55 protein-coding genes (1 of these 55 only partly in view) are annotated in these 57671 nt (G+C 63.8%); 36 read left to right on the top strand and 19 right to left on the bottom strand.

The genetic code is table 11. The annotated features are described in order from the left end of the window. Positions 1–230 carry the 5' portion of a cobalamin B12-binding domain-containing protein gene (locus tag SM755_RS02130; protein WP_049903206.1) on the bottom strand. Its footprint begins 229 nt before the window's first position, so only the first 230 of its 459 coding nucleotides appear in the window; its start codon is at positions 228–230; its stop codon lies beyond the left edge, outside the window. A 224-nt stretch (positions 231–454) separates the two neighbouring features. Here SM755_RS02130 and SM755_RS02125 point away from each other — a divergent pair, with 224 nt between their 5' ends. Continuing rightward, positions 455–1129, top strand: a complete 675-nt coding sequence (locus tag SM755_RS02125) for an HD domain-containing protein (protein ID WP_049915171.1) — start codon at positions 455–457, stop codon at positions 1127–1129. Between the two features lie 109 nt (positions 1130–1238). Here the strand turns inward: SM755_RS02125 and SM755_RS02120 are convergent, their stop codons facing one another. Then, positions 1239–1919 carry a LysE family transporter gene (locus tag SM755_RS02120; protein ID WP_323171245.1) on the bottom strand — a complete coding sequence of 227 codons (681 nt, stop codon included), beginning with the start codon at positions 1917–1919 and terminating at the stop codon, positions 1239–1241. Between the two features lie 778 nt (positions 1920–2697). Here SM755_RS02120 and SM755_RS02115 point away from each other — a divergent pair. From SM755_RS02115 to SM755_RS02095, 5 genes are all read left to right on the top strand, one after another. After that, on the top strand, positions 2698–4170 hold the full coding sequence (locus SM755_RS02115) for an aldehyde dehydrogenase family protein (RefSeq protein ID WP_323171244.1): 1473 nt from the start codon (positions 2698–2700) through the stop codon (positions 4168–4170). Positions 4171–4287: 117 nt separating this feature from the next. Then, positions 4288–5382: a phosphotransferase family protein gene (locus tag SM755_RS02110; protein WP_323171243.1), complete on the top strand. Its 1095-nt coding sequence runs from the start codon at positions 4288–4290 to the stop codon at positions 5380–5382. 74 nt (positions 5383–5456) lie between these two features. Beyond that, positions 5457–6032 carry a class I SAM-dependent methyltransferase gene (locus tag SM755_RS02105; protein ID WP_323171242.1) on the top strand — a complete coding sequence of 192 codons (576 nt, stop codon included), beginning with the start codon at positions 5457–5459 and terminating at the stop codon, positions 6030–6032. Positions 6033–6096: 64 nt separating this feature from the next. Beyond that, positions 6097–6840 (top strand): alkyl hydroperoxide reductase, encoded by a 744-nt coding sequence (locus SM755_RS02100; RefSeq protein WP_323171241.1) that lies wholly within the window; start codon positions 6097–6099, stop codon positions 6838–6840. A gap of 225 nt (positions 6841–7065) precedes the next feature. Further along, entirely contained in the window at positions 7066–7791 is a 726-nt protein-coding gene (locus tag SM755_RS02095; RefSeq protein ID WP_323171240.1) for a TlpA disulfide reductase family protein, read from the top strand. Between the two features lie 197 nt (positions 7792–7988). On the opposite strand, the gene SM755_RS02090 is transcribed toward SM755_RS02095, so the two are convergent. After that, the gene (locus SM755_RS02090) at positions 7989–10469 is read right to left on the bottom strand and encodes a DNA topoisomerase I (protein ID WP_323171239.1); all 2481 of its coding nucleotides are present in this window, start codon (positions 10467–10469) and stop codon (positions 7989–7991) included. Positions 10470–10827: 358 nt separating this feature from the next. Here SM755_RS02090 and SM755_RS02085 point away from each other — a divergent pair, with 358 nt between their 5' ends. The 3 genes from SM755_RS02085 to SM755_RS02075 are packed head-to-tail and all read left to right on the top strand — an operon-like array spanning position 10828 to position 11862. Further along, complete coding sequence (locus SM755_RS02085; protein WP_323171238.1) at positions 10828–11175, top strand: helix-turn-helix domain-containing protein; 348 nt, start codon at positions 10828–10830, stop codon at positions 11173–11175. A gap of 1 nt (position 11176) precedes the next feature. After that, a complete protein-coding gene (locus tag SM755_RS02080; RefSeq protein WP_323171237.1) occupies positions 11177–11554 on the top strand; it encodes a hypothetical protein in 378 nt (125 codons plus the stop codon). After that, the gene (locus SM755_RS02075; RefSeq protein WP_323171236.1) at positions 11551–11862 is read left to right on the top strand and encodes a hypothetical protein; all 312 of its coding nucleotides are present in this window, start codon (positions 11551–11553) and stop codon (positions 11860–11862) included. The genes SM755_RS02080 and SM755_RS02075 overlap by 4 nt, the downstream gene beginning before the upstream one ends. Positions 11863–11993: 131 nt before the next feature. Here the strand turns inward: SM755_RS02075 and SM755_RS02070 are convergent, their stop codons facing one another. Continuing rightward, complete coding sequence (locus SM755_RS02070; RefSeq protein ID WP_323171235.1) at positions 11994–12632, bottom strand: sensor domain-containing protein; 639 nt, start codon at positions 12630–12632, stop codon at positions 11994–11996. 273 nt (positions 12633–12905) lie between these two features. On the opposite strand from SM755_RS02070, the gene SM755_RS02065 reads away from it, so the two are divergent. The 3 genes from SM755_RS02065 to SM755_RS02055 are packed head-to-tail and all read left to right on the top strand — an operon-like array spanning position 12906 to position 14697. Beyond that, positions 12906–13505 (top strand): halocyanin domain-containing protein, encoded by a 600-nt coding sequence (locus SM755_RS02065; protein WP_323171234.1) that lies wholly within the window; start codon positions 12906–12908, stop codon positions 13503–13505. Continuing rightward, positions 13502–14158: a hypothetical protein gene (locus SM755_RS02060; RefSeq protein ID WP_323171233.1), complete on the top strand. Its 657-nt coding sequence runs from the start codon at positions 13502–13504 to the stop codon at positions 14156–14158. The genes SM755_RS02065 and SM755_RS02060 overlap by 4 nt, the downstream gene beginning before the upstream one ends. Next, positions 14155–14697: a hypothetical protein gene (locus tag SM755_RS02055; RefSeq protein WP_323171232.1), complete on the top strand. Its 543-nt coding sequence runs from the start codon at positions 14155–14157 to the stop codon at positions 14695–14697. The genes SM755_RS02060 and SM755_RS02055 overlap by 4 nt, the downstream gene beginning before the upstream one ends. A 159-nt stretch (positions 14698–14856) precedes the next feature. Here SM755_RS02055 and SM755_RS02050 read toward each other — a convergent pair whose 3' ends face one another. Then, positions 14857–18771, bottom strand: a complete 3915-nt coding sequence (locus tag SM755_RS02050) for a glycoside hydrolase family 97 catalytic domain-containing protein (protein ID WP_323171231.1) — start codon at positions 18769–18771, stop codon at positions 14857–14859. 166 nt (positions 18772–18937) lie between these two features. Here SM755_RS02050 and SM755_RS02045 point away from each other — a divergent pair, with 166 nt between their 5' ends. After that, a complete protein-coding gene (locus SM755_RS02045) occupies positions 18938–20365 on the top strand; it encodes an MATE family efflux transporter (protein ID WP_323171868.1) in 1428 nt (475 codons plus the stop codon). 16 nt (positions 20366–20381) lie between these two features. Here SM755_RS02045 and SM755_RS02040 read toward each other — a convergent pair whose 3' ends face one another. Beyond that, complete coding sequence (locus SM755_RS02040) at positions 20382–22058, bottom strand: flippase (protein ID WP_323171230.1); 1677 nt, start codon at positions 22056–22058, stop codon at positions 20382–20384. 110 nt (positions 22059–22168) lie between these two features. After that, the gene (locus tag SM755_RS02035; RefSeq protein WP_323171229.1) at positions 22169–22582 is read right to left on the bottom strand and encodes an FxLYD domain-containing protein; all 414 of its coding nucleotides are present in this window, start codon (positions 22580–22582) and stop codon (positions 22169–22171) included. A 157-nt stretch (positions 22583–22739) separates the two neighbouring features. Here SM755_RS02035 and SM755_RS02030 point away from each other — a divergent pair, with 157 nt between their 5' ends. From SM755_RS02030 to SM755_RS02005, 6 genes are all read left to right on the top strand, one after another. Continuing rightward, positions 22740–23477 (top strand): DUF2103 domain-containing protein, encoded by a 738-nt coding sequence (locus SM755_RS02030; RefSeq protein WP_323171228.1) that lies wholly within the window; start codon positions 22740–22742, stop codon positions 23475–23477. Between the two features lie 112 nt (positions 23478–23589). Continuing rightward, entirely contained in the window at positions 23590–23808 is a 219-nt protein-coding gene (locus SM755_RS02025; RefSeq protein WP_323171227.1) for a hypothetical protein, read from the top strand. A 117-nt stretch (positions 23809–23925) separates the two neighbouring features. Beyond that, a complete protein-coding gene (locus tag SM755_RS02020; protein ID WP_006109883.1) occupies positions 23926–24186 on the top strand; it encodes a hypothetical protein in 261 nt (86 codons plus the stop codon). A 22-nt stretch (positions 24187–24208) separates the two neighbouring features. After that, positions 24209–24343 carry a DNA-directed RNA polymerase subunit P gene (locus SM755_RS02015; RefSeq protein WP_004215399.1) on the top strand — a complete coding sequence of 45 codons (135 nt, stop codon included), beginning with the start codon at positions 24209–24211 and terminating at the stop codon, positions 24341–24343. A 173-nt stretch (positions 24344–24516) separates the two neighbouring features. Further along, complete coding sequence (locus tag SM755_RS02010) at positions 24517–24783, top strand: KEOPS complex subunit Pcc1 (RefSeq protein WP_323171226.1); 267 nt, start codon at positions 24517–24519, stop codon at positions 24781–24783. A gap of 152 nt (positions 24784–24935) precedes the next feature. Then, positions 24936–25430, top strand: a complete 495-nt coding sequence (locus tag SM755_RS02005; protein WP_323171225.1) for a DUF2243 domain-containing protein — start codon at positions 24936–24938, stop codon at positions 25428–25430. 36 nt (positions 25431–25466) lie between these two features. On the opposite strand, the gene SM755_RS02000 is transcribed toward SM755_RS02005, so the two are convergent. Continuing rightward, positions 25467–26576: an iron transporter gene (locus SM755_RS02000; RefSeq protein WP_323171224.1), complete on the bottom strand. Its 1110-nt coding sequence runs from the start codon at positions 26574–26576 to the stop codon at positions 25467–25469. A 119-nt stretch (positions 26577–26695) separates the two neighbouring features. Here SM755_RS02000 and SM755_RS01995 point away from each other — a divergent pair, with 119 nt between their 5' ends. Together SM755_RS01995 and SM755_RS01990 are read left to right on the top strand one after the other, a co-directional pair. Then, positions 26696–27094: a prefoldin subunit beta gene (locus SM755_RS01995; RefSeq protein WP_006664406.1), complete on the top strand. Its 399-nt coding sequence runs from the start codon at positions 26696–26698 to the stop codon at positions 27092–27094. Between the two features lie 6 nt (positions 27095–27100). After that, entirely contained in the window at positions 27101–27379 is a 279-nt protein-coding gene (locus SM755_RS01990) for a DUF3194 domain-containing protein (protein ID WP_006664407.1), read from the top strand. A 99-nt stretch (positions 27380–27478) separates the two neighbouring features. On the opposite strand, the gene SM755_RS01985 is transcribed toward SM755_RS01990, so the two are convergent. Beyond that, complete coding sequence (locus SM755_RS01985; protein ID WP_323171223.1) at positions 27479–29896, bottom strand: LUD domain-containing protein; 2418 nt, start codon at positions 29894–29896, stop codon at positions 27479–27481. A 3-nt stretch (positions 29897–29899) separates the two neighbouring features. Then, on the bottom strand, positions 29900–30406 hold the full coding sequence (locus SM755_RS01980) for an LUD domain-containing protein (protein ID WP_323171222.1): 507 nt from the start codon (positions 30404–30406) through the stop codon (positions 29900–29902). A gap of 383 nt (positions 30407–30789) precedes the next feature. Between SM755_RS01980 and hflX the strand changes: the two genes are divergently transcribed. Beyond that, positions 30790–32124, top strand: a complete 1335-nt coding sequence (gene hflX / locus SM755_RS01975) for a GTPase HflX (protein ID WP_323171221.1) — start codon at positions 30790–30792, stop codon at positions 32122–32124. Positions 32125–32148: 24 nt separating this feature from the next. On the opposite strand, the gene SM755_RS01970 is transcribed toward hflX, so the two are convergent. Continuing rightward, a complete protein-coding gene (locus SM755_RS01970) occupies positions 32149–32703 on the bottom strand; it encodes a GMP synthase subunit A (RefSeq protein WP_323171220.1) in 555 nt (184 codons plus the stop codon). Between the two features lie 188 nt (positions 32704–32891). Between SM755_RS01970 and SM755_RS01965 the strand changes: the two genes are divergently transcribed. Beyond that, entirely contained in the window at positions 32892–33032 is a 141-nt protein-coding gene (locus SM755_RS01965) for a hypothetical protein (RefSeq protein ID WP_162832063.1), read from the top strand. An 85-nt stretch (positions 33033–33117) separates the two neighbouring features. Here SM755_RS01965 and SM755_RS01960 read toward each other — a convergent pair whose 3' ends face one another. Together SM755_RS01960 and SM755_RS01955 are read right to left on the bottom strand one after the other, a co-directional pair. Further along, the gene (locus tag SM755_RS01960; RefSeq protein ID WP_323171219.1) at positions 33118–34026 is read right to left on the bottom strand and encodes a glycerophosphodiester phosphodiesterase; all 909 of its coding nucleotides are present in this window, start codon (positions 34024–34026) and stop codon (positions 33118–33120) included. 193 nt (positions 34027–34219) lie between these two features. Beyond that, positions 34220–35437, bottom strand: coding sequence for a proteasome-activating nucleotidase (locus SM755_RS01955; protein WP_006664413.1), 1218 nt, complete (start codon positions 35435–35437; stop codon positions 34220–34222). A gap of 242 nt (positions 35438–35679) precedes the next feature. Between SM755_RS01955 and SM755_RS01950 the strand changes: the two genes are divergently transcribed. The 3 genes from SM755_RS01950 to rad50 all read left to right on the top strand — a co-directional run bounded on the left by SM755_RS01950 (position 35680) and on the right by rad50 (position 40247). Next, positions 35680–35952 (top strand): helix-turn-helix domain-containing protein, encoded by a 273-nt coding sequence (locus SM755_RS01950; RefSeq protein WP_006664414.1) that lies wholly within the window; start codon positions 35680–35682, stop codon positions 35950–35952. A 138-nt stretch (positions 35953–36090) separates the two neighbouring features. After that, positions 36091–37482: a DNA double-strand break repair protein Mre11 gene (mre11, locus tag SM755_RS01945; protein WP_323171218.1), complete on the top strand. Its 1392-nt coding sequence runs from the start codon at positions 36091–36093 to the stop codon at positions 37480–37482. Continuing rightward, positions 37479–40247 carry a DNA double-strand break repair ATPase Rad50 gene (gene rad50, locus SM755_RS01940; protein WP_323171217.1) on the top strand — a complete coding sequence of 923 codons (2769 nt, stop codon included), beginning with the start codon at positions 37479–37481 and terminating at the stop codon, positions 40245–40247. Before mre11 ends, rad50 begins: the two co-directional genes overlap by 4 nt. Before the next feature lie 69 nt (positions 40248–40316). Here the strand turns inward: rad50 and SM755_RS01935 are convergent, their stop codons facing one another. The 3 genes from SM755_RS01935 to SM755_RS01925 form a co-directional block, all read right to left on the bottom strand. After that, positions 40317–40886 carry a hypothetical protein gene (locus SM755_RS01935; RefSeq protein ID WP_323171216.1) on the bottom strand — a complete coding sequence of 190 codons (570 nt, stop codon included), beginning with the start codon at positions 40884–40886 and terminating at the stop codon, positions 40317–40319. Further along, complete coding sequence (locus SM755_RS01930; RefSeq protein ID WP_323171215.1) at positions 40883–41524, bottom strand: hypothetical protein; 642 nt, start codon at positions 41522–41524, stop codon at positions 40883–40885. Before SM755_RS01930 ends, SM755_RS01935 begins: the two co-directional genes overlap by 4 nt. Positions 41525–41783: 259 nt before the next feature. Continuing rightward, positions 41784–41945: a hypothetical protein gene (locus SM755_RS01925; RefSeq protein WP_006664419.1), complete on the bottom strand. Its 162-nt coding sequence runs from the start codon at positions 41943–41945 to the stop codon at positions 41784–41786. A gap of 192 nt (positions 41946–42137) precedes the next feature. Between SM755_RS01925 and SM755_RS01920 the strand changes: the two genes are divergently transcribed. From SM755_RS01920 to SM755_RS01875, 10 genes are all read left to right on the top strand, one after another. Further along, a complete protein-coding gene (locus tag SM755_RS01920; protein ID WP_323171214.1) occupies positions 42138–44858 on the top strand; it encodes a DNA-directed DNA polymerase in 2721 nt (906 codons plus the stop codon). A 212-nt stretch (positions 44859–45070) separates the two neighbouring features. Then, entirely contained in the window at positions 45071–45502 is a 432-nt protein-coding gene (locus SM755_RS01915) for a DUF5518 domain-containing protein (protein ID WP_369335235.1), read from the top strand. A 311-nt stretch (positions 45503–45813) separates the two neighbouring features. Then, positions 45814–47244, top strand: a complete 1431-nt coding sequence (locus SM755_RS01910; RefSeq protein ID WP_006664421.1) for a cytochrome ubiquinol oxidase subunit I — start codon at positions 45814–45816, stop codon at positions 47242–47244. Further along, positions 47237–48232, top strand: coding sequence for a cytochrome d ubiquinol oxidase subunit II (locus SM755_RS01905; RefSeq protein ID WP_323171212.1), 996 nt, complete (start codon positions 47237–47239; stop codon positions 48230–48232). The genes SM755_RS01910 and SM755_RS01905 overlap by 8 nt, the downstream gene beginning before the upstream one ends. A 206-nt stretch (positions 48233–48438) precedes the next feature. Next, complete coding sequence (locus SM755_RS01900; protein ID WP_323171211.1) at positions 48439–49350, top strand: ABC transporter ATP-binding protein; 912 nt, start codon at positions 48439–48441, stop codon at positions 49348–49350. Positions 49351–49411: 61 nt separating this feature from the next. Then, entirely contained in the window at positions 49412–50842 is a 1431-nt protein-coding gene (sufB, locus tag SM755_RS01895; protein WP_006664424.1) for a Fe-S cluster assembly protein SufB, read from the top strand. 1 nt (position 50843) lies between these two features. Then, positions 50844–52058, top strand: a complete 1215-nt coding sequence (gene sufD, locus SM755_RS01890) for a Fe-S cluster assembly protein SufD (RefSeq protein ID WP_323171210.1) — start codon at positions 50844–50846, stop codon at positions 52056–52058. Between the two features lie 135 nt (positions 52059–52193). Continuing rightward, positions 52194–52688 carry a ferritin-like domain-containing protein gene (locus SM755_RS01885; RefSeq protein WP_323171209.1) on the top strand — a complete coding sequence of 165 codons (495 nt, stop codon included), beginning with the start codon at positions 52194–52196 and terminating at the stop codon, positions 52686–52688. Further along, positions 52685–52846 (top strand): hypothetical protein, encoded by a 162-nt coding sequence (locus tag SM755_RS01880; RefSeq protein WP_323171208.1) that lies wholly within the window; start codon positions 52685–52687, stop codon positions 52844–52846. Before SM755_RS01885 ends, SM755_RS01880 begins: the two co-directional genes overlap by 4 nt. Next, complete coding sequence (locus SM755_RS01875; protein ID WP_006109917.1) at positions 52843–53271, top strand: metal-dependent transcriptional regulator; 429 nt, start codon at positions 52843–52845, stop codon at positions 53269–53271. Before SM755_RS01880 ends, SM755_RS01875 begins: the two co-directional genes overlap by 4 nt. A 59-nt stretch (positions 53272–53330) precedes the next feature. Here the strand turns inward: SM755_RS01875 and SM755_RS01870 are convergent, their stop codons facing one another. The 3 genes from SM755_RS01870 to SM755_RS01860 form a co-directional block, all read right to left on the bottom strand. Then, entirely contained in the window at positions 53331–55253 is a 1923-nt protein-coding gene (locus SM755_RS01870) for a phospholipase D-like domain-containing protein (RefSeq protein ID WP_323171207.1), read from the bottom strand. Positions 55254–55334: 81 nt separating this feature from the next. After that, complete coding sequence (locus SM755_RS01865) at positions 55335–56696, bottom strand: HEAT repeat domain-containing protein (RefSeq protein ID WP_323171206.1); 1362 nt, start codon at positions 56694–56696, stop codon at positions 55335–55337. 75 nt (positions 56697–56771) lie between these two features. Further along, complete coding sequence (locus tag SM755_RS01860) at positions 56772–57497, bottom strand: protein sorting system archaetidylserine synthase (RefSeq protein WP_006825492.1); 726 nt, start codon at positions 57495–57497, stop codon at positions 56772–56774. Between the last annotated feature and the right edge of the window lie 174 nt (positions 57498–57671).

The raw sequence follows: 57671 nt of genomic DNA, 5'->3' as shown, positions 1-57671 counted from the left end.
ACGTCGACGTCCTCCTGAACTGCTGCCTGGACGATCTCATCGGGTGCCTTGTGCAGTCCCGAGTAGATGACCTCGAATCCGGCGTCACGAAACGCTCGGGAGATAACGTGTGCACCGCGGTCGTGGCCATCGAGGCCGACCTTGGCGACGAGACACCGAATCGAGCGGTCCCGTTCCGCCGTCTGTGTGTGGTGCTGTGATTGGGAATCCTCGTCCTGATCGCTGCTCATACCCATGCCTTCCGCGGCCGCCTGTTTGACTTTAACGGAAATTGTGGCAGGATCAGGAATCGCCCGCACGGTCGACCGCTATCGGTCGCGTCGTCCCAGTTGCAGACGGCTGACACTTTGTTTACTACTGTGTGAATGAGTCACCCCCGAACCAAAGGCTAAAGAGCGAAACGACCGAACATTCTGGTAATGACTATCGTTCGTCTCTTGCGGAGGGATCTCTCGTGGGCGTCGAAATAAAAGAACGCAGGGTTACCGATGCCGAGTTCGAGGAGATGACGGCGTTCGTCTTCGAATATCTCGCGGCCAGCGTCGAAAAAGAAGAGGAAGGCGGCCGAATGCGCTGGTACCCGTGGCACTCCGCCGAGTACCGGCACAACCACATCCTCAACGTGGTCGAACTCGCGACGGAAATCGCCCGCGAAGAGGGTGCCGATGTCGATGTCACTCGCGTCGCCGCCCTCTTTCACGACGTGGCCAAACTCGAAACCGATCAAGAACTCCACGCCGAGGCCGGTGCCCGCGTCGCCCGCGAATACTTAGAATCGCGCGGCGAGTTCCCCGAATCGTTCGTCCACCAGGTATGTCGCGCCATCGAACAACACTCCTACCAGGGCGACCTGACCGACCTGGCGCTCGAAACGCAGTGTCTGATCGAAGCCGACTTACTCGATAAGGTCGGCGCAAACGGCACCGCACTCATGCTGTTGCGCATGGGCTACGAAGCCCGTACCCACATGGACACCGACGAAATGGTCGAGCGCGTCCTCGAGCGCGGCTACAACGCCGCCTCGCGCGTCGAAAGCGAGACTGCCGAGGGCATCGCCCACCAGCGTCTCAAACGCGTCAAGTGGTTCCGGGAGTGGCTCGAAGACGAAATCGCGGGTATGGGCGACTGAACCGAACTGAACTACCTCGCACTACCCAAACCACCCGAACCCAGCGCGCGGTGAACTCGGTCGGCCACTGGTTTTCCTACAGTTTCTAAATCGCGAGCGTCCCGACCGGTCAGACGATCGCGAGCGTCCCGACGACGAGAAAGAGCGCGCCGAAGCCGACGAGAACGACGGCGCTCAGCGCGGCGATCGTCGGTGCGAGGGCGTCGACGCGCCGCCCGGCGGCGGCAAGCGCCGCGGGATAGGTGACGATCCAGACGGCGATCCCGCCGAAAAAGCCGAGCAAGAGTTCAGGAGAGCCGGTCTGGACGACGAGCGAACCCGCGAGGACGGAGTCGATGGCGGGCACGTGGGCGAAGATATCGAGGGTGCCGGGCTGGAGGAGGCCGACGCCGACGGTGAGCCAGAAGCCGAGCTGGTAGGGATTAGTCAGCGAGAGGGCGAACGTTTTGCGAAAGCCGGCGGTTGAGGCGGTCTCGCCGTCGGTGAAGGCGGCGGTATGTCGTGCCTCTTCGATTGCCCCGAGTGCGAAGTACAACATGAGGATGCCCCCGAGGAGGTACAGCGCGGGTCTGATCGCGGGATAGCGGTCGATGAGGGTGACGACGCCGGCCAGGACGAGGACGAAGAAGACGACATCGGCGAGCATCGCACCGAGGCCTGCCCAGAAACCGGCGGTCCAGCCGCGCAGCACGCTCTCTTCGGCGATGATGGCGTTCATCGGCCCCGGCGGGGCTGCGAGGGCGATCCCGAAGACGACGCCCGCGAGGAGCGTCCCGACAGCGTGTAACACGTGTAGTCGGATTAGAGTGGGGGCGGCGATGTGAAAAGGACAGCGACCGCGGCGAAGGAGGACCAAAGATGCGGTCGAGTTCAGTTATTTCTCGTCGCTCATCGGGGTGATCGGTTCGTTCAAATCGTTTGAGCCGATCGTGCGTCGAGCCGCGTTTCCGGGACGGAATTCCGCGCTTACGGGGCCGGAGATGGCTCGTCGTGAGCGGTGCTGTAGTGCGAGTTCGGTTCCGGTCACTGGTGGTCGGGGTGGTGTTGCTATTGGTGGTGACTCTCTGGAACCGACAGGCTGTCGGCACCCCCGCGAGAGTTCGGCTGACGGCCGGAACCCGACCGCGAAGCGGTTGATTAGCGGTTGCACGCGAGCAGCTCCCCTGAAAGGCTGGTTTCCCTTCTAATTGTCACTTGGTAGTGAATCATGGCTACTATCCGATGTCTAAAGTGGATCACCGACGGTTCGGGAGCTTTATATCTCGGCGGAACGCATAGATTCATGCTTCGGTCCCTCGCGGGAAGAAGCGATGTCCCGGCCGACACCCGCCGGGGCATCTTCCACCCCTGTCCCTCAAATCGACGAGCACCAGCGCCGCGCGTGCCACGTCGCGCCGATAACCACACTAGGTGTCATTATCTACTATTGCCTGCCAGAATGATACTGGATTTGGTTAATATCTCCGAAAACAGATACTGACGCTTATGTGAATTGCCTTCGTCGGTGCAGAGACGGCAGCCCGCAGTGCGGAGCCACCAGGCCCGCTGCGGGGTCCCAGCGACAACCCATGACAACGACACTCGAAAGCGAAATCGAAATCGAACTTCAGGAGCAGTACCGACCGTACATCGACGGCGAGTTCAGCCAGTCGGACGCCGCCGAGGGGTTTACGACGACCGATCCCGCGACCGGCGAACCGCTCGCGACGGTCGAGGCCGCCACCGCCGAGACCGTCGATCGTGCGGTCGAAGCCGCTCGGGAAGCGGCTCCGGCCTGGCGGGCGACCGCGCCGGCCGAACGCGGCCGCATCGTCCATCGAATCGCTGATCTCATCCGGGACAACGCTGCTGAACTCGCCCGAATCGAGAGCCGCGATCAGGGCAAGCCGCTCACGCAGGCCCGAACCGACATCGAGGGGGCCGCCCGGTTCTTCGAGTACTACGCCGGCGCGGCCGACAAACTCGAGGGGAAACAGGTTCCGACCGGCCAGGACTCGCTCAATATCACCGTACGGGAACCCTACGGCGTCAGCGGGCAGATTATCCCGTGGAACTTTCCGCTGAACCTCACTGCTCGTGGCATCGCGCCGGCGCTGGTTGCGGGCAACACCGTCGTCGCAAAACCCGCACCGACGACGCCGCTTTCCGCGCTCCACCTGGCGGACCTGTGCCAGCAGGCGGGCGTTCCGGACGGCGTCGTCAACGTCGTCACCGGCGGTAGCGAACCCGGCGCGGCCCTCACCGCCCACGACGGCGTCGACGCGCTCACGTTCACCGGCAGCGTCGCCACCGGCCAGACCGTGATGGAGGCCGCGGCCGAATCCCTCTCGCCCGTCACGCTCGAACTCGGCGGGAAGAATCCGGCCGTCGTGATGCCCGACGCCGACCTCGACGAAGCGGTCTTCTGGACCGCCGTCGGCATCTTCACGAACGCCGGGCAGATCTGTTCGGCGGCCGACCGCGCGCTGGTCCACGAGTCGATCTACGACGAGTTCGTCGAGCGGATCGTCGACCGGGCCGAGTCCTACGAGTTGGGGCCGGGCGTCGACGATCCGGATATGGGGCCGCTCAACCACGAAGCCCACTACGAGGCGGTGCTCGAGTACATCGACGCAGGGATCGAATCGGGCGCGACGCTCGAAACCGGCGGCGAACCGCTCGACGACGACGGTTACTTCGTCCCGCCGACGGTCTTCTCGGACGTCGACCCGCAGTCCAAGATCGCCCAGGAGGAGATCTTCGGCCCCGTGCTGACGGTGATCCCGTTTTCGGACCGCGAGGAAGCGATGTCGATCGCGAACGGCGTCGAGTTCGGCCTGACGGGTGGCGTCTTCTCCCGCGACATCAAGCAGGCGCTCTCGATGGCGCGCGAACTCGAGGCAGGCGGCGTCTACGTCAACGAGTGGTTCGGCGGGTCGGTCGAGACGCCCTTCGGCGGGATGAAACAGAGCGGGATCGGCCGCGAGAAGGGACTCGAGGCGCTCGATTCGTACCTGCAGACGAAGTCGATCTCGGTGAACCTCGACGAGCGAGGACAGTAGCCGTCCCGACGGGAATCGTCTCACTGCGGCGTACGATCCGGTTTTGGCCGAGACACCGTCACGCAGCACCGGTTATTTTCCGTCGATATTTTATAAAAAGAGATACTATTTTGGAGTATGAGCGGGACGGAGACGGCCATCGACGCGGCCGGCCTTGAAACGTACCTTTCGGGAGAACTAGATATCGATGTCGGCGAAACCCGGGTTCTCAACGACGGTCTCAATTTGACGCTCGTGATTTCGACCGCAAACGACGAGCAGCGGTACGTCTTGCGACGACCGAATAAGTTGCGACGGACGGACTTGTTCATCGGCGTGAAACGGGAGTATCGCGTGCTCCGAGCGCTCGGTGACGCCTCGATTCCGACTCCGGAGCCGGTCCTGTTTTGCGACGATGCTTCGGTGATCGGGAACTCGTTTTTCGTCACTACGTTTCTCGAGGGCTCGACGATCCCGCTCGGGTCGGATCTCCCGGAGCGGTTCCAGAACGAAACCTCGCGAAACGACGTGGCGGCGAACCTGATCGAGACGCTCGCCGCGATTCACTCGCTGGACGTTTCCCCGTTCGAGGAGTGCTGTAACCGGCAGTCTCCGCTGAACCAAATCGATCGCGCAACCGCCCGACTCGATGAGACGGCGACCGTAACGGGCCGCGAATTCCCGCTACTTCGATCCGTTGCGGAGTGGCTCCGCCAAAACGTCCCCGAAGAGTCAAAACGAACGGTCGTTCACGGCGACTTCAGACCGGGAAACGTGCTTTTCGCCGCCGGCGATAGCCCCGAGATAACCGGCGTTCTCGACTGGGAAACGGCGATGATCGGCGATCCCCAGACCGAACTCGGCTATCTCCTGCTCCGCTGGCGGGACGAGAACGATCCGACACCGCCGCTCGACGAACTCGAAGCGCGGTATTCGAACGAAGACGCGATTCAACAGTTGAGAGCGGCGAACGAAAACGGACTGGCTCCGTTCACGATGCGGCCGGGGAGTCCCAGCCGTCGGGAGCTCGTTACCCGCTACGAGGACGAGACGGGAATCGAGTTCGAGAACGAACGGTTCTACCGAGCCCACGCGGCACTGATGCTCGCGACGGTGTGGGCGGACCTTCACCGCCACCGAATCGAAGCGGGGAACGAGTCTCACTGGGAACCGCACGTCGAGTATATGGCGCGAATCGCACACAGCATCGTCACCGGCGAGTTCGAACTGTAGACAGCTCCCGTAGGAAGTATCGAAGGACGGAGTGTGACCCTCGAAATCATACTCTCGGGGAGCGAATCACCGGTATGGGATTTCACACCTACGATCCCGACCGCGCCGCCGCGCTCGAGGACGAGAGCCGCTACCGCTGGTGTTCGCGCGAGGAACTGCTCGCCCTGCTCGAACCCCACGACGGGCTGACGGTCGCCGACCTCGGCAGCGGCACCGGCTTCTACGCCGACGACATCGCCCCGTTCGTCGACACCCTCTACGCCGTCGACGTGCAGGCCGAGATGCACGAGTTCTATCGCGAGAAGGGGCTCCCGGCGACCGTCGAGCCGATTCATGCGCCCGTCGACGACCTGCCGCTGGCCGAAGGCAGCCTCGACGCCGCCTTTTCGGTCGACACGTATCACGAGTTCGCGAGCGAGGAGAGTCTGACTGAACTCGGGCGGGTGCTGCGGCCGGGCGGGCGACTGGTGACGGTCGACTGGTCTGCGACGGGCGAGCGGGCGGCGGGGCCGCCGCTGTCGGAGCGGTACGCACTCGGCGAGGCGGTGACGGCCCTGCGTGAGGCGGGGTTCGCGGTGACGCGGGCGACGGAGCGGCCGGAGACGTACGTCTGCGTCGCTCGCAATGCACGGGGATCGCGGGGCGAGTGAGCGGATTCAGGGGGCGCAAACGCCACCCACCGATTCATGGCACTACGCGGTGAGAGGGGAGGGTATGCGCACCACCGGATCGACGCTACCGTGGAGAACCACCCGACGGTCCCTGCTTGCCGCGACGGCGACGAGCGGAACGACGCTGGCGGCGCTCGCCGGCTGTCTGGATCGCTCCGGCGGCGATGGAAGCGACGAAACCGACGCCGCCAACAGCACCGGCGACGAAAACGACACTGACGATTCCGCCGATCGATCCACCGTCTCTCCGTCCCTCCCGATGGACATCACGACGGTCGACGGCCCGGGGAGCGAAGCCGGGACGATGACCATCCCGCCGTCAGAGGGCATCATGCTTCTCAACTTCACTCGCGTCCACTGCCCGACCAGCGAGGGCTTGCACTCGACGATCGGAACCGTACGAGAACGACTCATGGACGAGCCCCAACAGGATTCGACGGGCGACGAACTCGACTACACCGTCGGCCCCGACGGGACCGTGACGGTGTTCTCCGTCATCGACACCACCTACGGTGCCTCGCCCTCGCCGGCTGAACTCGGCGAGTGGTGGGCCGCTCACGACGGGAACTGGACGATCGGCATGGACGAAGAGGGCACGTTACAGGACGTTTACGAGGTCAGCGGTACGCCGACGACGGTCGTCATCGACGCCGACGGAGAGAGCCACTGGCGAGATGAGGGCGGCACGACGACCGCGAACTTCGTGACCGGCGTCACGGAGACGCTCGAGACGCTAGACGACGCTGGAACGACCACGGAAACGGACACGAACGAGACGAGCGGGTAATCGTCCCTGGGTCTGCGGATCACAGCCACCTGTCACCTTCGAGAGACGAACCAGTGGACCCATTGGTCTTGATCACGTACACTCGCGCATGAAACCCCGGCGATCGCTTTCCCCGTGGCGATTTCGGAGTTCGAGTCAGCGCCTCGGTGGGTGGCCCGACTCCGGTCGCTCTCGTCCTCGATGTCCCGCAGCTAGCACGTGCCGTCCGTCGGTGGTGACGGCCCGATGAAACGGCGAACGCTTCTCGCCGGCGTCGGCAGCGTCGGCGTCCTCGCTGGTGCCGGCGGCATCCTCTCGGGAGCCATCCCCATCGATTCCTTCGGCGAACCGCGATCCGCGAACACGCCGAGCGGAAACGCGGACGGAACCGACGGAGACGACGGCCCGATTGAACTCGAAACGATCGAGGCAACCGGCAGCGAGGCCGGAACGCTCGAGGTCCCGAACGACGGCGTCACCGTCGCCATGTTCTTCGCGCCGAGCTGCGGGAACTGTCAGGCGCTCATGCCACAACTCAGATCCGCCCGCGACGAACTCAAGGAGGAGTACGGAGACGATCTGACCGTCGTCTCGATTACCCCCGAGCAGGATCACGACGAACTCCGCGAGTGGTGGGACGAGCACAGCGGTAACTGGTACCTCGGGTTTCATTCCGGGCGGTCGTTGGCTTCGGCCTACCAGGTCGTCGGCTATCCGGTCGTGATCATAATCGACGAAAACGGGGAGAAACACCGCCACATGACCGGAAACCCTGATGCCCGAAAGCTGAAGTACGCGATCGAACCCGAACTCGAGGCGTACCGCGAACGGGCGGCAGAAACCGAGGCTGAGGAAGACGGAGCAGATAGCGGTGAGAACGAGAGCGAATCCGAGTCGACGGCAGCTGATACCGCAAACGAGAGTGAACGCGAGAGCGGCGAAACCGAGACGAGTTCGGACTCGAGCGCGTAAGGACGGTGGACGCCTGATAGCGAGACAAGTATCGCCCGTCCTGACACGCTATTCATTGTCCCGTATTGCTATCGGTAACTAACACTCCGACTGGTGAGACGGCGGGCGCGAGCCGCTGCACCACCGAGAGACGACACGGCAGGGTGGTAGAGCCGGAATGCGACCTGTTCGAGTACCAGCAGAGCCGAGATCCGGCGTCAGGCGCTTGCCTTCCAGTTCCGAACGCGATCCGCGCTCACGCCGTCGATGCTCTCGGCGATCGAGTCCGGATCGGCGTCGGCCAGATCGTCGATGCTCTCGATACCCGCCGACGCGAGCTTCTCGACCGTCTTCGCACCGATGCCGTCGATCGACTCGAGGTCCGACCCGCTCTCGCTCTCGCGGGCCTGGAACTCCTGGTAGTTGCAGATCGGACAACCCAGTTCCCACGGCTCGTCGCCGCTGTGGATGACGAGTTCAGGAAGTTCGTGGTCGTCGCAGAACTCGTCGGTGACCTCGATCTCGCCGCGGCGGGGTAGCGGCAGCGAGTACTCGCAGTCGGGGTAGCGCGTACAGCCGACGAGTCGGGAACCGCTCTGGAGCGTTTTGATCGCGAGTTCTCCGTCGTGTTCGTCGCCGCACTCGGGACAGCTCCCCAGAATCGGCCCCTCGCCGGCGTCTTCGGCCTTGCACAGCGGACAACCGTGGACGAACGTTTGCCGGCCGGCGAGCATCTTCACCTCGTGCAGGCCGTGGTCCTCGCACTCGTCGTCGAGGATCAGCGGTTTGCCCGTCGAGGGCAGCGGCAGGGTGAACTCGCAGTCGGGGTAGCCGTCGCAGCCGACGAAGTACGAGCCGTGGCGGCTGCGGCGCACGAGGAGGTCCTCCCCGCAGTCGGGGCAGGGGCCGAGTCGCTTGTCGTCCTTGAGCGACTTGCGGAGGTGGTCGCCGATTTCGTCGCGCGAGTCGGCGAGGTTGGCGAAGATTTCCTCGAGCATTTCCCGGGACTCGTCGGTCACGTCTTCGAGCCCGGCCTCACCGGAGGCGATGGCGTCCATGTCGGCTTCGAGTTGGGCCGTCATGTCCTCGCTCACGACGCGGTCGGCGTAGTTCTCGGCGGCCTCGACGACGGCCATCGCGAGCTTGGTCGGGCGCGGCGGGTCGCTCTCGATGTAGCCGCGATCGTAGAGCTTCTGGATGGTTTCGTGGCGCGTCGACTTCGTCCCGATGCCCATGTCCTCCATGGTCTCGATGAGCCGGGACTGGCCGTACCGGCGGGGCGGCTGGGTCTGTTTGTCCTCGAGTTCGACGTCGGTGATCGAGATGGCTTCGCCCTCCTCGACGTCGGGGACGTAGTTCTCGGTGGTGCTGAAGTATGGGTAGACATCGTGGTAGCCGGGTTCGACGAGGCGTTTGCCGTTGGCTTTGAGGCGGTGATCGGCGGCCTCGGCGACGACCTTGAGGTGTTCCCAGACGGCGTCCGCGGCGACCGTCGCGTAGAACCGGCGGACGACGAGTTCGAAGACTTCCCACTCGTCGTCCGAGACATCGCCGCGGGCGGGGATCTCGCCGGTCGGATGGATCGGCGGGTGGTCGGTCGTCTCCTCGTCGCCCTCGGTGGGGACGATATCGTCCGCGTCGAGCAGTGACTCGGCGGACTCGCCGAGGGAGGGGTGGCCGACGAACTCGTCGAGCAGCTCCTCGGGGTCCAGGTCGTCGGGGTAGACGGTGTTGTCCGTCCGCGGGTACGTGATGTAGCCGGCCGTGTAGAGGTCCTCCGCGATCGACATGGCGCGCTTTGCGGAGTAGCCGAGCGAGCCGGCGGCGCGGATGAACTGGGTCGTGTTGAACGGTGCCGGCGGCGAGTCGGTGCGCGTGCGGCGGTTGACGTCGACCACGGTCGCCGTCTCGCGCTGGGAGAGCGTCTCGAAGACCTCCTCGGCGGTGGCTTCCTCCCAGACGCGTTCGGCCTCGTTGTCGTCCTCGTCGTAGTAGAAGTACTGGGCTTCGAAGGCTTCCTCACCCTTGGCCACGTCGGCGACGAGTTCCCAGTAGTCTTCGGGGTCGAACGCCTGGATCTCGCGCTCGCGGTCGACGATCAGTCTAAGCGTCGGCGACTGGACGCGGCCGACGGAAATGAAGTCGTTGCCGAGCTGGCCGGCCGACAGCGAGAGAAAGCGCGTGAGCGCGGCACCCCAGACGAGGTCGATGATCTGGCGGGCCTCGCCCGCCGCGGCCAGGTCGAAGTCGAGTTCGTCGGGCTCGTCGAAGGCGTTTTTGACCTCGGTTTCCGTGATCGAGGAGAACCGAACGCGGCGGATGGGAACCTCGTCGTCGACCTCGCGGACGATGTCGTAGGCCTCCTTGCCGATGAGTTCGCCCTCGCGGTCGTAGTCGGTCGCGATGGTGACCTGGGTCGCCTTTCGGGAGAGGATACGGAGGGTGGCGACGATGTTTTCCTTCGTCGCGGTCTTTTCGACGCTCGCGTCGATGAGCTCGACGGGTTCGACGTCGCGCCAGTCGGAGTACTCGGATGGGAAGTCGACGCCGACGACGTGACCCGAGAGGCCGACACAGCGCGTGCCGCCCCACTCGTAGACGTTGACGCCGTTCTCGCGGGACGTATCGTACGTCCCGCCGCTCAGGATGTCCGAGATTCGCCGCGCAGCGTTGTTCTTCTCGGTGATGATCAGTTCCACTATCGATCACCTTCCCGGCGGCAGCGGTCGGGGGTGCATCGTCGAGTGTCGTTCATGCTCGCTGGCTACGATTGAGAATTTGATAACGCTTTCGCCGATAATCGCCGTACTGCGCGGGTATGCGTGCGATGCGCGGGCGCTGCGCTCGCGTGCGAGAGATCCTGCTATCGAAACCGCTATTTTGGCGGGTCGGATTACAGACCGCTTCCGATAAGTCCCACACGACGGTCGCTGACTCAGCGAGCGTGTCTATCGTTTTAAGTCAATCGAAAACCGACACTACCCAGTGTATGCTCGTATCGATCGTTGTGGACCGAATTGCTCTCGCTCTCGTTCGATCGCGTTATCGTAGCGTCGAATGACCGCGGACAGCGACGTCCGAGAGATCGCTTCGCTCCTCGAAGACGAATACGCCCATGCGATCCTCCTGCATACGAGCGATCAAGAAATGTCCGCACCCGAATTGAGTGAGGCGTGTGACGCGTCAGTATCGACTATCTATCGCCGAATCGAACGCCTCCAGCAGTACGATCTCCTCGAGGAACAGTTGCAACTCGATCGGGATGGACACCACTACAATACCTATACCGCACGGCTCGAGCGGATCGAAATCGAACTCGTCGACGGGACGTTCGAACTCGAAATCACGCATCGACCCGAGAACGCTGCTGACCGGTTCACCGATCTTTTCGAGGGATTACGCTAGTATGCATTTCCTTCCTCCACTCCAGACAATGGGCGGCTCGCGGCTCGTCGTCATTCTTTCGTTCCTCGGACTGTTCATCACCGCAGCGCTGGCGCTCGTGGTCGCGTTCCTGATCGTTCGAGGATATCGCCGGAATCGAGACGATGCTCGGTTGTACCTGGCGATCGGTCTCGTACTGCTCACAACCGGACCAATCATCATTCAGTTCGTGCTCGCAAACGTTACCGAGATTTCGATGGTGGGTCGGTCAGCTAGCGCCAATGCGAGCAAACTCCTCGGGCTCGGTGCGATACTCTATGCGATCTACGGTCTCTCACGGAATCGCGAATCCACAGGGGACAATGACTCTGATCGACCAAACCGGGTGAGACGGAGATGATCGCGTTCCCGCTCCAGTTCTCGAACGCGCCCGTGGGTCCTGAAGGGCTGGTTTTCGCGTTCGCAGCGGCGACCGCCGTCGCCGGTACCTTCGTCGCCTTTCTCGCCTATCGTGGATACCGGCGAAACGCGAGTCGTCCGATGCTGTACCTTGCGGTCGGGATTGCTCTCCTAACCGTCGTTCCCGTCGGTATCGACTACGGATTGAGTACGGTGACGACGGCGACAGATGCGACGGTTGTCCTCGGAGTGACGATCGCCCATCTTACCGGTGTGGTTGCGATACTCTATGCACTCACGAGGGCGTGACCGAAGCTGGAAGCGGGCGGACCTAATCCCATCACCACCGCCCCGGCAAGGCAGTTGGTCGGCACGGCGGGTGCTGCCCTCATCGCGAGTGGACTCTTGCCCTCGCCTCGTACCACTATCGTCTCAAGAACCTATCTGGACGGTGGTTTCCAGTAACGCGGTACCGAGAGCATGACTCGTGCATACCTGCCCCACAGCGATGCAAGAACATTAGATATCTGAAGGACCACGAGAAGGAGCCCGAGACCGAGTACCGCCACGAACAACGCACCGGGAAACGTTTCGATCTGCCAGGAGCCAAGTCGGAACGTCGTCGTCAGTCCGATCAGGAGGCTATCCCAACCGAACAGAACGTCCAGCGTGAACTCACCGCGTGGAATCGGTGAGTACGCGACCACCGGCGCATTCTCGTAGTACAGCGGTGCAGTCAGGAACGTCCACGCTGTCGCCAGCAGCGACGCGAGCAAACCGAACACGAGACTCCCGAAGCCGAACACGCTCATGAGGTACGCGACACCTTTCCACGTCCGGAGATCTGTTACGAGCTGTATCGCCCACTCACTGAGACTGTCCCCTCGTTCCGTCGCCGGTGGCGTTATCTCGATACCCAACAACCTCCGAACGAGCGTTCGCTCGAACTCGACCAGCCCAGTTGAAACTGCGAGCGTGAGCACGACGATCAGAACGCCAATACCGACGATTGCGAGCGAAATACCGGTAACAAATCCGACAATCACGAGGTTACAATAGACGAGTCCGAGCGGGAACATCAACAGTAAATAGAGGAGGTTCCGGTACGTCTGGCGGTTCGCCAGCGCACTACTTCCACGCCCAAGACGCGTTTCTGCTAGAAGACGGCTAATTTTAGTCGGCATGGTTCCAGGGAGACTGCGTATCGACCACCTGTGCGCGAGAACTCGTTCGGGTCACGACCTCAAGTTCGCTATTCGACTGGTATAAAGCTTCGCGCACAGTCGCCAGTGCAGCGACTGTGCTGTCCGGGTTATTTCCAGTCGGTGTCTCTGTACGAGCGGAGACAAACGATGAACGAGAGACAAACAGAAATAGCGGCCACGGACCGAGGCACATTGCCGGGGACCGAATCATCCGGGGACCTGCTGTGGCGAGTGAAGAGGAGAAACGTGCTTCGTGCAATTAGCGGTACTGCAACCGTTGGGGCGGTCGCCGGCTGTCTCGATGCTATCGGGGCGGGTAGCGATGGTGAGTACAGCGATTCCTTCGACGAAGACGGAAATCCAGAATACGGTGACTGGTTCGACGGTGTCGACACCTACGATGGGACCGTCGATTTCCGTGGCGAAGACGACGTAGCTGTCGCTGTCGGCGCAAACGGTGGGATCGCGTTCGATCCGCCGGCGATACTGATCGAGCCAGGAACAACCGTCAGATGGGTGTGGACCGGTAACGGTGGTCAGCACAACGTTTCTCACGTCAACGGAGTGTTCGAGAGTACGCTCACTGGAGAGGCCGGCCACGCGTTCGAAGAAGCGTTCGACGAGTCGGATATCTATCGATACGTTTGTGATCCCCATCAGAGGGCGGGGATGAAAGGTGCCGTCGCCGTTGCGGATGGTGAGCACGAGGAGTCAGAGACCGTCTCTTCTACGACAACATACCAATGACCCACAATCACCCTGAAACCCAGGAACGGCGCACAGGCTCCTCGACGTGGTGGACACCACGACGAACGAAAATGGCGGGTCTCTGCGGGTTTGCAGGCGGACTTGGCAGTCTTGGCGTTATTTCTCCGTTGATCGGACACACTGGAGCGGAAATCGGACTCGGCGCAGTTAGTCTGCTCTATCCCGTTTGGCACCTGTTGCTCGCGGTTGCGCTGCTCGCAGCCGATGCGAAGTATGGCTCCAGATATGGCCGTAGTGGCCGTACTGTTTCGCTCTTCTTGGCACTCTCACTGCTCTGTTATGCCGCTCTCACGCTCGTCTTGCTGATGATTCGCACTGTTCCTGGAGATGTCCTCCTGTTCGGCGTCCTCACTGGCGGACTATACATGGCGATACGGTTGTTTGGAAGTTGTTACGGAATCGTTCTCTGGCAACGGGCAGATAGTGACCGGCGGACACGCGCGGACCGCCTGACAGCAGCGCTGTTCGCCATCTCTTTCCCGGCGGTATTCGTTCTCGGACTCCTCACCCAATTCGGATTTCCGAGCGAATTGATCGACAGCCCGTTCTATCTGGCATTTATTGCTCTCAGCTATACTCTCTGGACAAACGATACCGATGCCAGTCAGGCGAACTCCGGTGAGAACTTGTGAATAACCGCCGAATAGCGTTCGCATTGACGCTGGCGTACCTCTGGGTGGTGATGATCCATCTCGGCGCGCTCGTATTCGAGACGTTCATTATCTATCCGAATATCTTCCACGATGTTCCCCACTCGCTCGAAACCTCGATGACGTTCATGGCCGTCCGCGGCCCAGCCGACTTCTTCCCGCCCATCGGTTTCCTTTCGCTGCTCCTCGGCCTCAGTTCCGTGGTCCTTGGGTGGCGCGTCCGATCTGCCCGCTACTGGATTCTCGCCAGCGTACTACTCGCCATTTGTGGCGAGTTCGTGCTGTCAGTAGCGTATTTCTGGCCTCGAAACGAGATTCTGTTCGTAGAGGGAATGGACGTTCACTCCGCTGCGTATCTACAGCAGACTGCTCGCGAGTTCCAGATCGGACACTGGTTGCGCTTCGCGTCGAACCTCGTCGTCGCAGCGTTCGCGTTCGTCGGGTTTTTGCGGTTCTATCGTCACCGAGTGATCGGTCAAAATCCACATCCGGAACGGAAAGAAGCGGAGGGACGAAACTGACACCCTCCGATCGGTACTGCTCGTGTGGGTGTTGCCGATCAACGACTGAGTCGCGTCGCAGACTGCCGGTTTCGCCGCCCTCGAACCGAAGCGGCTGTCGCTCACTCGACGCCGTCGGCGCGCCGCATTCGCCCACGGCGAGAGGTATCCGCCAGAACTCTACAGTGACGTAAACGGGAGCGTCGCGCGCTCGCTCTCGTCGTAGGCGAGCGCCTCGGACTGGTCGACACCGTCGGGCGTCAGCAGGTCGAGAATCCGCGGCGCGTTCTCGATCGCCCCCGCCCGTGCACCACCGAAGGTGAACTCGTCGGCCTCGACCGCGACGGGGCGGAACGCGCCGTAGTCCTCCGAGCCGACGACCGGGACGAGTTCAGCGTTCGCGATATCGATGTCCAGCTCGTCCTTCTCGACGGATACGATCACCGTCTCGGCGTCGTGATCGGCGACCGTGTCCGGCGATCCGAGTGCGGTTCCCGCGGCGTCGACCAGGCTCGCCTCGAAGCCGCTCGCAGCGATGCGATAGTGCCACGGGGCGGCGAAGTCGGCCGTCACCTGCAGGTCGCCGAGTTCAGTTGTCCGGCCCGCCGACTCCGACGGGTCGCGGAGGTAGATCGCGAAATAGTGCGGCGAGAACTCGCCGCCGAAGGTCGCGTAGAGGTCGCCCACTTCGAGGGCGAACAGGTACTCGCTGTCCGATTCGTAGACGCCGACCGACCGCAGGTCGAACGCTCCCTCCCGGAACGCGTCGTCCGTCGGGTACACGTACTCGCCGGGGCCGTGATCGTCGCCGCGCGGATCGCTGAACTCGGCGACGAGTTCGCCCGGCGCGACGGTGACCGATTCGGACGCGAGGACGCGGCCGTCGGTCGGGTCCCGCAGGACGACTTCGTGGGTTCCGATCGACGTGATCGCGTAGTCGAATTCGAACACGTCGTTCGACGCGCCGGGCGCGAGGCGGACGTTGGCGACGGTTTCGCGGTCGCCGTCGATTTCGATCGCGACCGTCTCGCCGCCGATGAACTCGCCGTCGTTCGAGCCGGTCGCCGAGATGAAGGCCGAACCGGGTGCGGTCTCCGCGTCGATGTCGTAGCTGACGGTCTGGGTCGGGCGTTCGTACGCCGGCAGGTCGCGTCGGTCCTCGCCGCGTGCCGGTCGGAGCCGGATCGCCGTGCCGCCGCTGCTGGCCATCGAGGCGAGGATCGTCGTGCCGGGGTCGACGATGACCTCGTCGATCCTGACGGTTTCGGGGTCGGATCGGTAGCCGCCGCCGAGGCCGTCGCTATAGATTTCGGCGACGTATTTGGGCCCGCGGGGGATGCCGGCGTCGTCGTTGCCAGTGGCGCTGTCGGTACCGGTCTCGGTACCGTTGCCAGGTCCCTGACCGTTCCCGGTATCGGCAGCGCCGCCGCTGTGACCGCGACCTGCCGACCCGGCGTTTCCGGGCGCGAGAAAGTCGAGCGGCACGTCGATCGCCCGGCCGCCATCGTCGGTCATCGCGCCAACGTACCACTCCTTTCCCGTCCGGCGGGCGGTGACCGTGTACTCGCCGATCGCCGCGTCGAGAACTCGCGTCTCGTCCCAGCCGGCGGCCGGCACGTTCTCGATGAACGCGAACTCGGGTTTCGCGTCCATGTTCTCGTTTGCGGGCGTGTAGCCCTCGTACGCCGCCGGAACGGGTGACGGCTCGCCGGCCTCGCCGACCGCGATCGTATTGAGGTTGAAGCCGCCGACGTCGCCCTCGAACTCGCCGTCCGAGTCGTCGTAGTGGAGTTCGATCGCGATCGTATTGTCGCCCTCGGCGAGTTCAACCGACGTGGTGAACACGTCCCACTGATCCCAGTACTCGGTGAACTCTGGGGAGATAGTCCGCGTCGAGTCGTTGACGCGCAGAGTGGCCTGCGGGCCGCCGGCGTCGATCACGCGCTGGGCATTGTCCTCGGGGGCGCTCGCGTAGCGCAGGTGGAGGTCGTAGGTGCCCGCGTCGGCGTCACGGACGGTGAACGAGACGGACGATCCCGAGGGGACGCGGTTGGGGTCGACGGCGACGTAGTTCGTCCCGAACGCGTTTCGCCACTCGTCGAGGGTGACGAAGCCGTCGATCTCGCCCGAGGCGGCCTGGACGAGTTCACCGACGGCGAACTCGTCGTTGACGTAGGCCTCGATGCGGTCGGCGGCCATCTGGAGGCCGCCGAGGTAGGTCGGGTACATGGCGAGTTGCTTGGCTCGCGTCGTCTGAATCCGGCCGCCGCGGTCGTCGGTGAACGTGAGGTCGAAGATGCCGGGCTGGTAGCTGACCGGGCCGGCGAGGTTGCGCGTGAACGGCAGCGTGACGTGGTGGTCTGCGCCCACGTCCGCACTGAGCTGGTCGAAGCCGTCGTACTCCTGGGCTTTCACCACCTCTCGACTCGCCACGTTGGGGTAGGTACGGATTTCGCCCGTCGGCTTGATGCCTTCGTGGATTTCGAGCAGCTGGCGGTTCGCGGCGGCGGCTTCGATGACGAGGCGGTGGTGGTTGACCGCGAGTTGGTTGTGGTGGTTGTGCGTCGGCTCGGAGCCGTCGCCGTCGATTCCAAGCCCCGGGTCGGAGACGTAGCCGTTTTTGATCGAGTGGATACCCAGGTCCTCGTACTGGGCAAAGATGTCGTCCTCGAGGATTTGTGACTCGTAGTTCGGCAGCGCGCCCGCCGTTTCGTTGTGGATGGTCATCTCCACGTCGCCGTCGAGTTCGTGACCGAAGTCGGTGACTGCCTCGACGTCGAAGTCGGGGTAGGAACCGTCGACGGAGAAGTCGAGACCGGTGCCGTCGCCGGGGTAGGTGTCCCAGCCCTCGTTCCAGCCCTCCACGAGGACGCTGTCGATGCCGTTCCGGTCGGCAAAGCGCATGTACCGTTTCATCCGCTCGGTGCGAGCGCCGTGGATGTACCCTGCCGCCGCTTCGGGCGTCTCGAAGGACTCGTCGGCCCGGTACTCCCAGTTCGCCGAGCCGGCGATCATCGTCCACCAGATGCCGACGTACGTTCTGGGCGTGATCCAGCTCGTGTCGGGGTCGCCGTCGACGGTCGGCAAGACCGATTCCGCAAGCGGCGGGCTCAACAGCGGAATCAGCTGCGACTCGATCAGGTCGCCCGGTCGCCGACCGATCTGAATCGTCCGCCACGGCGTCGCGTTCGGCAGTTCGAGCGAGGCCTTCGTGCCGTCGGGTAACGGCGTCAACTCCGTGCTAAAGGCCGTCCCGCCCGTCTCCGACTGCGGTGCGATCGTCGCGGACGCGTAGTCGACCAGATTCGACTCGTGAACGCTCAGGTAAATGTCGCCGTCGGTTCGCACCGTCAACGGCGTGTGCGCCCCGTTTCGCATCGGCGTGTCCGTCGGCCGCGTCCGCCTCGACCCACCGGGAATCTCGCTGAGCGGCGTCTCCGCGTACTCCTGTTCGAATCGCGGGTTGGTGACCTCGTTGTCGATCCACCAGGCCGTGTAGTCGTCCGCGAAGGCAAACGCCGTGTTCTCCGACGCGATCACCGCCCGCTCGCTGTTGCTCGCGAAGCTCTCGTCGAATCCCACGCGAAAGCCCAGCCCATCGTCGAACACGCGGATCTCGAGGGTGGCCGTCCGTCCCGGACCGCCCGTCTCCGCCAGTCCGAGCCGGAGCGCGTTGTAGTCGGCCTCGACGCTGTCGAACTCGCCCCAGACCGGTTCCCAGCGTTCCGTCGTCGATTCGCGCTCGCTGCCCGTGACCGCGAGTTCAGCTTCGGGGTCGGCCCCGTCACTGCCGGCCCCGAACGTCGGCTGATTTCTGAACTCGAACCCGATCGCCGACGGTTCAATGTAGGTCGTGTCGTCGACGGCGACCGCGTATCGTGGAACGCCGTCCGAAACGTCGACCGTTACGCAAATCGTCCCGTCGGGGGAGGTGACGCGTTGCACGGCTTCGTCGTCGTCGTTCGAAACGGGGTCTGTCAGCCACGCGAGGCCCGGTCGCGTGTACGCCGCCGCGGCCAGCGCGGTTGTCATCCCGCCGAGTACCGTCCGCCGCGTCGAATCTAACAACGATTGTTGTGATTCTTTTTCACGCATTGGCAGCCACGACTGCATCACCGACCGTCATAAAAGTTGGTAATTGGTAGAATACGACGTGGTAGAAGCTTGTCACCTTCGATGCGCCGGCTGGCGGACACCGAGCGGGGACCGCCGGAAACGGGAGTTCTTTCACGTCGCCGGACGAGACACGGACAGAGCAGTCGTGTCAGGAACGGGTTCGGAACCGGAGCGAAAGCGCGTCGATATGACATCGGGAGCGATTCCGCCGAAACTGTTGGCGCTGTCCTGGCCGCTCGTCCTTGGCAATCTCCTGCAGACGGTCTACAACCTCGCGGATATGTTCTGGGTCGGTCGGGTTGGCGACGGTGAAATCGCCGTCGCTGCGGTCTCGCTCATGTTTCCGCTGTCGTGGATGTTCGTCTCGACGGCGATGGGAATCACCGCGGCCACCATCGCGCTCGTCTCACAGTACGTCGGCTCCGGAGACGACAGAACGGCGGACCGCGTCGTGGCACAGACCGTGCTCCTGACGCTTACGGTTTCGAGCGTCCTCGCCGTCGTCGGGCTCTTCTTCCGGCGACCGCTATTGGGACTCATCGGCGCGCGCGAGCAGGTGTTCGTCGAGGCGCTCGCCTACATCGAAATTATCTTCCTCGCACTGCCGCTTACCTTCCTGTTTTTCGCCTTTCGGGCCTCGTTGCAGGGTGCCGGCGACACGAAGACGGCGATGTGGCTCGTGTTCGTCTCCGCCGGCATCAACGTCGTGATCGACCCGTTCCTCATCCTCGGCTGGGGACCGTTCCCCGCGATGGGAACGCGCGGGGCCGCCGTCGCCACGTTCATCTCGCGCGGACTCGCGACGGCGGCGGGCATCGCCATCCTGCTCGACGGTCGATTCGGCGTCCGACTCCGTCTTGCGGACCTCAAACCGAACCTCGACGTACAACGGCAACTCGTCTCCGTCGGAACGCCCTCGACGGTCGACGGCTGGGCCCGTAGCTTCGCCTCGGTCGCGATGGCCGGGCTCGTCGCCCGGTTCGGCGCGACGCCGACCGCAGCCTACGGCATCGGCGTTCGACTGATGTCCGTCACGTGGTCGGTCGCCGGCGCTGTCGGCAACGCAGCGGCAACCGGCGTCGGCCAGAACCTCGGCGCGAGAACGCCCGACCGGGCCGCCGCCGTCGCGCGAACCGCGACCGGCGGCACGATGGGCTGTCTCTTCGTCGTCGCCGCCACCCTCTTTCTCGTTCCGGCGCAGGCGATGGGCATCTTCGTCGACAACCCCGACGTGATCGCCGAGGGCGTGCGCTTCCTGCGGATCATGACGCCGTTCTGGGCGCTGTTCGCCGGTGTCATGGTCATCCAGGGCGCGTTTCGCGGTGCCGGAAACACGCTCGAAGCGATGGTCCTCTCGATCCTCTCCCGGTGGGTCTTTCGCCTCCCGGTCGCCCTCGTGCTCGCGTTCGCCTGGGCGGTGACAATTCCGGGGCTCGACGTCACGATCGCCGGCCTCGACTGGGGAATCGAGGGCATCTGGTGGGCCTACTCCTTCGGCATGGTCCTCTCGTTCGTCGTCGCCGTCGCCTGGTTCCGCCTCGGCACCTGGAAACGCGGCATCGTCGGCGAGTGAGCCGCAGCCACCACCGTCAACCCACCGGCAACCATCGCTCGAGCGCCGGACTGAACTCGCCGAGCATGCGAGCGTCCTCCTCGGTGAACGCATCCGTGACGACCAGCGAACCCAGATAGACGCCAACCACGACGACCGGCAGCAACCCGACGATCAGCAGCGCCGACTCGAACACGACCACGATCGGTACACCCGCAATCGTCGCCGGAATGCCGGCACCGACAACCCTGGCGAAATCTCGGGTGAACGGCTGAATCCCGTCGATAACGTACACCTCTCCGAGCGTGAGCCCGCCCACCAAAACCAGCGCCGTCGCCGATCCGATCGCCGCCCCCTCGATCCCGACCACCGGCACGAGCGCCATCGACACGAGGAAATTCGCCCCGAAGAGCACGAGCGTATTGGCGAAGACGATCCGCGAGTACCCCATCCCCTGCAACAGCGAGCCGTTCGGCCCGCCGACCGTCACGTTGAACAAAAACGCTCCGCACAGGAGGACGACGACGAGGTTCGCCTCGGCGTACTGGGGCGTGTACAGCACGGCGAGATACGAACTCGCGCCCAGCGAGAGGACGATCGCGATCGGTAGCGTCAGTCCGGCGATCCACCGGGCGGCCACCCGAAACCGCCGTTCGACGAGTTCAGTGTCGTCCTTGGTTTCGGCGATGAGCGGTTTGAACACGGGCGAGAGGGAGTTGAAGATGATCATCAGGCCGGAGCCGAGCATGTAGCCGACCCGGTAGATGCCGACGTCGTCGGCGTCGAGGAAGTAGCCGACGACGAAGTAGTCAACCTGTCCCATCAGGACGAAGACGACGCTGGTCATCGCGAGCGGGAGCGAGTAGGTGACGAGCGGGCGAACCGGGACGAGTTCGATATCGCTCGTCAGGAGGCCCCGGGCGCGTGCTCTGGAGACGAAGGCGAGTGCGCCGACGGTGATGGCGACGAACAGGCCGACGATGTAGCCGATGATCAGGGCGAGGAGGCCGAGGCTGGCGAGCAGGAGGCCGGCCGTCACGCCGAAGCGGACGAGCGGCCGGACGATATCGCGCATGAGAACGCGGTACTGGAGTTGTTTGATGCTGTAGGCGGAGGTAAGCACCACTCTGTAGATCGCGAGCATCGGAATGGTCACCGACAGGTACAGGAGTGCGACCTGCATCGAGGGTTCCTGAAAGAGGTCGCCGATGGTTCGCGAGCCGGCCGCGAGCGCGACCGCGACGATCGACGAAGCCACGAGGACGACCGCGGTGACCTGAACGATGACGCCCGTCGCCTTGCCCTGTTCGCCCGCGTCGAGGTACTGCGGGACGAAGTAGTCGATCGCGAGCGGCAGCCCGAGGTTGGCAAAGACCTGGGTGAAGAGGATGACGGAGGTCGCGAGGACGAACAACCCGTAGATAGAGGGGCTGACGAACCGGGTCATCAGCATGACGATCGCGAAGCCGAACGCGCCCTTGACGACGTTCCCGATGAACGTGATGCCGCCCTGTTTTGCGAGGGTCGTGATCCCCTCGTCGTGGGAGGTTTCCGCGGTGGACAAGGGTTCAGATTTGGGATCAGGATCAGTGTCAGATTCGGGGTTAGTGTCGGCAACAGACTCAGTGCCGGGCCCGCCCCCGACATCTGACTGCGCCTCCGTTCCAGACCCGGGCGCGGAATCACCCTCGGCAGCACCATTACGCTCGGTCATATCACGATCACCTCATCTACGGTCCGCCGCGACATCCGCGTTCTCGCTCGGTCCGCTCGCCTCCTCTGCTTATTTGCCCCCATCTATTCGTCGTCGGACCCGACCGAACGCTACACGCCCGTCACGGGCTCGAGTTCGTATCCTGCGACCGCGGCCGCCTGCTCGCCGAACTGGGGGAACTCGACCTCGAACGACCACTCCTCGCCCGAGGACACGTCCTCGTCGACGTGTTCGATGACGCTTTCGAGTTCAGCCCCCGCGGCGTCGACGAACGTCGCCCGGATTTCGACGTAGTTGAGCGTGCGGTCGCCGACGTTTTTGACGACCGCCCAGACGAACACGCGTTCGTCCTCGGTATCGGGATCGACGCGAACGAGGTCATCCCAGACGATGTCTACGTCACCGGCCCCGGGTTCGGTGAGGTCCTCACCATCGTCGTCGATGAACTCGAGACAGCCCGCAGCGCCCGCGGAGAGAACCGTGCCGGCGAGGGCCAGAACCGAGCGACGGTGCAGCCGGGACATCTGCCGTGTGTAGACGAGGCTGGACCTTCAGCGTTCGGGTCGGCTTCGGCCGGCAAGAGCCGGTCGGCACCCGCGGTGTGAGCGCCGACGCTGGCTCGCCGCGCCCGGTCGAAAGCGGGTCGGTTTTACACGTCCACGCCCAACCGCCCCTATCGTCATGGAGTGTCGTCACTGCGCCTCGCCGCTCGAGAAACCCGGCGACTTCTGTCTGGTCTGTCGCGAAGAGAACACCGAAGCGGTCGTTCTCGAGGCCACACGCGACCGAGTGACGCTGACGATGCTCGCGGCGGAAGACGACCACGACCGGACAGAGCCAGTTCTCGGCGAGACGACGATCACGACGACACCCGAAGACGGCGAGAACGAGCCGATCGAACTCCGGAACTTCGCCGGGTTGGTCGGTGACGAGATCCGGCGCAAGCGCCCCGAGGAGGTCTATGCGGGCGGCGAGCGTACCGTCATCCGTGCAGTCCGCGAAGACGTCCACCACAAGTTCTACCGCGTCGATGCCGACGATCCGGTCGGGGAAGTTCGCAAGCGCCGCGGGACGCGAGCCCTCGATGTCGTGGAGACGCCGCCGATGGAGAAGATCGGTGGGAGTCACTCGACGCTGATCGGGGGGCGAACGGGGATGCAGGCGATTCAGACCGTCGCTGGTCATCCCCACGTCAAGAAGGTGATTCCGGGACCGATCGATGCAGGAGGAAACGGCTCTCAGTCGGGACTTCGGGCGAAAGTGACGCGTGCCGACGACGGCGGCAACGTGCGAATGTTGCTCCGGGACGGCTCGAGCGTGCAGGAAAATCGCATCGTGACGACCGCTCGCGACCGGGAGATGGGCGAGCGAATCCGTGCGGATCTCAACGACGTGCTCGCAGAGGACGAGTTCAGGTAGGGGAGTCGTTTGCAGTGGCTGCTGACAAATACTGTCACTAGTCGATGGAAGTGACACTCACTGCTGGTTGTCGGCCCTTTATCCGTGGAGCTGTAATTATATCTAATTAGCCATGCTCGAGCGCGCCGACGCGATCCTGGCTATGATTCCGCTGCTCGCAGTGAGCGGACTCGCGTTGCGATCTCTGATCGCGGTGACGGGCGTGGGGACGGGGCTCCTCGCGGCACCGCTCACCCCGGCCGGTCCGCTCGTTGCGCTTGCGGTCGTCTTCCGGGAGTTACTCGTCGGACCGGTGGCCGACCAGGCCGCAGATAGCAAGCGAAACGACTGACGGGAAACGATTGACGGATATCGACTCGACCGCCGGCGACGCGCTCCGACAGAGAGAGCGTCCCGGGAACAGTAACTCAACAGGTTTAAGAATCCGCTCCGGATAGGAAGCAGTACTATGGCCGATAAAGGAACCATCGGTAGCGCGGGCCGCTTTGGCGCACGCTACGGTCGCGTCGCCCGGCGTCGCATCAGCGAGATCGAAGACGACATGGAGAACGCACAGGTCGACGGTGACGATGTGACACGCGTCGGAACCGGTATCTGGAAGAACGAAGCGACCGGCGAAGTCTTCACCGGCGGTGCCTACCGCCCGGAGACGCCCGCCGGCCGCACCGTTCAGCGCTCGATCCGCGCTGCGCTCGCCGAGGACGACTAACGCCTCTCTATCCCCTCTCAGAATGAGTTACAAGTGCTCCCGCTGTAAACGTGACGTGCAACTCGACGAGTACGGCGGCGTCCGCTGTCCTTACTGCGGTCACCGCGTGCTCCTGAAAGAACGCAGTCGCGACGTCAAGGAAGTCGACGTCAACTAACGCCGGCCGCCCGTCTGAGCCCATCGGTATCGACGCCGATACGGGACTCACCTCTGCGGCGTCGAACTCGACGCCCCTAGTCCCGGGCCGCGGCCATGCCGGCGTCGACCGGCCGATGACTGCCCACAACAGCGTTCAGTTTTGACGTAACCACCTCTCGAAAACCGATTACCGTGGCTTCACACGATACACTCCTCGAGTTCGACTACGAGTCTTCCGAGCGGGCGACAGTCGTCGCCGAGAGCGTCGCTCGCGAGATCGGTGAGATCGACGACGAGCGCTCCCGGACGACGATCGAGCGGGACGGATCGGTCGTCACGATTCGGATCGATGCCGAGGACGTGATCGCACTTCGGGCAGCGGTGAACACCTGGTTTTCGCTGGTCGATGTCGCCGAACGCACGGCGGAGATCGGTGTCGCTGCGCGCCACGACCGATAGTCGGCAGAATCACGTCAGTACTGGTACTGGTACTGGTACTGGTACCGGTTTCCGGTGAACTCGATCCGACCCGAGTCCATCGGCGCGACTGCGACTGTGGCCGCGGCAGGTGCTGGTTTCCGTTTTTTCCCCGCCGTCGTCGAAGCCGACGTATGTCGACAGCCGCCGGTACGCGTCGTCGCTTGGTGCTCGCTGGCGGAACGATCGGGTTCGGGTTTGGCGCGGTCATCGACACGGTGGTCTTTCACCTGACGTTCCAGACGCACCACCTTCTCTCGGGATACTACGATCCGTACAGTCTCGACGGACTGCGGACGAACGTCATGTTCGACGGGCTCTTTCTGGTGGTGACGCTTGGAATCACGCTCGTGGGGCTCGGGTTGCTCTGGCGGCTCGTCAACGGAACCGCCGAACGGTTTTCGACCCGGTACCTGCTCGGTGCGATCGTCGTCGGCGCGGGCGTGTTCAACGTCTACGACGGCATCGTCGACCACTACGTGCTCGACCTGCACAACGTCGTTCACGGAACGGAAGCGTGGAATCCCCCGTGGGTCGTCGTAAGCGTCCTGTTGCTCGTCCTCGGTCTGGTCCTCCTCCGAACGGCTGACGGCCCCGTTCTGACCGCTGATAGGAGACAGTCCGAGTGATACCCGCCGGTTCGGCGACCCAACTGAGAGGTGTGACTACCGTCTATCGAGCGGTAGCCGAACCGTGGTTGGCTCGAGAAACGCCGTCTCGTACCCTTCGTGACGCGCCATCTGCGGCGGGGTTTCGAGGCCGATCGAGAGGGTGTCGCCGCGCTCGAGGGTGTCCGGATCGACGGGCGTTCGATAGTGGTGGCCGTGCCGCGGGCCGATCGTCCCGTCGAGCGACTCGCCGGCGATCCGATCGCCGTCTGTCGAGATCGTAGCCGTCAGCGACGCAAACGGAAGTGCGTACCGATTGTACGCCGTCCGCGCCGTCACCGCGAGCGCTGGAACGTCCGTTTCCGCCGCGGTTCGGGCATCGTCCTCGACGAGCGCGGCGACGTAGACGATATCGTCGCTCGTTTCGGATCCGAGTCGAGTCGCGCCCTCGTGATCGAACGCGAGTTCAGCGCTACCGTGATCGCGACCGCGTGCGTCTCCGTCGTGGTCGCCCATCGGTTCGAGCGCGTCGGATTCGCCTCGGCCCTCGTCCGCGTCGATCAGCCGGCGCTCGAGTGCATCGATCGCGGCGGCCTCGTACTCGAACTCGAGGTCGACGGTCGTCGTCCCAAAGTCACCGGCGAGGGAACCGATCGGATCGGCGCTCGTCGGGCCGACCCGAATCGTCGCCGTGTAGGTCCCATCGCCGTCGAGCGAGACGTTATCGCCGTAGTGGGGCCCCATTCGCTGCGAGAGCATCGGCCAGAGATCCCGCTGATCGATTTGTTCGCCGTCGTCGCTCGTCCCCCCGCTCCGGATCCGCACCGTCACCGGTGCGGGGTGGATCACACCCGTTTCCGCATCCCTGACGACCACCATCAGGTGGAGTGCGTGTCGGGATCGAACGTCAGCCCGGCTTCGCTCCGCGCCGGCGACGGTCCAGAAGGAGTGCGGGCGCGACCCCAGCAGCGAGAGTTCACGCCTGGCTGCGGTCGTCCTCGCGTAGGGAAGCATCTCGTCGACGTGAGGCGGCACGTAGACGCCGTCGGGCGGGTCGACCACGAGTTCGCGCCAGGCGTCCTCGCGCCGGAGTGTCTCGAGACAGCCGGCGGTAAGCGAGACCGAGAGGGCGGACCCGCCAGCGGCGAGTGCGTCGCGGCGTCGCATCGCTCGTTCACTCCGTACACTCCATCGCCACGCGGGTAGGGCTACGGGCTGCACCAGCAGCCCGGCGCTGTCCGAACGCAAAGCTTGGCTTTATCAGTGCGGAGGGCGACGGTCGAGACATGCAAGGGAATCTGCCGCCGGAGGCACAGGAGAAAATCGAACAGCTTCAGGACCTGCAAGAGACCGCCCAGCAGGTCGCCGTCCAGAAACAGGAGACCGAATCGGGTCTCACCGAGGCCCAGAACGCCCAGAACGAACTCGAGAACATCGACGAGGACACCACGATGTACCGACAGGTCGGCGACCTCCTCGTCGAGACGGACTACGAGGCAGCCGAGGACGACCTCGACGAAAAGGTCGACTCGCTCGAGCTCCGCCTCGAAACGCTCGAAAAGCAGGAAGATCGCGTCCAGGACCAGTTCGAGAGCCTGCAGGACGAACTCGAAGACCTGCTCGGCGGCGCGGGCGGCATGGGCGGCCCGGCCGGCCCCGGCGGCCCAGGTGCAGGCGGCGCGTAACTGTCGATGTCGACCAGTGATTCGACGGACGAGCGACCGAACGAGCCGACCGACGAGGAAGTCGTCCAGACGGCCGCCGAGGCCGCAGAAGGGCTGATCTTCTCGCGGTACAAGCAGTCGAACGTACGCGATCTCGACGTGACGGTGTCGTTCGAGGACGGCGTTCTCGAAGTCGACGTCTATCTCAACGCGCCCGAGCGTGACAGCGGGACTGACCCGGAGGAGGTCGCAGACGAGGCCGCACGCGTTGCTCGCGAGGCGGTCGACGACCTGTTCGGGGAATAATTCTCCAGCGTCCTCTCTGTCGCCTGTTCGCCTGTTTTCACACCCCTTTGAGCCACCCGTCCGACCGGAAGCGACCGGCACGAATCCAAGACAACCGTGCTACACGGTCGAACCCGGCGCGAGCACCTCGATCGGGTGGGGAACGTCCCGCTCGAGTAACGCCTCGAGCTGGTCGCCGCAGGAGGTTCCCGAGGCGACGACCAGATCCGTCCCCCCGTGGTCGAACTCCCGGGCAAGCCGGTCGCCAACGTCCATACTGACCTCGTAGTACTCCCGCTTGTAGCCGAAGGAACCGGCCATCCCGCAGCACTCGACCGAGGAAGTCCGTGGCGCGTAGCCACAGCGCTCGAGCAGGGTCGTCGTCGGCTCCTCGAGATCGAGCGTGCGCTGCTGGCAGTGCGAGTGGTAGGCGATCGACCGGTTGCCATCTCCATCTCTATCACCATCGCCACTACTATCGCCATCGCCCGTCGAGAGCGCGTCCGGGTCCGCCCCGTTCTCGAGCAGGCCGAAGACGAACTCGCAGATCTCGTAGCTGTTGTCCCGCAGGCGTTCGAACGACCGTTCCGGCAGGAATCGTTCGTACTCGCGCTGGAACGCCGCCAGGTCGGACGGTTCGATGACGACGACATCGCGGCCCGCGTCCAGGTCTTCGGCCAGCGCGGCATAGACCCGGCTGGCCTGTCGATCCGCCGTCGCGACCATCCCCTGCGAGAGGGGTGCACGCCCGCTTTCGGGCAGGTCGGGAACCGAGACGGGAACGCCGAGCGCCTCGAGCGTTCGGACGGCGGCTTTCCCGCGGTCGGTGTCGACGTAGTTGGTGTAGATATCCGGGTAGAGGACGACCTCGCGGTCGAGTTCACTGTGTCGATCTTCCGGACCGGCGGCCGCTGCTCGCCGTCTCGATTCGCGTTCGCCGCCGCGGGCCGCGAACCAGTCGACGAGCGATCGTCGTTCGAACGTCGGCAGGTCCCGTCGACGGTCAATCCCGAGCGTGCGCTCGAGCAGCGAGCGGACGAGTTCGGTGTCGCCGAGCCAGTTCGAGACGGGCGCGGTCGCGCTGCCGAGTTTCGTCACGGTGGCAATATTGCCGAAGAAGCGCTTGCCGAGGTCGAATCCGTCCGGTTCGTCGTCCGGCGTCAGGCCGTCGACGAGGAAGTCGTACGCCTCGGGATCGTCGTCGCGGTTGACGCGGTCCCTGACGACGGTGTTGATCCAGGGGATATCGATCTTCACCGGGCAGGCGTCGACGCAGCGCGTGCAGCCGGTACAGAGATCGTTGAACTCGGCTGCGGAATCCTGTCCGTGGACGCCGGCCTCCCAGCCGGTGGCGATGCCGCCGGAGTAGGTCTCGCCGCCGAAGCCGTGGCCGCCGACAGACTGGAAGTTCGCACACGAGTTCGAACAGGCACCACAGCGGATGCAGTAAAGCGTTTCCCGCAGTTGGTCGTCCTCGCGCATGTCCGTGCGCCCGTTGTCGAGGAGGACGAGGTGGAACTCGCGGTCTCGGTTGGCGCCAGCGGTGCCGTCATCGCCGCCGAGCGGTTCGTCGGGTGACTCGAAGTCGACCGTCGGCGAGTTCGTCGGCGGCGAGAGCATCGTCACGTACTGGGAGAGCGGCTGGCCCGTCGCGCTCTTTGCGATCAGGTCGACGAACGGTTCGAGGTCGCGAACCGAGGGGATCAGTTTCTCGACGCCGGCGATGGCGACGTGCGTGTCGGGCGTGACCGCGCACTTGCGGGCGTTGCCCTCGTTCGTCACGAGCGCGATCGTTCCGCTGTCGGCGGCGACGAAGTTCGCGCCGGTAATGCCGACGTCGGCGTCCTGAATGTGCTCGCCGAGGTGGTCGCGGGCGAATTTGGTGAGCGCTTCCGGCGTATCGAACTCGACGTCGGGGTCGAACTGTTCGACGAACAGGTCGGCGATCTCCTCGCGGGTGAGGTGCATCGCGGGACCGACGATGTGCGAGGGCGTGTCGTCTGCGACCTGGAGGACCCACTCCCCGAGGTCGGTTTCGGTGACGTCGATACCGTCAGCTTCGAGGGCGTCGTTGAGGTCGATCTCCTCGGTCGTCATCGATTTGGATTTGACGACCGACGGCCGGTTTCTGTCGCCATCGCCGGCCCCGCTTTCCTCGCTGCCGGTAGCCGCTTCCGAGCCATCGGTGCCCGCGCGGTCTTCGACCACGTCGGCCACGTACGCGTTCGCATCGGCGGCGTCGTCCGCGAGGTAGACCGTGCCGCCGTTCGCTTCGACTGCATCGCGGACCGTCTCGATCAACTCGGGGAGGCGATCAATGGCATCTTCTTTGATTGCCCGCGCCTCGGTTCGCAGCGCGTCGAGGTTGTCCGTCTCGTCGTAGGCCTGCGCACGGCGATAGTTCGAGACGCTAGTCTGGGTGTGGATTGCCTCGCCTTCGGTCTCGAGCAGGTGACGGAGATGGGCGGCAGTTTCCGCTCGCGAGTTCGGTGCTGCGCCCGTGTCGGACTGGCCTGGTTCGTGGCTGCGTTCGGCCATCGGTTATCGGTCCTCCAGTACGACGACGGTGACCTCGCCGGGGCCGTGGACACCGTGGACGAGTCCGCCCATGTCGGCGGTCGCGCTCCGGCCCGTCGCGAAGACGATGCTGTCGCCGCCGGCCGCGAACCGGTCGGCGAGGCGGTCGAATCCGGCCCCGATGTCCGGGACGATATCGCTCGCCGCGACGACGGCGACGTGGTGCTCCGGGTAGAGGCTGATCGGTTCGTCGCCGGCTGCCCGTGACTCGATCGCGACGGTACCGTACTCCGCGATCGCGAACGTGGCCGGCGTGATGCCGGTTCGGGCGTCCGCGAGTTCAGTAGCCGTCGGCTCCGCCGCGATCCGGTTGGGAAGCGAAACGCCGTCGAACGGCAGCGGGACGCCGACGGCCGGGGTTTCGAGGACCGCGTCGAGCCGGTCGGTCGCATCGGCCGCCGATGTGAACGCGACGCTCACCGCGAGTTCGTCGAGGCTGCGTTCAAATCGGCCGACTGTATCGGTTGTCATTATCTACCATGTTCTGGTGGGAGACCAATAGCGTGGCGGTCGTCTCGATCCCGCCCTGATCGGAATTGCGCTCCCCATTCACACACCACCCAAAGCGCTATATCGCTCCTTGATGAAGCGAACGCGAGGACATGGAGACCCTTTTCAGCCGGTAAGCCGGGATCGCTCGCCGCCGTCGTGAGCGGCAGTTTCGGACCGAGAGTACCGCGTTCGCATCGGACACCGAACAGGTTCGAGTCCGCGAAGACGCGACACTGCGGAACCGCAACACGGCGAAACTACACGGCGAGCATCCGGCCGTCACCACGTCGAGAGCCGCGGCTCCCGCGCGAACCGCGGCGAGCACCGATTCCGTCCCGACTCATGCCACCGAACACCCACTCATGGTACAATCGAACACGCCGACCCGACGCACAGTCATCGCGAAACGATCACCAACCGCTCCCGTGGATACCGACGAAATCACCGAGTTAGCCCGCGCAACCGGACACGAAGTCGTCGCCGAACGCACCCAGGTCGGTCCCGCGGATCCTGGCACCTACTTCGGGGCCGGCACGGTCACCGAACTCGCCAGGACCGTCGCGGACCGAAACGCCGAACGCGTCGTCATTGACGGCGAACTGACGCCGAGCCAGCACCACGCGCTCGCGTCGGCGATGCCGGACGAGACGGCCGTCATCGACCGCTACCGGCTCGTTCTCGAACGGTTCGAGGACGGTGCCGGCACGCGCCGCGCGCAACTGCAAGTCGAACTCGCGACGCTGCGATACGAACTCCCGCGCGTGATCGAAGCCGCGGACGAAGGGCTACTCAACAGACAAACCGAAACGGGGTCGCCGGTCTACGACGTTCGCGATCGAATCGACCGTCTCGAACGCAAACTGGCCGCGTGCCAGGATCCAGCGACCGAATTTCGCAAACGCCGTCGCGAAGCGGGATTCGATCTCGTCACGATCGCGGGCTACACCAACGCCGGCAAGTCGACGCTGTTGCACCGGCTCGCCGACGATCTGTCGTACTCGCCACCCGCGCGCTCGCGATCGACCGACCAATCACCGGAGACGCCGGCGACGGATCGCTCCGACGACGCCCCGACCGCCACCATCGCGGATCGCCTCTTCGAAACCCTCGAAACGACGACCCGGCGAGCGACCATTGACGGCCGCCCCGTCCTCGCGACCGACACCGTCGGCTTCGTCGACGACCTCCCGCACGAACTCGTCGAGTCCTTCAGCGCGACGCTGTCGGAGGCGGCCGCCGCAGACGTCGTCGTGCTGGTCGCTGACGCGAGCGATCCCCCGGACCGCTTTCGCGAGCGGTTCACGGTCTCGCTCGACGTGCTCGACGCGCAGGGCGTCGACGACGACCGCATCGTCACCGCCCTGAACAAAGTCGATCTGCTCGGCGTCCGCGAGCGGGCGCGTCGCTGCTCGGTAGCACGGTCGATCCTCCCGGCACCCGCCTCGGACCCGGTCCCGATAAGCGTTCGAACGGGGCGACACCTCGAACCGCTTCGGACGGCGGTCCTGGACCGGTTGCCGGCCGAACGGGCGGTGTTTCGGCTGCCGAACTGCGACGACGCAATGTCACTCGTCTCGCGAGCGTACGACCGCACGTCGGTCGATACCGTCGACTACGACGGCGATACCGTGACGCTCGTCTGTCGCGGACGGCCGTCGGTTATCGAGCGGTTGCGAGCGACCGCAGAAGAACTCTAACGCTCGTTCGGTTCGGCCGCTCGCTTACGCTGCTTCGCAGATATCCCGGAAGTTCTCGAAGATCGCGTCGCCCTCCTCGGTGTGGGCGACCTCCGGGTGCCACTGGACGCCGTAAAGGTCGCGGTCGGTGTCGCTCATCGCTTCGATGCCGCAGACGTCGCTCGTGGCCGTCCGTTCGAAGCCGTCGGGGAGTTCGACGACCTCGTCGGCGTGGCTCGCCCAGACCCGCGTTTCGGGGTGCAGGTTGCCAGTGAGCGGATCGTCTGCGTCGACGAGTTCAACGGTGACGTCGGCGTAGCCGCCGTAGTCGCCGTCCTCGACGCGGCCGCCGAGTTCCTCGGCGATGAGTTGCATGCCGAGACAGATGCCGAGGACGGGGATATCCGCCTCGAGATATTCGGCGGAAGCGCCGATGCGATCCATGTCCGGCCCGCCCGAGAGGACGACGCCGTCCGCATCGATCGCTTCCGGTGGGGTGTCGTTGTCGATCAATTCCGTGTCGACGCCGAGGTCGCGAAGCGCCCGGCGCTCTAGGTGCGTAAACTGCCCGTGGTTGTCCACCACGACGATCTTCGTCATTACGGGCCTCTAGCCAGTCACTCGGTAAAAACGGTCCGGAAGCGAAACGCCACATGATGGCGGTATTTCGTCTCCCGGCGGCTTCTCGGATGGCCTGCATCGCTGGCCACCGCTGCTGCTGTCCTACTGCTGTTGTCCCACTGCCGCTGTCCGGTACGTTTATACGCTCGTCAGCGAACGGTATGGGTATGGCAGTCGATCTCAACGAGTTCAAGCATCCGGCCTGGATCACCGCGCTCGGAACGGGCGCTGGCTACCTGTTGCTCCTCGCGGTGTTGACGATCGCCCTTTTCGTCGTGCCGTGGCTCGTCTTCTCGGCATTGCTGTAAGAGACAGGGGAGAGAGCCAGACGTTACGTCTTCCCACGCGTTCGAGCCTCGCTGCGCTACCGGCGGTGAAACGACCGCCGGCTAACTACGCCCGTTTACCGGTCCCGAACTCGAGGACGCTCGGATAATCCGCGATCAGTCCGTCGACGCCCAGTTCGAGGGGCCGGCGCGCCTCCTGCCAGGTATCGATGGTGTAGACGTTCACGGCACGGCCCTCCTCGTGGGCGGTCTCGACGAGTTCAGTATCGAGAACGCCGAGCGATGGGTTGACTGCCTCGGCATCGAGTTCGCGCGCGATCTGCAGATTTTCGTCTTTGTTCGACCCGAAGAGCTTCGCGACCGATACGCTCGGATCGACGTTCCGGACCGCCTCGAGCGCGGCCGTCTGGAACGAGGAGACGTAGAACTCGCCTGGATAGTCGGCCGCAATCGGCAGGGTGCGTTCGGCGACTTCCTGCCAGGAGTAGTCGCCGTTGTCCTTGAACTCGATGTTCATCGTGACGTTCGGGCGGGCGGCGTCGAGAACCGCCGCAAGCGTCGGCACCGTTTCCCCGCTCTCGAGAACTTCGGCTCCGCGCACCGTTTCGGCGGGCGTCTCGGCGACGCGTCCCGTCTCGTCGGTCAGATCGTCGAGGAACTCGTCGTGGAAGACGACGATTTCGCCGTCCGCGGACGGTTGAATGTCGATCTCGATGCGATCCGCTCGGAGCCGCGACGCACCGGCGACCGCCGCGACCGTGTTTTCCGGGTAGATATCGGCGTACCCGCGGTGTGCAGTCAGGTGTGGGCCGTGCGTCGCGCCGGAGCGAGAGCGCTCGGACGAGGCTACTCGGTCGTCGCCCTCCCGTGCCGCACCGGTGTCGCTCATACCGACGGTCCCGACTGCGAGTCCCGTAACTGCTCCGATCGTTCCGAGGATCGTCCGCCGACCGGCCGTGCCAGTCGTGTGCCGTTGCTGTGCCGTCTTGTCGGAATCGGGCTGTCTTCCCGCCATCACGACGGACCACCCGACTGACAACAAAGATCGTTTATATGAGTGCTACATATCACAAATTCTGCTCCGTGCTGGTATAGAGAGATACTCGATCCCGTGCACGAAAAGCGGCCGCTGGCGAGTTCACGATCGTCGGCAGAAATGATAGTAGACGGTTCCTCGAAACAGCCGACAGCCCAACAGGAGCGACCGATCAGGCGAACGTCTTCGACACGTCTTCGGTCTCGTCGGATTCGGCCTGGACCTTGTCCCAGGCGTTCTCGAAGTCCGCCATCTGAATCTCGGTGCGGTCGTCGCGGATGGCGAACATCCCGGCCTCGGTACAGACCGCTTTGATGTCGGCACCGGAGGCCTCGTCAGCCGCTTCGGCGAGTGCGCTGAACTCGACGTCGTCGGCGACGTTCATGCCGCGGGTGTGGATCTCGAAGATGATCTCGCGGCCCTCCTGGTTCGGCTTTGGAACTTCGATGAGGCGGTCGAAGCGGCCGGGGCGGAGGATCGCGCGGTCTAACATGTCGAAGCGGTTGGTTGCGGCGATGATGCGGATTTCGCCGCGGTCCTCGAAGCCGTCCATTTCGCTCAGGAGTTGCATCATCGTCCGCTGGACCTCGGCGTCGCCGGAGGTCTTCGACTCCGTGCGCTTGGCGGCGATGGCGTCGATTTCGTCGATGAAGATGACGGCGGGTTCGTGCTCACGGGCGACCTTGAACAGGTCCCGGACCAGTTTGGCTCCCTCGCCGATGAACTTGTGGACGAGTTCGGAGCCGGCCATCTTGATGAAGGTGGCGTTGGTCTGGTTAGCGACGGCCTTTGCGAGCATGGTCTTCCCGGTGCCCGGCGGGCCGTACAGCAGGACGCCGCTCGGTGGGTCGATCCCGACATCGTCGAACATGTCGGGCTTCTCGAGTGGCATCTCGACGGTTTCGCGGACTTCCTGCATCTGGTCTTCGAGGCCGCCGATGTCCTCGTAGCTGACTTCGGGACTCTCGGTGACTTCCATGACGCGGGCCCGAACGTCGGTTTCGTTGGAGAGCGTCTTGACGATAGAGAGGGAGTTGTTGACGGCGACGCGGGCGTCGGGGTCGATCTCCTCGCGCATCTCGTCGGTCACTTCGGTCAGGGCTTCCTGGTTGTTCCCGTGCTGTTTGATGATGATGCCCTCGTCGGTGAGTTCCTGGACGGTGGCGACGAACAGCGGGGACTGCTTTAGCTTCTTGTTCTCGTGCGTGAGCCGCTCGAGTTTCTGCTGGTACTTGTTGTTCTCGGCGTTCGCGTCGAGGAGTTTGTCGCGCATCTCCTCGTTTTGCGACTCGAGGATTTCCAGCTGATCCTCGAGCGCCTGAATTTTCTCCTGTTGGGACGCCTCGTCCTCGTCATATGGGAGGTCGACGTCGTCCACAGTGTCAGTCATCACCCGTTCCTTGGGTGTTGGTTCATAAGAGGCTTCGGGTCATCTGTCCCCGCTGAAGCCGGTTGTGCCGACAGATTCAACCGGCTTCGATTCCGCCGCTTCTCGCCGAGACCCGCTCAGTGACCCGTCTCTCCAGCCGCGTTCCACGACGAGTTCAGTGCTCCATCACACGCTAGATATAACTATGGGGCATTATACGAAACAGAAAATATTATCACCTCGTATTCGGTAATGGGTATACGATGAGTGCTTCAGAGACGTTTCGTCAGGAGACCGAACAGGAGCGAGGAAGTTGGGACGACGTTCGCGAACTCCCCCCGAGTGCTAAACTCGTTGCAAAGGTCCTTGAGTACAACGATACGATGACCCAACAGCAGATCGCCGACGAGACCCTGCTCCCCGCCCGAACGGTGCGCTACGCGCTGAACCGGCTCGACGAGGAGAACGTCGTCGACGCTCGCTTTTCCTTCTCGGACGCCCGCAAGCGCCTGTACAGTCTCGATATCGACGCCTGAACGGCCACAACCGGAACCCGCGGCGATGTAGATAATTCGATCCGCGAGCCGTCGTTCCCGAGTCGAGATTTCTCAGCGAAGACTACTTTCACTCCGGTCGCGGAACCTCTTTAGGGCCCACACACCAATGACGGGTAGATGACACGGGTGATACACACGGGCGACACCCACATCGGGTACCAGCAGTACAACTCGCCCGCGCGCCGACGGGACTTTCTCGAGGCGTTTCGAACCGTCGCCGAGGACGCGGTCGCGGCCGACGTTGACGCCGTGATCCACGCCGGCGATCTCTTTCACGACCGCCGGCCGGGACTGGTCGACCTCCAGGGCACCATCGATGTCCTCCGAACGCTCGACGACGCCGACATCCCCTTTCTCGCAATCGTCGGCAACCACGAGGGCAAACGCGACGCACAGTGGCTCGACCTCTTCGCCGACATCGGCCTCGCGACTCGACTCGGACCCTCCCCCGAAGTCGTCGACGGCGTCGCCATCTACGGCCAGGACTTCGTCCCCCGCTCCCGGCGAGACGAACTCGACTACGAGTTCAGTCCGCGCCCGGACGAGGCGACGCACGCGGCGCTGGTGGGCCACGGTCTGTTCGAACCGTTCGCCCACGCGGACTGGGATACCGAACGCATGCTCGAGGAGGCGACCGTCGAGTTCGACGCCGTGCTCCTTGGGGACAATCACGCGCCCGAAACCGCGGACGTGCTCGATACCTGGGTCACGTACTGCGGGTCGACCGAACGTGCGAGCGCCAGCGAGCGCGAGGCGCGGGGATACAATCTGGTCGAGTTCGGTGGCGAGGCCGCCGGGAACGACGAGGACGACGGCGTCGCCATCAGCCGCCGCGCGCTCACCGACACCCGCGAGTTCGTCTTCGTCGACGTTGAACTCGAGGCGGACGAAGGCATCGACCGCGTGCAAGAACGCGTCCGCCAGCACGAGCACGATGTCGAGGACGCCGTCGTCATCGTGACGGTCGAGGGCGAGGGTCGCCCGATCACCCCGGCCGCCGTCGAAGAACTCGCGCTCGACCGCGGTGCGCTCGTGGCCCGGATGAACGACCGGCGGGAGCTGCCGGACGAAACCGAGGAGGTGACGGTGAGTTTCGCCGATCCCGACGCCGCCGTGCGAGAGCGGGTCCGGGAACTGGGACTCAGCGACGCCGCCCTCGGTATCGACGAGACGGTTCGCAACGACGAGTTGCCGAACTCGAACGTTCGCGAGACGGTCGAGCGCCGCGTCCGTGACCTTCTCGAGGACGATCGGGCCGCGTTCGATCCAGTCCCGGACTGCGAGCCTGCAGACGAGGACGTGACGACGGTTGCGGATCAATTCGGGGATACCGACGCGGCGTCCATCGCAGCGACAGCCAGCGACGAAGGCGAAGGGGAAGAAGAAGGAGAACGGAAAGGGGCGAGCGAACCCGCCGGGACCGAGGGTACTGCGGCGACGACCGAGGACGGCAGTCGGGCGGACGGAGACGGGGAAACCGACCACGCCTCACTGGGTGATTTCGCGTGAGAGTCGACCGAATCCGCCTGCTGAACTTCAAGTGCTACGGCGACGCCGATCTCACCCTGCAACGCGGCGTCACCGTCGTCCACGGCGTCAACGGCAGCGGCAAATCGACGCTGCTCGAGGCCGTCTTCTTCGCCCTCTATGGCTCGAAAGCGCTCGACGACCGCACGCTCGACGACGTGATCACGACCGGCGAAGACGAGGCGGAAATCGAACTCTGGTTCACCCACGACAACCGGGAGTACCGCGTCGAGCGCCGACTCAAACTCCGCGGCGATCGGGCGACGACGACGAAGTGCGTCCTCGAAACGCCCGCGGACACCATCGAGGGCGCACGCGACGTGCGACGGACGATCACCGAACTCCTCCGGATGGACGCCGAGGCGTTCGTCAACTGCGCGTACGTCCGCCAGGGCGAGGTCAACAAGCTCATCCACGCCTCGCCGAGCGACCGCCAGGACATGATCGACGATCTACTCCAACTCGGCGCACTCGAGGAGTACCGCGAGCGCGCGAGCGAGGCCCGACTCGGCGTCAAGACCGTCCTCGACGGCCAGCGCGAGGTTCTCGACGATGTCCGCTCGCAGGTCGAACAGAAAGAAGCGCAGGATCTCCACGACACGCTGAACGCCCTCGAAACCGAACGGGACGAACTCGTCGACGAACTCGAGCACTACGAAACCCAGCGTGAACAGGCCGTCGACACGTTAGAGACCGCCCAGGACGTACTCGACCGCCACGAGGAGACTCGCGAGGAGATCGAAACGCTCACCGACGCGATCGACTCGCTCCAGTCGAAGATCAGCGAAACCGAGCGACAACGCGAGACCGCCCAGAACGAGATTCGCGACCGGAAGGAAACCCGCGAGGATCTCGCCGAAGAGCGCGACGACCTGCTCGCCGAACTCGACTGCGACATCGACCCTGCCGGCGACACCGACGGCGACGCCGACGCCGACAACGACGAGACGATCGAGAGCCACATCGCCGACCTCGAAGCCCGCGACGAGGAACTCCAGGACGAACTCGCGGACGTTCGGGCCTCGATCCAGACGAAAACCGAGGAACAGGAACGGCTCCGCGAAGCGGCGGACGATCTCGACGCGCAGGCGGCCGACGCCCGCGAGGACGCCGCCGAGTTCGGCGAGCGACTCGACGACGACGAATCGGAGATCGACGCGCGCGAGGAGAAACTCGCCGACCTCGAAGACGAGATCGAGTCGCTCCGAGAGCGGTTTGCGGACGGAGAGGCGACGGACGACAGCGGCAGCGACAGCGACGGTGACAGCGACAACGACGCCGCAGTCGTGTTCGGCGAGACGCAGGCACGGCTCGACGCACTCGAGACGGAGCGCGAGGAGATCGTCGCCGATCGAAACGACATCACTGCAGACCTCAAGGCGGTCGACAACGCCATCGAGGAGGCGGAAACGTTACTCGAGGCGGGCAAGTGCCCCGAGTGCGGCCAGCCCGTCGAGAACTCGCCCCACGTGGACGTGTTAGACGAAAAACGCGAGGAACGCGCCGAACTCGCGGAGCGCCGCGACGAACTCGAGACGGAACGAGCCGAACTCGACGCGCGTCTCGAAGACCTCGAAGCGCTCCGCGAGGCCGAACGACGCGTCGAACGACTCGAAGACAACCGCGACAACGTCGCGCAACTGCTCGCCGAAAAACGGGCGGCCGTCGCTGAGCGACGCGACCAGCGGGACGCACTTCTCGAGGAGGCTGATGACCTCGAATCCGAGGCGGAATCGAAGCGCGAAGCGGCGGCCGATCTCGAATCCGAAATCGACGAGATCCGGGCGACGCTGGGCGAGATAAACGGCGAACGGAGCGACCTCAAGGAAACGATTCAGACGCTCGAACGCGTGCGCGAAATCGCCGACGAGCGCGCCGAACTCGAGCGGGAGATCCAGACTCGGCGGGATCGTCGGGCCGACTGGCAGGAGATGAACGACGAGCGCCGCGAGACGCTCTCGACGAAACGCGACCGCAAGCGCGACCTCGATTCCGAGTTCGACGAGGACCGCGTTCAAACGGCGCGCGAAGACAAGCAAAACGCCGAGGGCTATATCGATCAGGTCGACGAGAAACTCGACGAACTCGAGGCCGAACGCGACGATCTCCAGGGGAAGATCGGCGGCGTCGAGGAGAAACTCGACGAACTCGAGCGGCTTCGGGATCGCCTCGAGGCCGTCGAGCAGCGGTGTGAAACCCTCGAATCGCTGTACGGCGAGGCCGAAACGCTGCAGACGACCTACGGCGAGTTGCGCTCGGAACTGCGCCAGCGAAACGTCGAGACGCTCGAACGCCTGTTGAACGAGACGTTCGAACTGGTCTACCAGAACGACTCATACGCGGGGATCGACCTCGATGGCGACTACCAGTTGACGGTCTACCAGAAAGACGGTGAGAGCCTCGATCCCGAACAGCTCTCCGGCGGCGAGCGCGCGCTCTTTAACCTCAGCCTGCGGTGTGCTATTTACCGCCTGCTCGCCGAGGGCGTCGAGGGTGCCGCTCCGATGCCCCCGCTCATCCTCGACGAGCCGACCGTCTTCCTTGACTCCGGCCACGTCACGCAACTCGTCTCGCTGGTCGAATCGATGCGCGATCTCGGCGTCGAACAGATCGTCGTCGTCAGCCACGATCGCGAACTCGTCGGCGCGGCGGACTCGCTGGTCCGCGTCGAGAAGGATGCAACGTCGAATCGCTCGCGACTTGAACGCGGCGAGCCGCCCGAAGCGACACTCCTCGCAGCAGAATAACGGCTCTCATAGTTCGCTCTTCGTCTCCCGGCACCGATAAAACCCGATCGGCCACTCGCTACTTGACCGCTACGACTCTCGCGTTTCGAGAGGCGGCTTGCGAACCGAACTCGTGTCGTCCGTCTCGCCCTCCTGGGGCGCGGTGTCCGTCTCCGTACTCGTATCCGCACCGAGTTGGTTACCGGACTCCGAACCCGCATCGACCGCGGTATCGAATCGAATCGTTTCCAGTGCTCGTTCGCCCGTATCCGTAAGCTGATACCCTCGCCGGCCGTCGACCCCGAGTTCAACCTCGGTAAGCAGGCCGGCGCTCGTCAGGACGGTCAATCGGCCGTGGAGATCGCTTTCACAGAGCTCGCATCCGGCGAGTATCGTCCGCACATCGAGCGGCCCCCGGTCTGCGAGTTCAACGAGGAGGCCGAGCGTGGCCTCGTCGTGGACGGTCGTCAGCAGCGTTCGGACGGGGCTGCTGACGACCTCGGCAATCGGTGTGAATTCCTCGTCAGCGTCGACCGAATCGAGGCGGTCGTTCTGAACGTAACACTCGTTGCCGGTCTGTGGGTCCCGAACGAGGCTCGCGTGTTCGGAGCGTTTGAGAAGCAGATATCGTTTGCCGGTGTCATCTTGGACGGTTGTCATGGTCTGTCAGAGTCGTCCGGTATCCGTTGTTCGGGACCATCCCCTGAAGTACTTTTGCCAGCGTCAGTATTCCTGGCTGCCCCGTCGCTGCTTGCGGGGTCTTGCTCCGAGTCGCCGGCTGTCTCGCCGTCGTGCGTGAACTCGTCGCTGCGGGCCTGGTAGGACCGGTATCGACGGTAGGCGAACCCGAAGAGAACGACGCCACCGATGACGAGTCCGACGCCATGGGCCGAGACCCCCTCGAAAAGCAAGAAGAGGAGGCCGAGCGAGAGCGCGAGAACGGCAGCGTTGATCACCAGGACGAGTCCCCAGAAGATGTTGAGGAGTTCCGATGGAACGTCGGACTCGGTCGTCGAGACCTCCGGAATGGGAATCGAGTCGAGTTCGTGATCGGCGACGAGGTCATCGTGGAGCGTTGACCCGGCGTCTTCGGTTTCGACCGCCGGGATCGTCAACGAATCGCTCTCGGGATCGGTGAACTCGGCTTCGGGGTCCCACTCCTCGGTAGGATCGAGTGACGACTCGCTCTCGTGTAGCCGGGAGTGTTCGTTCTCGTCCGCTGTTATGTACCGGTCCCCGCTCTTCTCGCTGTCTTCGTGTGTACGCTCGGAGTTCCCGGGAGTCCGATCGGATACCACAGGTGGGCAGAAGACGAGCACCCGCAAAAGGATTCGCGTTCGTCGGTCGCAGTTGGAGCCATGTTCATCAGTCGCAGTTGTAGCCGCATTCGTCGGTTGCAGTTGTGATACGTGGTTCTGATCAGGTTGCAGGTCGCAGGTTACAGTTCACGAGTTGCAATTCGCGGGTTGCAGGCCACAGGTCATCGGTTGCAGACCATGGCTTGTCACACGGTCGAACGCACCCGCGCCGTCTTTCGATCAGACGGCACGTCCGCGTTCAGGCGACCTCCGTGAGCACCAATGTCCGGGAGGTTTCGACCCACGCGAGCGGGTTCTGGGCATCGAAGAAGACGACGCCGTCGTCAGTCTCGTAGGATTCGATCGTCGGGGACTCTACAGCGGAACTACGATCCGTCACGTCGTCGGTAGCAGTTGACATCTCGGTCACCCGAGTTCTTGGTATGTGTTACCACATTATATGTCTTTTTACCGCTGCAATATCACGTTGGGGCGGGGACCAACAAAATCGGTAGCGGCGCTACGCACGGACCCACAGGTACCCGTCTCCAGGTGGCGACGGAGCGGCGTGGATTGCAGGGGTTTTTATTCACCGGCTACAAAGCCCGATACCATGACTGAGGCGGGCCAGACCGGACTCACGGAGTTCTCAGAGGAGTCCGCAACGCGGCCGGACGAAGAGGCAGTCGCCGTCGCGGGCAACGGAGGAACCACCACGACCGAGGTGGTAGACGTCGTCGAGGAAACCCTCCCCGAACCCGACGGTGAACTCGAACTCGCGGTGATGCAGGTCGATTACACGATCGCCGGCTACGGCGACGAGGAACGGCCGATCATGCACGTCTTCGGGCGGACGACCGAGAACGAACTCGAACACGTTCAGTTCGTCGGCTTCCGACCGTACTTCTACGCGCCAACCGAGACCCTCGACCGCCCGCCCGCGGAACAGTACGATCGACTCACGGGCAGCGAAACCGAAGACGAGAACGGCGAGCCCTACGAGAGCATCCGCGGCGAGCGACTTACGAAAATCTTCGGCCAGACGCCCCGCGACGTGGGGCAGATCAGGGACGATTTCGAGCACTACGAGGCCGACATCCTGTTCCCGAACCGGTTTCTCATCGACAAGGACGTCCGCAGCGGGATTCGCATCCCCGAGCGCCGAGCGGAGGACGGTTCGCTCGTCGTCCCCCACGACGAGGTCGCGGCCGTCGACGTCGACGCCGATCCGCGCGTCTGTATGTTCGACATCGAGGTCGAGGACCGCCACGGCTTCCCCGAAGACGGCGAAGAGAAAATCCTCTGTCTCACCAGCCACGATTCCTACCGCGACGAGTACGTCATGTGGATCTGCGAAGCCGACGCGGGCGACGGTGAGATCCCCGAAGCGATCGAGGAGTACGACCCGATCGAGGGCGGGATCGACCACGCGATCCGGAGCTTCGAGACAGAGGAGGCAATGCTCGAGGCGTTCATCGAGTACGTCTCCGAAACGGACCCCGACGTGCTCACCGGCTGGAACTTCGAGGACTTCGACGCGCCGTATTTCCTCGACCGACTCGAAGAACTCCAGGGCTCACACCACGAGTTCGATCTCTCGACCGACCGCCTCTCGCGCGTCGACGAGGTCTGGCGAAGCGGCTGGGGCGGCCCGGATATCAAGGGCCGAGTCGTCTTCGACTTGCTCTATGGCTACCAGCGGATGGTCTTCTCCGAACTCGATTCCTACCGGCTCGACGCGGTCGGCGAAGCCGAGTTAGGGGTCGGCAAGGAGCGCTACGCCGGCGACATCGGCGACCTCTGGGAGGACGACCCCACGCAACTGCTCGAATACAACCTCCGGGACGTGGAACTCTGCGTCGAACTCGACCGTCAGCAGGAGATCATCCCGTTCTGGGACGAGGTGCGCTCGTTCGTCGGCTGTAAACTCGAGGACGCGCCGACGCCCGGTGACGCGGTCGACATGTACGTCCTCCACCAGGCCTACGGCCAGTTCGCGCTACCCTCGAAGGGTCAACAGGAGGCCGGCGAGGAGTACGAGGGCGGCGCGGTCTTTGAACCGATCACAGGCGTCAAGGAGAACGTCACCGTGCTCGACCTGAAGTCGCTGTACCCGATGTGCATGACGACGATCAACGCGTCGCCGGAGACGAGGGTCGACCCCGACACCTACGACGGCGAGACCTACGTCGCACCCACCGGGACCCACTTCCGAAAGGAACCCGACGGCGTAAACCGGGAGATGATCACCGAACTCCTCGCCGAGCGCGAGGAGAAAAAGGCGCTGCGAAACGAGCACGAACCCGGCACGCCCGAGTACGAACAGTACGACCGCCAGCAGGGCGCGGTGAAAGTCATCATGAACTCGCTCTACGGCGTCTCCGGCTGGGAGCAGTTCCGACTCTACGACAAGGAAGCGGCCTCGGCGATCACCGCAACCGGCCGCGAAGTGATCGAGTTCACCGAGACTGCCGCAGACGAACTGGACTATCAGGTTGCCTACGGAGACACCGACTCGGTCATGCTCGAACTCGGTCCGGACGTGTCCAAGGCGGACGCGCTCGAGCAATCCTTCGACATCGAGGAGTACATCAACGGCCGCTACGACGACTTCGCCCGGAAGGACCTGAACGCCGAGGAGCACCGCTTCCAGATCGAGTTCGAGAAACTCTACCGGCGCTTCTTCCAGGCCGGCAAGAAGAAACGCTACGCCGGCCACATCATCTGGAAGGAAGGCAAGGACGTCGACGACATCGACATCACCGGCTTCGAGTACAAACGCTCGGACATCGCCCCGATTACGAAGGAGGTCCAGCATCGTGTCATCGAGATGATCGTCCGCGAGGGCGATATTGAGGGGGCGAAAGAGTACGTCAACGGCATCATCGAAGACGTCCGCGCGGGTGCGGTCTCGCCCGAGGAAATCGCCATCCCCGGCGGCATCGGCAAGCGACTGGACAACTACGACACCGATACGGCCCAGGTTCGCGGCGCGAAGTACGCCAACCGACTCCTCGGTACCAACTTCCAGCGCGGCAGCAAGCCGAAACGGCTCTACCTCGATCGGGTCGATCCCACTTTCTTCGAAGCACTCGAAGCCGAGGAGGGACTCGACGCGCGAACCGATCCTGTCTACGGCGCGTTCAAGCGCGACCCCGACGTGATCTGTTTCGAGTACGAGGATCAACTTCCCGAGGCGTTCGAGATCGACTACGACACGATGTTAGAGAAGACGCTGAAGGGGCCGATCGAGCGAATTCTCGAGGCGCTCGGCGTCTCCTGGGAGGAAGTAAAGAGCGGTCAGGAGCAGAAGGGACTGGACAGTTTCATGTGACCGTCCCGGGCGGCACACGTCACCGTTGCCCGACACGCGTTCTGCCGGTTGTTTTGAACTCCGTAGAGGGTATCGTACGCCGCCGCTCACGAGAGTGATCGTATCCGTCTATAACGATTAATCGACGAATAGATTTGCAACAGTGTTTGAATAGTCGTTGGAACCAATCGTCAGATCAAGCAAAATATTTATTACATTGACATCTATTAGAAATGAGTATGGTTTCTTCCCGCCGCATCCACACGCTCCCTGCAGCGTGGCGATTTGCGCTCATCGGTGCGCTGGCCTCGCTACCCGTCACCGCCGTACTGGAGTGGCTGCCAAATTCGGAGGCGACCATCGGCGGCGGGATCATGATAATCGGAGCGTTCATCGCAGGAGTCGTCGCTGCACTCCGCTCGTCAGACCCGAGTGCTGCTGGACTTCGCGCTGGTTTTCTTGGTAGCACTATCGAACTGTTCGTATTCATCGCGACGGAAGGTACGGCGGCGATATGGTCTCTCCCCAGAGTCGTCTTTTTCGTCTTCATCAGTGGGCTAGTAGTGTGTGCCTCGGTCCTCTTCGGTGTCGGATTCGGTTGTGTCGGCGGTTGGATGGCAAACACCGTTGTCTCTCGAGAGCCGACCAGCGCGAACGAATCATAGCATCATAATACGTCCACGCCAGACCGGTAGCCGGGAACTCTTGTACTGAAAGAATCGGAAGGAACCACAGCAGTAGCGGCTCGTTCTATAACATCCCCTCAGTACGCAATGGCCCCCGGGCACCCCATCGTCCGAGATAGATCATCGGTACGACATCCGTCTGGGTCGATAAGGCACAATAGAGAGCCGCACCAGACGATACATGCCGTTACTGGGCCAAGGTTTAGCCGTCGACATGGTCCCTTCCAATCGGGTTCCGGTCGTCGTGTTACAGCGCCGTGACTACCCCGTTCGGGTGGGGGTGGACTAACGTGCTCGATCCCGTCGTCGCCGGCCGCGCCCAGTTCGCGGTGGCGCTGACGATCCACATCATTTTTGCAGCGCTTTCCGTCGGTCTCGGCCCGTTCCTCGTCTACTTCGTCGTCCAGGAGATCCGAACCGGCGAACAGCGGTACGCCCGACTCCGCGAGTTCTTCACGAAGGTGTTCGCGCTGGGATTCGTGATGGGGACGGTCACGGGGATTCCGCTCGGGTTCATGTTCGGGACGAACTTCGCAGCGTTCTCGACGATCGCGGGCGAGTTGATCGGCGGCCCGCTCTCGTTCGAGGCCAAGATGGCGTTCTTCCTCGAAGCGGCCTTCCTTGGCATCCTGCTCTACGGCCGCGAGCGCGTCCCGGAGTGGTTCTACGCCCTCTCGTCGGGCTTCGTAGCGCTTGGTGCCTGGCTGTCGGCGTTCTGGATCTTGGTCGCGAACGCCTGGATGCAGACGCCGCGGGGCTACGAACTCGTCGAGCGCGGCGGGAGAACCGTCGCCCAGCTCACCGATCCGATGGCGGCGTTTTTCACGCCGCGACTACCGTGGCTGTTCGTCCACATGCAGTCGGCCGCGATCATCTCCGTGACGCTCGTGATCGCCGGCATCGCGGCGTATTTCGTCTACCACAACCGCGACAGTGAGGTCTGGAACACGGCGTTGCGCGCCGCGGTCGTGGTATTGCTGGTCATGTCCGTGTTTCAGGTCTTCCACGGCGACCTCTACGCTCGCCACGTCGCCGACACGCAGCCCCAGAAGTTCGCCGCGATGGAGGCGCAGTACGAAACGTCGACTGGCGCTGATCTCCACGTGATCGCGGTACCGACGAGCCTGGATGCCCTGGACAATCCGCGCGCCGAAAACCTGTTCACAGTCAACATTCCGAACCTGGCGTCGTTCCTGGCGAGCGGGGGTGATCCGTCCGCCGAAATCACCGGCTTGAACGAGTTCAACTACGACTCCCCGCCGGTCGCGCTGGTCTTCTGGTCGTTCCGCATCATGGTCGGGCTCGGGTTCTGGTTCGTCGGCCTCGGCCTCTGGGGTGGCTATCGGCTCCTCCGGGGTGGTATCCGGACCAGCGACCGCTATCTGGTGGCGCTGATGGGCTCCGCGCCGCTCGGATTCACCGCGCTGATAACGGGCTGGTACGTGACCGAGGTCGGCCGCCAGCCGTGGATCATTCAGGGCGTATTGCGAACGTCTGAGGGAGCGACGATCGGCCTCTCCTCGGCCGAAGCGACGCTCTCCCTGCTCGGCGTGGCCGCCGTCTACGGCACGGCGCTCGTGACGTTCTGCTATCTCGTCCGCCAGTACGTCCGGTCGGAACGCGAGCGGTTGCTGCCGCCGACGGCGGGCGACGGCGATTCGGGACCCGACTCCGGCTCGGATTCGGAGGCCGGCCAGCAGGTGGTGGGTTCAGATGACTGAACTCGTCTCCACGGCAGCCGTCCAGTATCCCGTCGAATCGCTTCCCGAACTCTGGTTCGCGTTCGTCTTTGCCGTCCTCGGCGCGTACCTGCTGCTCGACGGCTTCGATTTCGGCGTCGGCATGCTCTACGCCCAGGCGGACGGCGATGAGCGAGAGACGATGCACGCCGCGTTCGGTCCGGTCTGGAAGGCCAACGAGGTGTGGCTCGTCCTGTTCGGGACCGTCCTCTTCGCCGCGTTTCCGGCCGTCTACGCGAATCTCCTCTCGCGGCACTACCTGTTGATCTTCGCGATTCTTGCCGCGCTCGTCCTTCGGGGCATCGGCTCGAAGCTCCGCGAGGAACGCGATTCGGACCGCTGGCACCGCGTCTGTGACCGCTCGTTCGTCGCCGGCAGTACGCTCGCGCCCTTTTTCCTCGGGATGCTCGTCGCGAACTGGCGGTTCGGACTCGAATCGACGGTTAACGGGACCGCGATCGCCGTCGGCCTCCTCCTCGTAACGCTCTCGATCGTCCTCGGCGCGTCGTTCCTGACGATCAAGACCCGCGGCGACCTCCGGCGGACGATGCGCCGGTACGGCCGCCTCGGATCGGTCGGCTACGTCGCCGTCTCGCTCGCGACGATCGGCTATATCGCCCTCGCCAAACCAGGCGGGTCGCCGGTGCCGTCGACCGCTGAAACGGCCGTCGCCGTCGGCGGAACGATCGCGTTCGCGGCGCTTGGTATCGTCGCAAACCGCCGGCGGCGGGACTACGGCTGGGCGCTCTCGGTCGCGGGACTGGCGCTCGTCTTCGTTGGCTATCTCGCCTGGACGATGCGCCCGTTCATCGACCCGGCCGCCGCACTGTCGATCCGCGAAGCCGTCGTCAGCCCGGTCGCCCTCGAGGTGAACTCGATCGTCGCCGTCACGTTCGTCCCGCTCATCATCGGCTACTTCGTGCTGCTGTATTCGGTCTTTAGCGGCCCGGCGACCGCGGGTGACTACTGAGCCATCTCGCTTCTTTCGGGGCTTTCGACCCGACTTTCGACCGTTACACCCGTCTCGATTTCTCGATCAGCCCCTCAGTCAAAGTACGCACTCACGAAATATCGGTTTTCGTAATCGGAAAATATTCTACCGAATTCACCACCGTATACAGTTGGATACGAAACCGTTATCAGTCGGACGACCCACGATTCACACGACAGAGTACTATGGCACGCCTCGAACTATCCAACCTGCACGCAGAAGTAGCAGATGGCGACGAGAAGATCCTCGAGGGCGTCGACCTCGAGGTCGAATCTGGCGAAATCCACGCCCTGATGGGACCGAACGGCTCCGGGAAGTCGACGACCGCGAAGGTCATCGCCGGCCACCCCGCCTACGAGGTCACCGAGGGCGAAGTCCTGCTCCACATCGAGGACGACGAGTTCGGCGAGGACATCGAGATCGACGAGGACCAGCGCACCTGGAACCTGCTCGACCTCGAGCCTAACGAGCGCGCCGCGCTCGGCATCTTCCTCGGCTTCCAGTATCCCGCCGAGATCGAGGGCGTCACGATGACGAACTTCCTGCGAACGGCACTCAACGCCAAGATCGAAGAGCGCGAAGAACTCTTCGAGGAAGACGAGGACGGCGACGAGACTGAGGACGAAGACGAGGGCTTCGAATCCTCGCCGATGGAAGGCCCCGCGGACGAGGGCGAAATCGGCGTCGCCGAGTTCCAGAAAATCCTTCAGGAGAAGATGGAACAGCTCGAGATGGACGAACGCTTCGCCCAGCGGTACCTCAACGCCGGCTTCTCCGGCGGCGAGAAGAAGCAAAACGAGGTCCTGCAGGCAGCCATCCTCGAGCCGTCGATCGCCGTCCTCGACGAGATCGACTCCGGGCTCGACATCGACCGCCTTCAGGACGTTTCAGCCGGCATCAACGCGCTGCGCGACGAGCAGGGAACCGGTATTCTCCAGATCACCCACTACCAGCGCATCCTCGACTACGTCGAGCCGGACCACGTCCACGTCATGCTCGACGGCGAGATCGCAAAGAGCGGCGACGCCTCGCTGGCGGAAGAACTCGAGGACAAGGGGTACGACTGGGTCCGCGAAGAGGTCTACGGCACCGCGTAACCGGATTTAGCTAGAACAACCGTAATAACGCTACAGCCGTAAACACGACTACATACAAACCATGAGTTCAGAACAAGATCACCTCAAAGAAACTGACACCGAGGCGCGGTTCGAGTTCAAGAAAGAACAGAACGCCGCCGTCAAGTCCGACAAGGGGCTGACCGAGGAGATTATTCGAATGATCTCCGAGGACAAGGACGAGCCCGACTGGATGTTAGAGCGGCGGCTCCGCGCGCTCAAGCAGTACCAGAATATGCCGATGCCGACGGACTGGCCGGGGCAGCCGGACCTGACCCAGCTGGACGTCGAGGAGATCGTTCCCTACATCCGCCCGGACGTCGACCAGCGCGAAGGCGTCGACGACTGGACCGACCTCCCCGACGAGATCAAGGACACCTTCGACAAACTGGGCATCCCGGAAGCCGAGAAGAACGCCCTCTCGGGCGTCGGTGCCCAGTACGAGTCCGAGGTCGTCTACCAGAACATGCAAGAGCAGTGGGAGGAGAAGGGCGTCATCTTCTGCAACATGGACAAGGCCGTCCAGGAACACCCCGAGCTCGTCAAAGAGCACTTCATGACGACCTGCGTGCCGCCGAGCGACAACAAGTTCGCCGCGCTGCACGGGGCCGTCTGGTCGGGCGGCTCGTTCGTCTACGTCCCCGAGGACGTCACCGTCGAGATGCCGGTGCAGGCGTACTTCCGGATGAACTCGGAAGGGATGGGCCAGTTCGAGCACACGCTCATCATCGCCGAGGAAGGGGCGGAAGTCCACTACATCGAGGGCTGTTCGGCACCGAAGTACGGCACCCACAACCTCCACAGCGGCGGCGTGGAAGTCTTCGTCGGCGAAGACGCTCACGTGCAGTACTCCACGGTGCAGAACTGGTCGAAAAACACCTTCAACCTGAACACCAAGCGCGCCATCTGCGAAGAAAACGGCACGATGGAGTGGGTCTCCGGCAGCATGGGCTCGAAAGCGACCATGCTCTATCCGTGTACGATCCTCAAGGGTCGCGGCGCGACGGACACCCACATCACCATCGCCTTCGCGGGCGAGGGCCAGGACATCGACACCGGCGCGAAGGTCTACCACAACGCGCCCGAGACGAGTTCGACGATCGAGTCCAAGTCGATCTCCAAGGACGGCGGCCGCACCAACTATCGTGGCCTCGTCCACATCGCCGACGGCGCCGAAAATTCGAGCACCGCCGTCGAGTGTGACGCGCTAATGTTCGACAACGAGTCCACGTCGGACACCATGCCGTACATGGAAATCGAGGAATCGAAGGTCGACGTCGCTCACGAGGCGACCGTCGGCAAGATCGGCGACGAAGACATCTTCTACCTCCAGAGCCGCGGACTGGACGACGACGACGCCAAGAAGATGATCGTCGCCGGCTTCATCGAGCCGATCACGGAGGAACTGCCGATCGAGTACGCGGTCGAACTCAACCGCCTCATCGAACTCGAGATGGAGGGGAGTCTCGGATAATATGAGCACGCAGGTACACGCTAATCTGACGGAAGAACAGGTCCGCCAAATCAGCGGGGAGTTGGACGAGCCCGAGTGGCTCACAGAGACCCGCCTCGAGGCCCTCGACGCGCTCGCCGACCTCGAGATGCCCGACGTCATCCGAACGCCGGGTCGGGACTGGACGAATCTCCACGAACTCGACTTCGAGTCGTTCGTCGACCCGCTGAACGCCGCCGAGGACAAGGATCAGGTCGGGCCGGCCGACGCCGAGGTCCTCTCCTGGGCCGAGGCCGTCGCCGAACACGAGGACCTCCTGCAGGAGCACTTCGGCTCCGTCGTTGACCTCCAGGAGAACTACCTGACGGCGCTCTCGACGGCGCTGTTTAGCACCGGGACCGTCGTCTACGTCCCCGAGGGCGTCGACGCCGAGGACGTGACGATCCGAACCGAACAGAACTCGCAGTCGCTGTTCAACTACACGCTCGTCGTCACCGAGGAATCGAGTTCGGTTACGATCCTCGAACGGCAGTCGACGGGCCAAGAACAGGACGAACAGTACTACAGCGGCGTCGTCGAGGTCGTCGCCGGCGAGAACAGTTCGGTTCAGTACGGCAGTCTCCAGAACCTCTCGGAGGAGGCCTACAACTTCACCGTCAAGCGCGGTGACGCCGGCACCTACGCCACGATCGACTGGATCGAGGCGAACCTCGGGACGCAACTGACCAAGACCGAGGTCTCGACCGAACTCAACGGCGAGAGTTCGGAGACGCAGATCGTCGGTGCGTTCTACGGGCACAACGACCAGCACTTCGACCTCGACGCGAAGGTCTGGCACCGCGCGGAGCACACGACGGCCGACCTCGTCACCCGCGGGGTCACCGACGACATCGCCCGCTCGGTCTACGAGGGCGTCCAGGATGTCGGCAGCGAGGCCTGGGACACGAGTTCGTATCAGCGCGAGAATACGCTGATGCTAAGTGACGAGTCCGAGGCCGATGCCTCGCCGAAGCTGATCATCAACAACCACGACACCGAGGCCTCCCACAGCGCCACTGTCGGGCAGATCGACCAGGAGGACCTGTTGTACATGACCTCCCGCGGTGTCAACCCGCGTGCCGCGCGGAACATGCTCGTCGAAGGCTTCTTCGTGCCGGTCTTCGAGGAGATCGCGGTCGACGAACTGCGCGAGGACTTAGAGGATCTGATCGCGACGCGACTGCGCACGCGAGACTAACTCGCTGCACCGCTGTTTTTACGTACCAATCGAAGACGGTAGTCGGTTCGGTTCTGGTGGCAGAAGAGAACGGGCAAAGCGATGGAGAGAGCGCGAGTAGGGACGATTAAGTAGCCGCGGCCCTGACGCCGTAGCATGAGTCTGGGACAGCGCGTCTCGAACGACCGGCAACTCACGCGACTCCTCCAGATCGGGGTCGTACTGGAGGAGGTCGTCGAGTCACGCGCCGCCCACCACCTCGAGACCTTACCCCCCGACGAACGGGATGCGGTCGACGGGGAGGTGGAAACGTTACTCGTCGACGCCGCCGAGGAGTCGGCCGACCACCGCGAACGCCTCGAAACACTGATCGACGATCTCGAGGCGGAAACGGTCTCCTACGAGGAGATCAACACCCTCGTCGACGCCCAGTACGGTCCGCCCGAGGATACGGACGGCGTCCTCTACGATCAATTGGCAAACGAGGAGACGGCGTACAAGTTCTACGACGACCTGATCGCCGCGATCGACGCCTCCGAGACCGAGTTCGCAGTCGATCGTGACCGACTGCTCGATACCCTCACGACGATCCGCGAGGAGGAAAAGCAGGGGGCCGAGGAGGTAACCGAAATCATGGAGCGCAGAGCATGATGACGCCGGTAGTTCCGAAAGCGGCGGTTGCAGCATTCGGAACCGGACACGGCACCAGGAACGAAACCCCCGTCCGGTCGCTGTCCGCGACCGACGGCGAGCGCAGTCGAACCGATACCATCACCGCCACGCGTATTAGCGACGGAGGGACGCGATGAACACGGCAGACCAATATCTCAAAGCAATCTACCTCGCACAACGGATCGAAGAGGGCCCTGCCTCGACGGGAACGCTTGCGGACCTGCTCGAAGTCAGCCCGGCAAGCGTCAACGAGATGGTCGGCAAACTCGAAGATCGTGAACTCGTCGAACACGAGAAGTACAAGGGAGCGACCCTGACCGATGAGGGTCTCGAACGCGCTCACAACGCGCTCCAGACCTACTGCATCATCGAACGATTCCTCACCAACGTACTGGAAGTCGACGAGTTCCGCGAGGAAGCCCGCGCGCTCGAGAGCGTGATCGACGATACGGTTGCCGAGCGCCTGGATACGATTATCGACCGCCCGGCACAGTGTCCGGACTGTTTCGACGCCGAGCAGGATCACTGTGAACTGCTCGAGAGTGGCGACCACGCGAAGTAACGGAGTCTCGTTCTCGTCGTTGCGTGTTCGTGGTTCGGGGCGGCAGTCCGTGATGGCGCTCACTCGTTAGCCCGTGTGCCGCTTACAGCAGCAGCGTCGTCGCCGAAGCGGATGTACCGTCGCCCGATGAGCGCTGCGACGACGAGAGCCACGGTGCCGATGAGTATCGTTCCGATCGGCAGTGACCACGTGTCACCGCTCCAGTCGGCCTCGAAAACCGTTGCATAGTAGCTCGCCGCGTCCGATCCGTGGACTGCGAGCAGGACCTCGCGATTGTTCTCGAAGGAGTTCGCGTTCCAGTTGGCGCTGCCGATGATGGCAGTTTCGCGGTCGATGACGATCCCCTTCGCGTGAATCTTCTCGAAGCGATCGGTATCCGCGACGAGTCGAACCTCGATCGGGAGCTCCTCCCGTTCCGCCAGCCGCTCGAGTTCAGTCGCCAGTGCCTCGTTGTCCGCCTCGTTGTACCACGTCGAATCGAGCAGGATGCGAACCGAGACGCCACGGCGGGCGGCGTCGACCGTCGTTTCGAGCAGCGAGAGGTCGCCGTCGATGCTGGCCTGGGTGATGAGAATCTCCTCGTCGGCCTCGGCGAGAAGCGTCTGGACGCGCTGTTCGGCGTTATCGGGCGCGATCAGCAGTTCGGCCGACTCGACGGATCGTCGTTCGGCCTCGTGTGCTGTCGGATACGATGGAGATGGCGATGGCGATGATGACGAAGTGAACTCGTCGTCTTCGTCGATGAACGAGGTATGAGCCGCGTATTCAGCCCCCGGTTCGGTATCCCAGCCGCTGAAGTCGGCTTCGAACACGGTCGCGAGTTCAGTTGCGAGCGTTTCATCCGGTAGCCGAACGCCCCAGCCACGGCTCGACTCGCCGCCGACGCCGGAGGGGTCCCAGTTCTCGGTCGTCACCAGGACCGTGTCGTCGGCGACGGCGTACTTGGGGTGGTGAAAGCGGTAGCGAGCGCCTTCGCCGCCGGTCGCACGGACATCGATCCCGTTCTCGGCCAGCGTCTCGAGTACGGATTCGGTTGCGGCCGGCGTGCCGCCGACGGGGCTGGCTTCGAGGAGGACGGCCACGTCGACGCCGCGGTCGGCTGCAGCGACGAGTTCGGTGGCGACGGATTCGGAGGTGATCGTGTAGCCGGCGAGGAGGAGTCGGTCGTCGGCGTTGCGGATCGTTTCGAGCGCCACGGCTGGCTCGTCGGGGAGGACGAACGTTGTGGCCGTGTCGCCGTCGCTGTGCGAGACGGGGAGACAGGTTGCCTCGTAGGGCCACCACTGCCCGGTTGCGTCGGCGTCAGCGGTGTCCGTAGCGGTGCCAGCGCCGGGGGTGTCGGTGTTGATTCCGGGATCTGCATCTGATCCCGTCTCTGTATCTATATCTGTTCCTGCACCTACCCTTACACCGACACTCTCGGTCCGATACCACCGTTGTGCGGTCGGAGCGCGGTCGTAGGACACCGAATCGAGCACTGTCGACCCGTTTCGCAGTTTGAGGTCGTCGCCGTCGACGGCGAACCGGACGGTCCCCTCGAGTTCGAGTACCGGATCGTCGGTGAGCGATCGAGTCGCGGACGAGTTCGTGGTCAGGGCGATGCGACCGGAGACGGTTTCGTTCGGGAGCGCGGCGGTGGTGTGGCCGTCGGTGAGCGACCAGTTGCCGACGCCGGTATCCGGCGGCGTTTCGAGCACGACGAACTCGCCGACGTTCCCCTGGGTCGTCGGATTCGGTGCGAGTTCGACGAGTCGAGGCCGGGTGACGTTCTGGTCCGTGGCCGTCGAGGGATCCGAACTCGTCGAATCGGACGAAGCGGTCGAAGCGGCAACGGGACAAGCGAGATCCCCGCCGGCAGTGGCACCAGCGGTGTGAGCGGGTCCCGGAGCGCCGCCGGAGACGCCCCACACACCGGCGGAGAGTCCGGTGAGCAGGCTACAACTCACGAGGAGGGCGAGGGCGACCGACCGACGAGTAGACATCACCCGGTTTGGCTGCGTCTTCGTACTTAAACTGTAAGCCTCGGTGAGAAAAACGGAGCGACGGACGTGGGGAACGTGGGGTTAGGCGACCGGTTCGGGATCGGCGTGTTCGGCCTCAGCCTGGACGAGGTACGCCCGGTCGTCGTCGTACTCGGCGACGATTTCGAGCGCGTCGCTCGTTCCGATCCGGTTGAGCGCCCACGCGGCGCTCGCGCGAACTCTGTCCTCCTCGTCGTCCGCGAGCACGTCCGCGAGGGGATCGATCGCGCGGGTATCGCCAATCAGTCCGAGCGCGCGCGCGGCCCAGCTTCGCACGTCGGGGTTGTCGGCGACGAGTTGGTTGGCGAGTGGCTGAACGGCCGCCTCGGCACCGATCTCGCCGAGTGCCCTGAAGGTCGGTTTCTGGAGGGTCGGATTCGAGTCGACGTAGTCGAGCAGGGCATCGACGACATCGTCGTCCGCGACGCCGATCTTGCCGAGGATGCTGATCGCCTGTTCGTCGCGTCGGCCGGCCTTCTGAACCATCGGATCGATGGCCTCCTCGGGGCCCATGCGTTCGAGGGCCTCGAGACAGTGATTCTCCATGTACTCCGACCCCAGGCTCTCGTAGGCCAGCAGGATCATGTCGACGTTGCCGCGCTTCTCGTGAACCTTGAGGGCGTGCCACTCGGGCGGGAAGTCCTTGACGTGGTCGAGCACGTCGTAAAAGCCCTCCCGGCGGAGCTGTTCGCGGACCTCGAGGTCGGTCCACTCCGTCGCGTCGTCGATGGCCGCCTGGAAGTCGTCGGTCGCCTCGAGCAATCCGGCGATCGTCTCCGCATCGTCGTCGGCGTCGAGTTCAGCGTCCTCGACGGCGGCGACGGCATCGTCGAGCGTGCCGGCCAGTCGGTCGGGCGTGTCTGCATCGGCCTCGTCTGTCGATAGCGCGACGGACGAACCCAGAATCTCGTTGAACTCGCCGAGGTAGTCATCGGCGGCGACGAGGAGTTCGTCGCGACCTTCCACGGTCCAGCGCGTGCCCGTGATCGTGCCGCTGGCGTCTTCGATTTCGCCGACCACATCCTCGCCGTAGGGACCGCGCTGCTCCTCCAGCTCGGATTCGAGATCCGAGAGGTCGCTTTCGATCTCGTCGTAGGTCTCCTGGAGTTCCTCCTCGGGTGCGGGTTCGTCGTCCTCGTCTTCTTCCTCCTCGTCCTCCGTCTCCGGCGGCTCGGGAATTTCGACCGCTTCGAGTTCGGTACGGAACGCCTCGAGGTCGGCTTCGACATCGTCGAGATCGTCCTCGGTTTCGGCCGCGTCGAGATCGGTCTCGAGCGTCTCGACCTCGTCGCTGAACTCGTCGAGTTGGGTGCGGATGACTTCGAGATCGGGCGTTTGTTCCGATTCTTCGCCCGCTGGTTCCGCTTCCTGATCGGTCTGGTCCGGTGTGTCGTCCTCGCTCATACTCTCACCGCCCCGGGGGTGGGACGACGCCGACGCGTACCACTGTTCATACGCTACGGTCGTGTCAGGATCGTCCTAAGCGTTTCCATGCGCGGTCGTCCCCTGCTGGGGAGTCTCCTCGCGCCAGTAGAACCAGGGGCTGAGCGTCATGTAGGCGAGTCCGAGCGTCAAGAGGGCATAGGGGAACGTGCGGCCAGCGAAGTTCGGGATCAAGATCGCGAGGACGTGGACGACGCCCATGATAGCGGCGTCGCGGGCGAGCAGGTCGGGGTAGCTGATCCGCGAGACCATCAGGTAACAGAACGCGCCCGTCACGGCGAGGACGAGCCAGGGGTTGGCGACGCCGGCGAGGATCGCCGCGCCGAGGACGGTCGCCGCGAGGGTCGTCTGGATGCCTTCGGTGTAGTTGACGGCGGTATCGTAGGCCGTGTACAGACCGAGTCGAGCGACGGCCATGGCGACGAACAGCGCACAGACGCCGGAGACGAGCAGGAGTTCACCAGTCACGGTCTCGTACGAGATGTCGAGCCCGCCCGTGATGACGACGAACGCGAGGGTGGCCGGAGCGACGGCGAAGGAGGCGACGTCGGCGAGGGAGTCGAGGTAGGGGCCGGCATCGGTGCCGCCGTAGCGGCGAGCCAGGATGCCGTCGAGACCGTCGGCGACGGCGGCGAGCAGGATGAGTCGGGCGGCGAGGTCGATGTCGACGAAGGCGACGACGACGGCGACGAACCCCAGGGCGGCATTGGCGATCGTCACCGCGTCGGCGACGCCCAGTCGCCCGACGAACCGGGGGAGCATACTCGCGGATTCGGCGGGCGTGTACCTTACGTGTTTTCGTTTCATGATGACAGGGCGATATGGGGGCGGTGGGTATGGGAGTTGGCGGATATGTCGGTGGGTATGGGAGTTGGCGGATATGTCGGTGGGTATGGGAGTTGGCGGATATGTCGGTGGGTATGGGAGTTGGCGGAT

It is taken from the genome of Natrialba sp. PRR66 (genome assembly GCF_034808065.1).
Lineage (GTDB): Archaea > Halobacteriota > Halobacteria > Halobacteriales > Natrialbaceae > Natrialba > Natrialba aegyptia.
The sequence above is the reverse complement of the archived record's forward strand: the minus strand, read 5'-3'. Positions and strand labels throughout refer to the sequence as shown.

Bases quoted from the DNA above. Each gene is read 5' to 3' on its own strand.
- SM755_RS02075 (WP_323171236.1), top strand. From the start codon at position 11,551: ATGATCGCGTTCCCGCTCCAGTTCTCGAACGCGCCCGTGGGTCCTGAA.
- SM755_RS01875 (WP_006109917.1), top strand. From the start codon at position 52,843: ATGAACACGGCAGACCAATATCTCAAAGCAATCTACCTCGCACAACGG.
- SM755_RS02105 (WP_323171242.1), top strand. From the start codon at position 5,457: ATGGGATTTCACACCTACGATCCCGACCGCGCCGCCGCGCTCGAGGAC.
- SM755_RS02100 (WP_323171241.1), top strand. From the start codon at position 6,097: ATGCGCACCACCGGATCGACGCTACCGTGGAGAACCACCCGACGGTCC.
- SM755_RS02005 (WP_323171225.1), top strand. From the start codon at position 24,936: ATGTCGACAGCCGCCGGTACGCGTCGTCGCTTGGTGCTCGCTGGCGGA.
- sufD (WP_323171210.1), top strand. From the start codon at position 50,844: ATGAGCACGCAGGTACACGCTAATCTGACGGAAGAACAGGTCCGCCAA.
- SM755_RS02035 (WP_323171229.1), bottom strand. From the start codon at position 22,582: ATGTCCCGGCTGCACCGTCGCTCGGTTCTGGCCCTCGCCGGCACGGTT.
- SM755_RS01905 (WP_323171212.1), top strand. From the start codon at position 47,237: ATGACTGAACTCGTCTCCACGGCAGCCGTCCAGTATCCCGTCGAATCG.
- SM755_RS01990 (WP_006664407.1), top strand. From the start codon at position 27,101: ATGTCGACCAGTGATTCGACGGACGAGCGACCGAACGAGCCGACCGAC.
- SM755_RS01920 (WP_323171214.1), top strand. From the start codon at position 42,138: ATGACTGAGGCGGGCCAGACCGGACTCACGGAGTTCTCAGAGGAGTCC.
- SM755_RS02060 (WP_323171233.1), top strand. From the start codon at position 13,502: ATGACCCACAATCACCCTGAAACCCAGGAACGGCGCACAGGCTCCTCG.
- SM755_RS01970 (WP_323171220.1), bottom strand. From the start codon at position 32,703: ATGACGAAGATCGTCGTGGTGGACAACCACGGGCAGTTTACGCACCTA.
- SM755_RS01880 (WP_323171208.1), top strand. From the start codon at position 52,685: ATGATGACGCCGGTAGTTCCGAAAGCGGCGGTTGCAGCATTCGGAACC.
- SM755_RS01985 (WP_323171223.1), bottom strand. From the start codon at position 29,896: ATGGCCGAACGCAGCCACGAACCAGGCCAGTCCGACACGGGCGCAGCA.
- sufB (WP_006664424.1), top strand. From the start codon at position 49,412: ATGAGTTCAGAACAAGATCACCTCAAAGAAACTGACACCGAGGCGCGG.
- SM755_RS01935 (WP_323171216.1), bottom strand. From the start codon at position 40,886: ATGACAACCGTCCAAGATGACACCGGCAAACGATATCTGCTTCTCAAA.
- SM755_RS02030 (WP_323171228.1), top strand. From the start codon at position 22,740: ATGGAGTGTCGTCACTGCGCCTCGCCGCTCGAGAAACCCGGCGACTTC.
- SM755_RS02110 (WP_323171243.1), top strand. From the start codon at position 4,288: ATGAGCGGGACGGAGACGGCCATCGACGCGGCCGGCCTTGAAACGTAC.
- SM755_RS01980 (WP_323171222.1), bottom strand. From the start codon at position 30,406: ATGACAACCGATACAGTCGGCCGATTTGAACGCAGCCTCGACGAACTC.
- SM755_RS02025 (WP_323171227.1), top strand. From the start codon at position 23,590: ATGCTCGAGCGCGCCGACGCGATCCTGGCTATGATTCCGCTGCTCGCA.
- SM755_RS02015 (WP_004215399.1), top strand. From the start codon at position 24,209: ATGAGTTACAAGTGCTCCCGCTGTAAACGTGACGTGCAACTCGACGAG.
- mre11 (WP_323171218.1), top strand. From the start codon at position 36,091: ATGACACGGGTGATACACACGGGCGACACCCACATCGGGTACCAGCAG.
- SM755_RS01955 (WP_006664413.1), bottom strand. From the start codon at position 35,437: ATGACTGACACTGTGGACGACGTCGACCTCCCATATGACGAGGACGAG.
- SM755_RS02065 (WP_323171234.1), top strand. From the start codon at position 12,906: ATGAACGAGAGACAAACAGAAATAGCGGCCACGGACCGAGGCACATTG.
- SM755_RS02020 (WP_006109883.1), top strand. From the start codon at position 23,926: ATGGCCGATAAAGGAACCATCGGTAGCGCGGGCCGCTTTGGCGCACGC.
- SM755_RS01915 (WP_369335235.1), top strand. From the start codon at position 45,071: ATGAGTATGGTTTCTTCCCGCCGCATCCACACGCTCCCTGCAGCGTGG.
- SM755_RS01870 (WP_323171207.1), bottom strand. From the start codon at position 55,253: ATGTCTACTCGTCGGTCGGTCGCCCTCGCCCTCCTCGTGAGTTGTAGC.
- SM755_RS02050 (WP_323171231.1), bottom strand. From the start codon at position 18,771: ATGCGTGAAAAAGAATCACAACAATCGTTGTTAGATTCGACGCGGCGG.
- SM755_RS02095 (WP_323171240.1), top strand. From the start codon at position 7,066: ATGAAACGGCGAACGCTTCTCGCCGGCGTCGGCAGCGTCGGCGTCCTC.
- SM755_RS02040 (WP_323171230.1), bottom strand. From the start codon at position 22,058: ATGACCGAGCGTAATGGTGCTGCCGAGGGTGATTCCGCGCCCGGGTCT.
- SM755_RS02070 (WP_323171235.1), bottom strand. From the start codon at position 12,632: ATGTTCCCGCTCGGACTCGTCTATTGTAACCTCGTGATTGTCGGATTT.
- SM755_RS01885 (WP_323171209.1), top strand. From the start codon at position 52,194: ATGAGTCTGGGACAGCGCGTCTCGAACGACCGGCAACTCACGCGACTC.
- SM755_RS01965 (WP_162832063.1), top strand. From the start codon at position 32,892: ATGGCAGTCGATCTCAACGAGTTCAAGCATCCGGCCTGGATCACCGCG.
- SM755_RS02000 (WP_323171224.1), bottom strand. From the start codon at position 26,576: ATGCGACGCCGCGACGCACTCGCCGCTGGCGGGTCCGCCCTCTCGGTC.
- SM755_RS02080 (WP_323171237.1), top strand. From the start codon at position 11,177: ATGCATTTCCTTCCTCCACTCCAGACAATGGGCGGCTCGCGGCTCGTC.
- SM755_RS01925 (WP_006664419.1), bottom strand. From the start codon at position 41,945: ATGTCAACTGCTACCGACGACGTGACGGATCGTAGTTCCGCTGTAGAG.
- SM755_RS01960 (WP_323171219.1), bottom strand. From the start codon at position 34,026: ATGGCGGGAAGACAGCCCGATTCCGACAAGACGGCACAGCAACGGCAC.
- hflX (WP_323171221.1), top strand. From the start codon at position 30,790: ATGGTACAATCGAACACGCCGACCCGACGCACAGTCATCGCGAAACGA.
- SM755_RS01950 (WP_006664414.1), top strand. From the start codon at position 35,680: ATGAGTGCTTCAGAGACGTTTCGTCAGGAGACCGAACAGGAGCGAGGA.
- SM755_RS01995 (WP_006664406.1), top strand. From the start codon at position 26,696: ATGCAAGGGAATCTGCCGCCGGAGGCACAGGAGAAAATCGAACAGCTT.
- SM755_RS01860 (WP_006825492.1), bottom strand. From the start codon at position 57,497: ATGCTCCCCCGGTTCGTCGGGCGACTGGGCGTCGCCGACGCGGTGACG.
- SM755_RS02085 (WP_323171238.1), top strand. From the start codon at position 10,828: ATGACCGCGGACAGCGACGTCCGAGAGATCGCTTCGCTCCTCGAAGAC.
- SM755_RS01900 (WP_323171211.1), top strand. From the start codon at position 48,439: ATGGCACGCCTCGAACTATCCAACCTGCACGCAGAAGTAGCAGATGGC.
- SM755_RS01865 (WP_323171206.1), bottom strand. From the start codon at position 56,696: ATGAGCGAGGACGACACACCGGACCAGACCGATCAGGAAGCGGAACCA.
- SM755_RS02115 (WP_323171244.1), top strand. From the start codon at position 2,698: ATGACAACGACACTCGAAAGCGAAATCGAAATCGAACTTCAGGAGCAG.